Consider the following 57,671-nt stretch of genomic DNA (forward strand, 5'->3'; position numbering starts at 1 on the left):
GACAGCGGTCAAACAGCACCACCGGCAGCTGTTCGCTGAGCTTCAGATAGTCGGCATCGTTGTGCATACAAGAGGCGACGATCAGGCCGTCAACCTGGCGGGCAATCATGTTATTGACCACCATGCTCTCCTGACCGGGGTTTTCGTCGGTACAGGAGATCAGCAGCTGAACGCCCGCTTCGCGGCACAGCATCTCCAGCTCATGGGAAAAGACCGCAAAGCCGTAGTTGGTGATCTCCGGCACCACCAGACCGATGGTGTGGCTGCGGTTATCGCGCAGCGAGCGGGCGTGAATGCTCGGCTGATAGTGCTGCTCGCGGGCAATCGCCAGCACGCGCTCGCGCGTTTCCTGCGCCACGCGCAGCTCCTTGCCACGACCGTTCAGCACCAGGCTGGCGGTCGCTTTGGAAACGCCCGCCAGTTCGGCGATATCTTTAATGGTTACGCGTTTGGTTTTCATTACGACGCCATGAGCCTGAAAGCAAAACGCTTATTCTATCATGCATGTTCGCAGCGGCCAGTAGCAGAATGCATCCGGCGCGCTGCCGGAGAAAATCAGCTGCGCCGGATAATCCGGGAAGCAGCGGCTGCTCATCACCCCCTCGCCGTCGTTGATGAAAATCTCCACGCTCGACCGATCGATGAAAATCCGCAGCGAGCGCACCTCGCCGCGCCAGTAGCGATAGTGCATTTCGTCGCTGGCGAGGCTGCGTCGCGCCAGACGGATACCGCTGGCGTCGCGCTGCAGGGTTAACGCACCGCCGAAATCAAGGCTTAGCGCGTCGTCGCCGACGGTTTGCAGCGCGATTTCCATCGGCGCCAGCGGCAGGGCGTTCCCCGGCCAGCCGTGCGCTTCGCCGCGCAGGGCGGTCAGCTCGCGCAGCGGACGCTGGTAAAGCTGACCGTCGATAAATTCCAGCTCGCGCAGGCAGGTCATCTGGTGGATCCAGCCGCTGGCAAGCGTCGGCTGAAGCATCTCTTCACCGTCCGGGACGCCCATCCAGCCGACCAGCAGGCGGCGGCCATCGCTGGTGTGCGTAGTCTGCGGGGCGTAGAACTCGAATCCGGCGTCCAGCTCGTGCAGCTCGTCGTGTTTGAACGCGGCGCGTTCGTAGTCGACATCGCCGCTCATCCATACAGCCGGATAGGTATTGAGGAAACGCTCTTCTTCGCGGGCAATCCCCTGCGGGCAGCAGATCAGAATATGCTGGTCGCCGAGCGGAAACAGATCCGGACACTCCCACATATAGCCCGCGTCGCTCAGGCCGTTAATGCCGTCGCCGGCGATTTCGCCCTCGCTGCGCCACTGATGAAGGTCCGGGGAGCTGAACAGCAGCACCTTACCGTGCTTTTGCCGATCCTGCGCTCCCAGTACCATGTACCAGCGGTCTTTATGCCGCCAGACCTTCGGGTCGCGTACGTGGCCGGTATAGCCCTCCGGCAGCGGCAGGACCGGACCGATTTTGCGGAAGGTACCGTCGGCGTTTTCCGTCGCCAGACACTGCCACGCGGTTCGGCCGCCGTCGTCAAACTTCACGTTGCCGGTATAGCACAGGGTGAGCGTACCGTTGTTATCCACCGCGCTACCGGAGTAGCAGCCGTTGCGGTCGTACTCTTCATCCGGCATCAGCGCAATAGGCTCATGCCGCCAGTGCAGCAGATCCTCTGAACTCCAGTGCGCCCAGCACTTGAACTTATGATCGCAGGCGAGCGGGTTCCACTGGTAGAACAGATGATAGCGCCCGGCAAACTCGACAAACCCGTTGGGGTCGTTCATCAACCCGGTCACCGGCGCATGGTGCCAGCGCGGATAATGGCTATCGGCCAGCGCGCGCGGCTGGCCCTGCATAACGGCCTGCAAAATCGCAGGCAGACGTGATGGTAGTGACATTATTCAGCGTCCGTTTTGTATTTCAACAGCAGAGAGACGGCGAAAGCGACGCCAAAGGCGATGACCATGCCGATAATGTAGTTCAGCAGCGAGCTGGCCTGCACGATGGCCATGCCGGGAATCGCCGTCAGGCCGACTGCGGTCATATAGACGTGCACTGACACGACCCACGCGCCGCCCGCCGCGCCGCCGATCAGCGCCGCGATAAACGGCTTCATGAAGCGTAAGTTGATACCAAAAATCGCCGCCTCGGTGATGCCCAGCATAGCGGAAAACGCCGAGGGCAGCGCAATGGCTTTGATTTTGACGTCTTTGGTTTTAAACCATACCGCCAGGCAGGCGCCGCCCTGGGCGACGTTGGCCATGGACCAGATCGGCAGCAGGAAGTTGACCCCGATGGACGGGTTGCCCAGCAGCCCGGCTTCGATGGCGTGGAAACTGTGGTGAATACCGGTAATGACGATAACCGAATAGAGACCGCCAAACAGCAGCCCGGCGAGCCAGCCGGCGTGGCTAATCAGGGTGCTGAGGACAAACGAAATGCCGTCGCCGAGCGCGCGACCGGCCGGGCCGATAATCAGCAGGGCGATAAAACCGGAAATAATCACCGTCAGGAACGGCGTCAGGATCAGGTCCAGGGCATCGGGGATCGCGCGGCGCAGCTGCTTCTCAACGATGCTCATAAACCACACCGCCAGCAGCACCGGGAACACCGTCCCCTGATAGCCGATCATGGCGATTTCGAGGCCAAAGAAGTTCATGGTATGGAAACCGGCGGCCACGCCCCAGGCGTTAGTCAGCGCCGGGTGGGTCAGAATGCCGCCGAGCGTCGCGCCGAGATAGGGGTTACCGCCGAATTCGCGGGCCGCGGTAAAGCCAATCAGGATCGGCAGAATGATAAACGCCGCCGAACTGCACATATCCAGCATGATGTAGAGGGCGTTGCTCGGATCAACCCAGCCGTAGGTTTTGACCATCCCCAGCAGGCCCATCAGCAGGCCGGAGGCGACGATAGCCGGGATAATCGGTACGAAGATGTTCGACAGCAGGCGCGCGATGCGCTGGAAAGGATTAAGCTTTTTCGCCGCGATGTCGGCGGCCTCCGATTTGCTGGATTCGCTAATACCCGCCGCCTGAATAAAGGCGGCGTAGACTTTATTCACCACCCCGGTACCGAAAATAATCTGCATCTGCCCGGCATTGCGGAAACAGCCCTTAACCCCTTCAATTTTGCCGATAGCCTGCTGGTCGGCCAGCGCGTCATCGACCAGCACCAGGCGCAGGCGCGTGGCGCAGTGCGCGGCGCTGGCGATATTTTCCTTGCCTCCCAGAAGCGGAAGCAGCGAGCGGGAAATCTGTTCAAAATCCATAGTACCCTCTGAATGCGTAAAAAAATTCGTGTTGTCGTCCCGCGTTAACGGGGGCGCAGTCTCTGCGTCGTTATTGTGTCCGGGGCGACGAAAGGCGCGTCGTCGCCCCGGAGGGGCCTGTCGTCAGGCGTTCACCGTCAGAACCAGGTTTCCATCTGCATACCGAACGACCATTCGCCGCCCGAGGTAAAACCATTGCTGCCCAGCGCGTCATCGCTGGCGTAATTATTCAGTTTTTTGCTCCAGTCCATCCACGAGGTGTAAAGGCGGATTTCAGGGCGGCTGAAGAAATCACCGATGCTGCCGACCTTAAATGTCGGGGCGAAGGTGAGCTTGTAGAAGCTACCGTTTACCGCATGACGATCGTTATAACCTTCGGGTTTGAGATCCATATACTGGTAGCTGCCTTCGTAAGCGAGAGCGAAGTTCTGGTTGATCTCCTGGATCAGGCGCATGTTGAGCGTGGCCCACTGATAGCTGTCACCATCGGCATAACGGCCTTTACTGCTTTGCGCCAGGATCGCCGGGGCGATAGACCAGTTTTCGCTGAGCGGGGTGGTGCCATAGCTGGCGAAGCGCCAGGTGTTGGCTCCCGACCGTAGCGCGCCGTCAGAGCCGATACCTTTAACTTCCGCGCCCAGGCCGTGACCGTAGAGCAGGGCGGTTTTGCTGGTGCCTTCACGCAGACCGTAAAAACTGTCGTTGTGCAGGCCGAGCAGCGTATGTACCCCGGTATTTGCCGCATCGCCTTTGACCGGGTTACCGTTGGTATCCTGACGGTCGTCGTTGTCTTTTGCCCGCATCCCGCTGACCATCACCTGCACCGGACCGATGAAGTTGTTCATGCTGAGGATATAGTTCTGCACGCTGTTGCTCGAGTCAGCAATATCGCCGAAATTGCGCCCGTAAAGCGAGAGGTTGCTGCGGATGCTGTCGTTCCACCTGACGTCGTAAATACCGCCGCCGGTACCGGCGAGGAACACAACGTCAGAGTCAATCCAGTGAATATCAAAGTTGTCGCGGTCAAAGCGTTTCCCGGCCCACAGGGTGGAGCCTTTAAACGCCCCTGTGAAGGTGGGCAAGTTACCCAGTTCGACAAAGGCCTGACGAACGTTCAAATCGCTGCTGCTTGCCGTCCAGTCGTTATAAGTGGTTTGTCCGTCGGCGACCATCACTTTGAAACGGGTCGTCGCGCCATTATCCAGGGTCTGCTTATGTTCAAGGTTCATTTCAACGTAGGTATCGGCCTGGTTTCCCAGACGACCGATAGCCCCGCCGGTTTCCCCCGCTGGCGTCATGTAGGCGCCGGATTTGGTGCTGGCGGCGGAATCATTCATTATCACGCCGGAGCGGGCGTAGCCGTGAAACTCAAAGCCGCTTTTCTCATCGGCCTTCTTCTCGAGTTTGGCGGTACGTTGAACCACTTCCTGCGTCGTGTCCTGATTTTTCTGCTGCTGCGCGGTGAGCTGTTGGACCTGTTTCTCCGCCGACTCGGCGCGGTTTTCCGCAGTTTGCGCCCGGTTTTCCGCCTCCTGCAGGCGTTTTTCCAGGGCGATCAAACGGGCTTCGATCGTGCTGAGATCCGTTTGCGCGTGGGCTGAGGCGGCGCCGGTTAGCAAAGCGATAAGGACGGCGAGTGTGCTTTTTTTATACATGCTGGTTGCATCCCGAAAGGAAAATGTAAAATGTTGTTTTTTGCTAAACCGGTTTAGGTGCTATGTTAAGCATGACCTTTAACATTTTGAAATGGATTTTGCTAAACCGGTTTAATAAATGTGATGGATGCAACAAAGTGGGCCGCGCGCGGCGGCCTGAAGGATCAAAACTGGCGATTAAGATCGCGCTGGTATGGCAGGGCGGTCATGGCGCCTTTCGCCGTTGTCGCCAGGGCGCCGCAGGTTTGCGCCAGCGTGAGCGTCGGTTCCAGCCCAGCGATATCCGTCGGCATCCCGTTGGCAGCAAGGCTTGCGAGCAGTCCGGCGACAAAAGCGTCGCCCGCGCCGGTGGTGTCTACGCTGACAACGGGCTTAGCGCTGAAATGGGTAAACTGCTGCTGAAAGGCGGCAAGTACGCCGGCTTTGCCCTGGGTCACCAGCAGCAGTTCAGGCTGATAGCGTTCGGTCACGCTGGCGATTCCACCGGCTAAATCATCACTGCCGCTGATGAATACCAGCTCCTCTTCCGACAGCTTCACCACGTTGGCCATGCGCAGGGCGCGATCGAGGCAGGCGTGCAGCAGCTCCTGATCCTGCCAGAGGTCCGGGCGGATATTGGGGTCAAAGCTGACCCGGCCGCCGGCATGTTTGATACTTTCCATCGCCGAGAAGGTGGTGCTGCGGCTGGGCTCGGCGCTGAGCGCGATGGAGCAGACGTGCAGCCACTGGTTGGCGGTAAACTGCGGCAGGTCTTCTTCCGCCAGGAACAGGTCCGCGCTGGGGCGCACCATAAAGGTAAAGGTACGTTCCCCCTGATCGTCCAGGTCGACCACCACGGTGGAGGTGCGGTGCTGGCCGTCGAGGCGCATATGGCTGACGTCGACCTGCTCTTGTTGCAGGGTATGGCGCATAAAGCGGCCAAACGGATCGTCGCCGACGCGGCCGATAAATCCGCTGTCGCCGCCAAGGCGGGCGATACCGACCGCCACGTTAGCCGGGGCGCCGCCGGGGCAGCGCAGCAGGCGGCCTTCGCTCTCGGGCAGCAGGTCCACTACCGCGTCTCCCAGAACCCAAACTTTTGCATTCATGTTGAAAATTCTCCATAGCTAAACTTAATTAAACCGGTTTAGCACATTAAAGCATAGTGACAGAATGAGGGGAACGTCACGGGCGGAAAAGTGCCAGTCAGGGCATAAAAACGTGAGCTGGTTAGCAAAAGTGTGATGATTCGACCTGGCGGGAGGGGCGTCCGGTGGCCGCGGGCGAGATGGCGGCATAACGCGGTAGGCCGGAGAGGCGCAGCGCGCCGCCTCCGGCAAGCCCTGGCAGAGAGAGGTCCTCAGGGTTTGATGTTCAACGCCGTAGCCGCTTAAGCCCCCGCGGCCAGACCGTCGATAATCACCTGCATCACCCCCTGAGAACAGGGCTCGATGCGTCCGCGCACGCCGTAAACCGCAGCCAGAGCCTGCGGGGTAATCACCTCGGCCGGCGCGCCGTCCCCCAGCAGTTGTCCCTCTTTCAACATCAGCACGTGATCCGCGTGGCGCAGGGCGATATTGATGTCGTGAACCACCACCAGCGTGATGATGTTGCGCCTCCGCGTCTCCTCACGTACCAGATCCATCACGTGGAACTGATAGTTTAAATCCAGCGCGCTAAGGGGCTCATCCAGCAGCAGCAGGGCTGGCTGACGGATAAGCGATTGTGCCAGGCCGACGAGCTGCTTCTGCCCGCCGGATAGCCGGTCGAGATAGCTCAGCGCCAGATGTTCAATGCCTAGCTGGCGCAGCAGCGACATCACCTGCGCCTGATTTTCCGGGCTGTGCGCTCCTCCGGCGGCGCGTTGAGCGACAATAATCGACTCCAGCACCCGCAAGTGCACGCCGGCGGGCAGCGTCTGCGGCAGGTAGACCACTTTTTCCGCACGCCGGGCAAAGGGGAGGGCAAGCAGATTCTCACCGTCCAGCGACAGCTCGCCCGCGGACGGCCCCAGCCCGGCCATCGCCCGCATCAGGGTGGATTTTCCGCTGCCGTTGGGGCCGAGCAGCGCGGTGATTTTACCACGCTGCAGCCGCGGTACCGTCAGGTCGCGGATCACCTGGCGTCTGGGATAACCGGCGCTGAAATGGGTCAGCGCCAGTCCGGATACAACATGGCTCATACGTGCCCCCGATGGCGCAAAATGATGCTCAGGAAAAAAGGCACCCCCACCAGCGAGGTCACGATGCCAACCGGAATCACTGCGCCGGGGATTAGGTTTTTTGCCGCAACCGAAGCCAGCGACAGGACGAGGGCGCCGATTAACGCGCTGGCCGGCAGGTAAAAACGGTGATCTTCGCCGAAAACCAGCCTGGCGATATGCGGCGCCACCAGGCCGATAAAACCGATTGGGCCAACGAACGCCACCGAAATCGCCGACAGAACGCTGATGCGCAGCAGGGTGGTCAGGCGCAGGCGGCGCACGTTGATGCCGAAGCTGACGGCCCGGTCCTCGCCGAGGCGCAGCGCGGTCAGCTTCCACGCGCTGCGCATTGATAGCGGCATGACGACCGCCAGTATCGCAAGCAGGATCCCCACCTTTTGCCATGAGGCGCGGTCAATGCTGCCCATCGTCCAGAACACCAGTCCCTGGAGGGTATCTTCGTTGGCGACAAACTGCAGCATCGATACCAGCGCATTGAAGGTAAACACCAGCGCGATCCCGAACAGAATGACGCCGGAGGTGGCGACCTGGGTCCAGCGCGTAATGCCGTCCAGCAGCAGCGCCGCCAGCAGGGCGAAGATAAAAGCGTTGGCCGAGACAAACCACTGGCCGGGAACACCGGGAATCCCTATCCCCAGCACGATAGCCAGCGCCGCGCCGAATGCCGCCGCCGAGGAGACGCCGAGCGTAAACGGGCTCGCCAGCGGATTGTTAAGGATGGTCTGCATTTCCGCCCCGGCGAGGCCGAGAGCCAGGCCGACGACGATCGCCATCAGCGCATAGGGCATGCGGATATCCCAGACGATCGCCCGCGTCCCGGCGCTGGCGCTGGCCGGGTCGGTAAGGGTTTGCCAAAGCGCCTGCAGCGACAGGCCGGATGGCCCCATCACGAAGTCGAGCAGCAGCGAGGCGACAATCAACAGCGTCAGCAGCAGCAGCATGATGGCGCGGCGGCGCACAATGTGACGGTAGTTTGCCATTACGTCACGGCTATCGACGCCGAACGTGACGATATCGGATTCAGGAGAGAGACTCATGGCTCATTACTCACCTTGTTGCCAGGAAAAAACAAACGGCAGATCCGGCAGGGTGGTGAAATGACGGACAATGTAGTGCCAGCTATCGTCAGGGTTGAGGTCGCTGAAGGTCTGGGGATAGATATCCTTCGCCAGATACGCCATACCGACGATATTCCACGGATGGTTGTAGAAGTGGTGGTAAATGCCGTAAGCGCGTTTTGCTTCAATCGTCGGGATGTTGCTCACGCCGGTGCGCGACAGCAGCCGCTCCGCCTGACGATTGACCTCCTGGGGATCGGCCTGTAAACCGAGCGGCAGCACCTGGCTATTCCCGCGTTTTGAACCGGTCATAATATAGGCATCCGGCTTCATGCTAATCACTTTTTCCAGCGACACAAAGCCGGAAGCGCCCGGCAGCAGCTGCGAGCCGATATTGTTCGCGCCGACGGCTTCGACCAGACCGCCCCAGCCGTTGTGGCCGTGGGTAAAGCAGCAGGCATCGCTATTACCCGCCAGCGCCTCAACAAAAACGTTAGCCTTCGGCGTGATGTTCGCGGTTTTCTGGCGGATGGCGTCCAGCTGCTGACGGTAATAGTCGGTATAGGCTTTGGCGTTTTCTTCACGGTTAAGGACTTTCCCCAGCAGATCGATACTCGGGGCGGTGTCTTTGCCGGGGTTGATTTCATAATCGACGAACAGCACGGGAATATTCAGCGCGCTGAGCTTGCTGATGACACCGCTCTCCTCCAGCGCGGGCTTCGCGCGAAGCTGGGCGATCATCAGGTCCGGCTGGCGGGAAATGACGCTCTCAAGGTCAACGTTGCCCTTATCGCTAAAGCCCATATCGAGGATCTGAGCGGATTGCGGCCACTTCTCCTGCAGCATTTTCCAGGTATTGATGTCCTGTTTTCTGGCCAGGTTATTCCATGCCACGACGCGCCTGAACGGGTTGTCGCGGTCGAGCAGAGCCATGGCCATAATATCGCGACCATCCTGCAGGATAATGCGCTGTGGCTCATGCTGGAGCGTAATCGCGCGGCCATCGAGATCGGTGACGGTGAGCGGATATTGCGCGGCAAAGCTACAGAGAGGAGTGGAAATCAGGGCAGTAAGGATGAACGAACCTACTGATTTTCTTGCCATAATATGCGTTCCGTTTGCTAATTTATAAATATAATGATTCTGAGAATTATTCTCGTGTAAACCTAAACGGCAAGTATATCAACGGCAAATGACTTAAAATGTAACAAATTTGTTGGAATTTATTCGAGCATTCAGAAGCGGGACGCGGCAGACCAAAAGTCGATAGAAAAGTCTGAAATCAGTTTTAAGAACAATCCCTAAAGCCAGACGGCAAAATCTTGTGCCATGCTAAATGCGACTCATAACATTAAGTTCGTTAGCGAGAGAGGATATTATGAAAAAAGCAATGATTGCATTATCGGCGATTCTGGTAGCAGCTCCTGTTTTTGCTGCAACAACGACACACGCAACCGACGATACCGTCGCGGCGGCCCATGAAGGGGCGAACACCGCGAAAGAAAAACTGCACGAGGCCCAGCACCAGGGTGAAGAGCAGCAGCTGAAAGCCAAACACGCGGCAGAAGGCAAAAGCGACAGCGTAGGCAGCGAAGTCAGCGAAGGCGCGCAGAAAACCTGGAATAAGACCAAAGAAGGTACTGAGAAGGGCTGGAACGCGACTAAAGAAGGCACCGAAAAAGGCTGGAATAAGACCAAAGAGGTCAGCAAAGAAGGCTGGGATAAAACCAAGCAGGGTGCCGAAGAGCTAAAAACCAAAGTCACTGAGTAATCACTGACTCATTGCTAAAAAAGGTCGCGAAAGCGGCCTTTTTTATTATTTAGCGCGTATTGTTCAGCCTCGGGTTAATATTTTTAACAGGTGATAATGCTATCCCCAATGGATATCTAGCCGGCTTGCGGTATACCCAGGAGCATAGTAAACCCTGTGGCTGGGTTAAATGAGTGCAGCCAATAAAAATGCGCCTTGAAAGACTAAGGGTATATACCAGGAATTGTCCTGGTTATATTATTACTCACGATTCCTCCACATTTTCCCGGTACAAAGGAAATATATCAGGAGGTGTATTATGAAAAAAATTCTTTCACTGGCGATTATTCTATCTTGTGCTTTGACTTCCGTCTCCTGGGCGGATGGTCCAGGCGGCAACAACCGTGGTCAGCAGCAGGTCTGGCAGCAAGACGCCGGCCGCGGCGGCCCGGACGGTAACCGTCAGCAGGGGCCACAGGCCAACAACCATCAGGGTAACGGCGATAATCGCGGCCCGGCGCATGGTGACAAGGGGCTGCAGGGTAACCCTCATCAGGAGCGCCATGAGCGGGACCACTTCGCGTGGAACGGCCATGATTTTCGCAAAGGTCAGCCGGCTCCGGAACGTTATCGCGGCAATGATTACCGGATAAATGACTGGAACGATCGCGGATTACCGGCACCGCCGCGCGGGCAGCACTGGTCCTATATTGACGGCAACTATGTGCTGATTGCCGCCGCGACCGGGATTATTACGTCGATCCTGATTAACGGCGCGCTGAGCCACTAACCTTTTTCTGCCTTAACCTCGCGACCGCCTCCCCCGGAGGCGGTGCTGTGCAACTGTCCGGGCTACCGATTTCTCTACGTCTGAGGGACGGTAGATCGTCCAGCGTAGCGCTATCGGGCACTGCCCACCCGTCCTTGTTCTCACGTCAAATCCGCTTAAAAACCGCAAAGTTGAAAATATCATCCTTGCGCCTCTTCTTTGATGTTTTATCTGCTTATTTAGGCTTTATAAATGAGTATTGTGCTTCATTGTTAATAAAAGGCAGAGAATGTAAGACGTTTCCTGGTTCAGGTGATAGTAAAATTCGTCCGCTTCGCCGTTAAATCGCCATGGATAAATCAGATGAAAACCTCGCGCGGAATAAGAAATCCTGCTTGCAATAAACCCTTAGCACGTTAAGTTATTAAAGCTTAGCACCTGATTCTATCTCCCGGAGACCGGCATGACCGACTGTGTAATTCCTGAAATTAAAGCCACCGAAGATGAAATGATTGCAATCCGTCATTATTTGCACGCCCATCCGGAATTAAGCCTGGAAGAGTTTAATACCAGCGAGCTGGTGGCCGGAAAACTAACCGAGTGGGGCTATACGGTGACCCGCGGGCTGGCGAAAACCGGGGTGGTAGGAACGTTAAGCAAGGGCGACTCGCCGCGCACTATCGGCCTGCGCGCCGACATGGACGCGCTGCCGATTTTCGAAGCGACCGATCTCCCCTGGGCCAGCACCGTGGCCGGAAAAATGCACGCCTGCGGCCACGACGGCCACACCACCATTCTGCTGGCGGCGGCGAAATATATCGCCTCGCCGGCCTGCCAGTTCAACGGCACGGTACACCTGATTTTCCAGCCCGCGGAAGAAGCGATCGGCGGCGCGGATTTAATGATCAAAGACGGCCTGTTTGAGCGCTTTCCCTGCGAGCGCATCTTCGGCCTGCACAATATGCCGGGCCTGCCGGTGGGGAAAATCGGCTTTTACGCCGGGAATTTTATGGCCTCCGCGGACACGGTAAAAATCACCATTACCGGCTACGGCGGCCACGGCGCGCACCCCGAGCGCACCGTCGATCCGATTGTCACCGGCGCGGCGCTAGTGATGAATCTGCAAAGCATCGTTGCGCGTAACGTACCGCCGGGCGAAACCGCGGTGGTGAGCGTCGGCACCTTCCAGGCGGGTATCGCCTCCAACGTCATCCCCGAGAACGTGGTGATGGAGCTGAGCGTGCGGGCGATGAAGCCGGAAATTCGCGACCTGCTGATTAAACGGATCAAGGAGCTCGCTGATTTTACCGCCAAAAGCTACGGCGCCAGCAGCGAGGTAGCGGTTTTTGACTCCTATCCGGTACTGACCAACAGCGTCGAAGAGACCGAATTCGCCAAAGCGCTGGCGCTGGACGTCTTTGGCGAGGAGGGCGTGCTGGAATCCATTTCGCCGATGAACGCCAGTGAAGATTTCGCTTTTATGCTCCAGCAGCGCCCCGGCTGCTACTTCCTGCTGGGCAACGGCGAGAAAGGCGGGAAGGGCAGCTGTATGGTGCACAACCCCGGCTATGACTTTAATGATGACATTATTTCTACCGGCGCGACGCTGTTCGCCCGGTTAGTTGAAACACACTGCCGTTGATCTCTGGAGTCCGTAAATAATGAAAAAATCTCTTCTGCTGTGGGTCGCGCTGATGGCCTCAACTTCAGCCCTGGCCGCAGAAAATAAGGAAATTCGCTTTGGCGTCGATCCGACTTTCGCGCCGTTTGAATGGAAAGATCCGCAGGGTAAGCTGGCGGGTTTTGATATTGACCTCGGCAACGCGATTTGCGCCCAGCTGCAGGCGAAGTGCGTGTGGGTAGAAAGCAACTTCGACGGCATTATTCCGGCGCTGAAGGCGCGTAAGTTCGACGCGATCCTCTCCGGCATGTATATGACCGAGAAGCGCAAAGAGCAGATCGGCTTTAGCGACAAGCTGTACAACGGCCCGGTGTTCCTCGTGGCGCGTAAAAACACCCTGGCCGGGAATACCGTCGAGCAGCTGAAGGGCAAAACCATCGGCGTAGAGCAGGGCTCGGCGCAGGAGACTTACGTTAACCAGCACTGGCGCACGGCGGGGATCAATATCGTCGCCTATCAGGGGGCGGATCGCGTGGTTCAGGATCTGGAGTCCGGGCGTATTGACGGCGCGGTGCTTTCCGGGATGATGGCCGACTACAGCTTCCTGCAGCAGCCGCAGGGTAAAGATTTTGCCTTCGTTGGCGGCCACCTGAAGGACGACAAGCTGTTCGGCGCCGGCGCGGCGATTGGCCTGCGCAAAGAGGACGATGCCCTGCGCCAGGAGATTAACGGCGCGATTGCCACTATTCTCGCCGACGGCACCTATAAAAAGTTAGCCGGGAAATATTTTAGCTTTGACGTCTATTCCGGGACATAATGTTGTTATGCATTCAGCGGGCACGGATAGCCCGCTTCAAGCTTCCTTTTCTTACTATCCCGTAATTGTCCTTTTCTGGCCCTCACGGCGTTCCGAAGGATACTGAATATAAGCGATAAGGAGTGAACGGCATGATGACACGTCCCCTGGGCAAAACCGGATTTTCCATCGCCCCGCTGGTGTTTGGCGGTAACGTTTTTGGCTGGACCATCGATGAAAAAAGCAGTTTTGCCATTCTTGATGCGTTTATAGACCACGGCTTCGATGCTATCGACACGGCGGATGTCTACTCCCGCTGGGCGGATGGCAACCAGGGCGGCGAGTCTGAAACCATTATCGGCCGCTGGCTACAGGCGCGGCCAGGCATGCGCGATAAGGTAAAGCTCTTCACCAAAGTGGGTTCCGATTTAGGCCTTCCCGGTCATAAAGGGTTGAAAAAAGGCTGGATCCAGCAGGCGGTGGACGACTCCCTGCGACGCCTGAATACCGATTATATTGACCTCTATTTCGCCCACTGGCCGGACCCGGAAACGCCGGTCGCCGAAACCCTCGACGCCTTCCACGCCCTACAGCAGGCGGGGAAAATCCGCGCCATGGGCGCCTCGAACCTCGATGCGCAGCAGCTTTCAGGCGCGCTGGAGGTGTCGCGTAAAAGCGGCCTGCCGGCCTGGCAGGTGCTGCAGCCGGAATACAATCTTTATCATCGCTCGGCTTTTGAGGGCGCGCTCTGCGACCTGTGCATCAGCCGCGATATCGGCGTGGTGACCTACTACAGCCTGGCGTCCGGCTTCCTGACCGGCAAATACCGCCAGCAGTCCGACCTGGCGCAAAGCCAGCGCGGGGGCGGTATCGGCAAATATCTCAATCCTCGCGGGCTGCGTATTGTCGATACCCTGGTTGAAGTGGCGGAGCAAAGCGGCGCTAAACCTGCCGAAGTCGCGCTGGCCTGGCTGATGAGCCGCGACGGCGTGACGGCGCCCATCGCCAGCGCCACCAGCCTCGCTCAGGTGGAGAGCTTTGCTCGCGCCGCCGCGCTGAGCCTGAGCGCTGACCAGTTGGCGCGTCTGGACAGCGCCAGCGCGTAAGTGGCCTGTTTGTTCTGCGGCGAGCCGCGCGCGTTCAAGGTTTCGGTCGGCTACGAATTTTAAGGCAAAACCGCAGGAGCGGGCAGGGCGGCTCGTTTCCTGCGGGTTGCGACCGGCCCGGCTTAGTGTTAAAAGGTGCCCCTTCATATAAACACACAGGGGATCGACGTGAAAGACGCGTCAACGTCGTCGGATGCCGTAGAGGAAAGCGGCCCGACGCTTCACCGCGGTTTACAGAACCGACATATTCAACTTATCGCCCTTGGCGGCGCCATCGGTACCGGACTGTTTCTCGGCATCGGACCGGCGATTCAAATGGCGGGACCGGCCGTACTGCTCGGCTATGCCGTCGCCGGGATCGTCGCCTTTCTGATCATGCGCCAGCTGGGCGAAATGGTCGTCGAAGAACCGGTTTCAGGCTCCTTTGCCCACTTTGCTTATAAATACTGGGGCCCGTTCGCCGGTTTTCTTTCCGGCTGGAACTACTGGGTGATGTTCGTGCTGGTGGGGATGGCGGAGCTGACCGCCGCCGGGATCTATATGCAATACTGGCTGCCGGATGTGCCGACGTGGATCTGGGCCGCCGCGTTCTTCATCATTATCAACGCCGTAAACCTGGTGAACGTGCGCCTGTACGGCGAAGCGGAGTTCTGGTTCGCGCTGATTAAGGTGCTGGCGATTATCGGCATGATCGGCTTTGGCCTGTGGATGCTTTTCGGCGGCCACGGCGGCAGCAAGGCGGGAATTGATAACCTGTGGAAACACGGCGGTTTCTTCGCCACCGGCTGGCACGGCCTGATTATGTCGCTGGCGGTGATTATGTTCTCCTTCGGCGGACTGGAGCTTATCGGCATTACCGCCGCGGAAGCGCAGAACCCGGAAAAGAGCATCCCGAAAGCGGTTAACCAGGTGGTATATCGTATCCTGCTGTTTTATATCGGTTCGCTGGTAGTTCTGCTGGCGCTCTATCCGTGGGTGGAAATCAAATCCGACAGCAGCCCGTTCGTGATGATCTTTCATAATCTCGACAGTAACGTGGTGGCTTCTGCGCTAAATTTCGTGATTCTGGTCGCGTCGCTGTCGGTTTATAACAGCGGCGTTTACTCGAATAGCCGGATGCTGTTCGGTCTGTCGGTGCAGGGCAATGCGCCGAAGTTTCTCGCCCGCGTCAGCAAGCGCGGCGTGCCGGTTAACTCCCTGCTGCTCTCGGGGATTATCACCTCCCTGGTGGTGCTGCTTAACTATCTGCTGCCGCAGAAAGCCCTCGGCCTGCTGATGGCGCTGGTGGTAGCGACGCTGCTGCTGAACTGGATTATGATCTGCCTGGCGCACCTCAAGTTCCGCGCCGCCCAGCGGCGCAAGGGGCGCGAGTCGAAGTTTAAAGCGCTGCTGTCGCCCGCCGGAAACTATATCTGTATCGCCTTTCTGGGGCTGATCCTGGTGCTGATGTGCACCATTGACGGGATGCGCCTGTCGGCGATTCTGCTGCCGGTGTGGATCCTGTTCCTGTTTGTGGCCTTTAAAACCCTGCGCCGTTCGGCGTAGCACGATCGCCCCGTCGTCCGGCGGGGCATTATCTCTTTTTATTGTGATCTTCTTCGCGCTTAGCGTATTTTGCCCGCGATCTTCTTTTTGTAATCGATTACTTTTCATTTGAGTATATTTGTAATCGATTACTTTTTGAGGGCGGTCGAAATGGTCACAACAACCGAAGGTCGTGAAAGTCCCCGCGTAGCCCACCGTTTTCTGGTGCCGCGGCTGTCGTTAATGATGTTTATGCAGTTCTTTATCTGGGGTAGCTGGTCGGTGACGCTGGGGCTGGTGATGACCCGCTACGAGATGTCGCTGCTGATCGGCGATGCTTTCTCCGCCGGGCCGATTGCGTCTATTCTCTCGCCGTTTGTGCTGGGAATGCTGGTCGATCGCTTTTTCGCTTCGCAGAAGGTGATGGCGGTGATGCATCTGGCCGGAGGGGTTATTCTGTGGTTTGTCCCGCAGGCGCTGGTGGCGCAAAACGGCGCGCTGCTGATTGGCCTGCTGTTCGGCTACACCCTGTGCTATATGCCGACGCTGGCGCTGACCAACAACATCGCTTTCCACAGCCTGGCGAACGTCGATAAAACCTTTCCGGTGGTGCGCGTCTTCGGCACCATCGGCTGGATTATCGCCGGTATCTTCATCGGCGTCACCGGTATCTCCGATACCACCGGCATTTTTACCCTGGCGGCGCTCTGCTCGGCGGCGTTGGCCGTTTATAGCCTGACGCTACCGCACACGCCGGCGCCGGCGAAAGTGACGCCGGTCCAGTTTCGGGACCTGCTGTGCGCCGACGCCTTTGCGCTGCTGAAAACGCGCCACTTCCTGATTTTCTCCCTCTGCGCGACGCTGATTTCGATTCCGCTGGGGACCTACTACGCCTATACCGCCTCTTATCTGGCGGATGCCGGTATCGCCGACGTCAGCACCGCGATGTCTTTCGGCCAGATGTCAGAAATCTTCTTTATGCTGGTGATCCCGCTGCTGTTCCGCCGCCTCGGGGTGAAATACATGCTGCTGATCGGCATGGCGGCGTGGTTTGTGCGCTACGCCTTCTTTGCGCTGGGGGTCAGCGAAGAGGGACGCTTCCTGCTCTATCTCGGCATCCTGCTGCACGGCGTCTGCTATGACTTTTTCTTTGTTGTCGGCTTTATCTATACCGACCGCGTGGCCGGTGAAAAAGTGAAGGGCCAGGCGCAGAGCATGATCGTGATGTTCACCTACGGTATCGGCATGCTGCTGGGGTCGCAGATTTCCGGCGCGCTGTACAACCATCTGGTGGCAGGCCAGAGCGTACCGCAGGCGTGGGTGACCTTCTGGTGGATCCCGGCGGTAGCCGCTGCATTTATCGCGCTGATTTTCCTTTTCTCTTTCCAGTACAACGAGAAAGAGCAGCGTTAATTTTTCAGGAGGTGGTATGAAAACAATCAAAGGACCGGGCATTTTCCTGGCGCAGTTTATCGGCGCGCAGGCGCCGTTTAATACCCTGGAGGGCCTGGCGCAGTGGGCCGCCGGTTTGGGCTATCAGGCACTGCAGATCCCCTGTAACCATCCGGCGATTTTCGACGTTGAACGCGCCGCCGCGAGCCAGACCTACTGCGATGAGGTGAGCGGCATCCTGGCGGAACAGGGCCTGGCGATCGGCGAGCTGTCCACCCATCTTGAGGGGCAGCTGGTGGCCGTTCATCCGGCTTATGATAAGGCCTTTGACGCGTTTGCGCCCGCCGCGCTGCGCGGTAACCCGCAGGCGCGCCAGCAGTGGGCGGTAGAGAAAGTACGCCAGGCGGCGGTGGCCTCGGCGCGTCTGGGGCTGAAGGCGCATGCCACCTTTTCCGGGGCGCTGGCGTGGCCTTGTTTTTATCCGTGGCCGCCGCATAATCAGCCGCTTCTCGATGAGGCCTTTGATGAACTGGCCCGGCGCTGGCGACCGCTGCTGGACGTTTTTGACGAACAGGGCGTGGATGTCTGCTACGAAATCCATCCCGGCGAAGACCTGCATGACGGCGTGACCTTCGAGCGTTTCTTGCAGCGGGTCGATAACCATCCGCGCTGCAATATGCTCTATGACCCCAGCCACCTTCATCTTCAGCAGATGGACTACCTGGCATATATCGATATCTATCATTCGCGAATCAAAGCGTTTCACGTCAAAGATGCCGAATTCCGCCGCGACGGGCGCAGCGGGGTCTACGGCGGCTATCAGAACTGGCAGCAGCGGGCGGGACGTTTTCGTTCGCTGGGCGATGGGCAGATCGATTTCAAAACGATTTTCAGCAAGCTCACCGAGTATGATTTTGACGGCTGGGCGGTGCTGGAGTGGGAGTGCTGCCTGAAGGACGCGGAGGTCGGCGCGCGCGAAGGCAGCGAGTTTATCCGCCGCCATATCATCCCGGTCTCCGGGCGGGCGTTTGATGATTTCGCCGCAGGCAAGGAGGGAGGAGAATGATTCAGGTCGGCATTATTGGCTCCGGGTTTATCGGGCCGGCGCATCTGGAAGCGCTGCGCCGGGTGGGCGACATCGAGGTGGTGGCGCTGTGCGACGGTTCGCTGAAGATGGCGCAGCAGAAGGCGCGCCAGCTCAACGTGGCGCACGCCTACGGTAGCGTTGAGGCGCTGCTGGCGCATCCCGGATTGCAGGTGGTGCATAACTGTACGCCGAACCATCTGCATGCGCGGATTAACCGACAGATCCTCTCCGCCGGACTGCACGTCTTTTCGGAAAAGCCGCTCTGCATGACCCCGGAGGAGGCCCGTGAGCTGGTGGCGCTGGCGGAAAGCGCCAGGGTGATTCATGGCGTCAGCTTTGTTTATCGCCAGTTTGCCATGGTGCAGCAGGCGGCGGCGATGATGCGCAACGGCGATGTCGGGAGGCTGTTTGCGGTGCACGGCAGCTATTTGCAGGACTGGATGCTGCTGGAGACCGACTATAACTGGCGGGTGGATTCGGCGCAGGGCGGGGCCTCGCGGGCGATGGCCGACATTGGTTCCCACTGGTGTGATACGGTGCAGTTTATGACCGGCCGACGCATTGTGGAGGTGATGGCGGATCTCTCCATCGTCTGGCCGACGCGCCAGGCGCCCGTGGCCGGCGACGCGACGTTCAGCCAGCATCGCGATGATATCGCGTATGAAGCGCGGCCCGTCGATACCGAAGATTTGGGGTCGGTCCTGTTTCGCTTCGACGATGGCAGCAAGGGGAGCTTTATCGTTTCGCAGGTCAGCGCCGGGAGAAAAAACGGCCTGACGGTGGAGATCGGCGGCAGCCGCTGCTCGCTGGCCTGGGATCAGGAGCTGCCGCAGCGGCTGTGGATTGGCCATCGCCAGGGGCCAAACCAGCTGCTGAGCGACGATCCGAGCCTGATGCTTGGCGAGGCCGCCGCCAGCGCCCACTTCCCCGGCGGACATAATGAAGGCTGGCCCGATGCGTTTAAAAATATGATGCTGAGCTTTTATCAGGCGGTGCGCGCCGGTGAGATGCCGCCGGCATCGTCACGGCGTTTCGCCTCGTTCTACGAGGGGGCGGACGTGATGTACATCATTGCGGCGATAGTGAAAAGCCATCAGCAGCAGCGCTGGGTGAAAGTGGAAAGGTAAACCGAAGGCGCGGTGCGCATTTCGCGCACCCGCTGGGTTATTTCACGCCAAAATAGCCGTCGAGATACGTTCCGGCCAGTTCATTACCGAACAGCACGGCGTCTTTATTCTCCATTTCGTTATCCCATTTATCGCTGACGTTGCCGGTAAATGCGTGCTGGGTTTTTGTGCCCTCTGCCACCTGCTGCCTGATTGCGTCGGCGGTACGGCGGGCGTCGCTTTCGCTCATCCCCGACTTTCTGTCATGCTGGCCACGGACATAGATGTCGGTGAAGTTCGGCAGATTTAAGCGGTAGTTTTCCTGACGGTTACTAACGAAGTTACCGCCGACGAAATCGCTGCGGTGTGAGATAAAATAGTAAGCGTGGCGTTCCGGGGAAGATTTTGAGGAGGTACAGCCGGAAAGGGCGGCAAGTGAACAGCCAAGCGCGATAAACGCTATTTTTAGTTTCATTGATATCATCATCCATAATTATTAGAACAGGTACACCGATCATTCGGCTACAGAACAAAACGGCTAATTATGTCTGTACGGTAGCACCTGAAGACCCATGAATCCAGGGGCCTTCAGGCAGCATTTTTTAGATCTGCGCCAGCCCGCCATCAACGTCGTCTGGTGGTTGCTGACAGCCCTTCGGACCTTATCAGCGGCAATATCGACTGCGCGTATTTATCGACTGGCTGGCGGAAGCATTTCTGGCGGCGGCGAGTGGGCCGCTGCCCGCAGGAGCCAGAGAATGACGATTGCCTGCGAATAGTACGCATCGCGCGATGATAAATTAAGTCACAAAATTGTATGCTCGCTTCGAGTAAGGGAATCAGGGCAGCGATGTTTTGCTATATATGATATAGTTAAATTATATGAGGGTTCTATTAAAATATTTAATGAAAGGTGTTAACGTTATTTTTTCGAAGGTCTGGAATTATAAATTAGTCTTTTGTTTTCTATGGTTATAGTAAATATAATAGCGGCAAAAATTTTTGTTTATAGTATGTTTGATATTCCATATGTATCTTTTTGAAAATATTTATAGCCACTCAAGAGGTAAGCGTAATGCCGGCAGGTAACCCTGAGATTAAATGTATGGCGTGTGGTTTAAACTGCCCTATTGAAGCGGAAGATAAAATGGAGCGATCCCTTTGCGGAGAGAGGAAGTTTTCTGTATGGCCAGATAAAAACTATTTTTTTAAGCGAGCGGTGAATGATTTGGTTTTTCGTGAAATTACCTGTTTTCTGCCTGAAGGAATGGTGGTGGTGGATTTCTCCCTCGACAATATTTTGTATTTTCTGCATGAGGAGTGGGCTGAAAAACTGCAGGAGACCGGGCTGAAAGTTATTTTACTCGCGGATAAGAGCATGCTGCCCATGGCTAATTTTTGGATGCTGCGCTCCGGATTATTATGGTCGGTGGTGGAAGTCAACGATAGCTTAAGCAGCTTAATCAAGAAAATAAAACGCATCATGCTGGGGCGAAATCTTCGCTGCCGGCGCACACCGTCGCTGACGGAGCATGAAATGAAGACGCTGCGCCTGCTGGCGGACGGGCATTCCAGCCAGGATATCGCCCGCATCATGGCGTGCGATACCCGCAGCGTCTACCGCTTTCAATACTCTTTATGCAAGAAGTTCGGCGGACTCAATCGCCTGCGCGAGCTGCGCTTCAGGCATAACATACCCGCTCTGGATTAGCAGCGGTTAACCCGGCGAATCCATGAAGCAGCCGTTGCCTAATTTATGATAACGTCCTAATGCGACAATATATTTCCTGTTGCTATTTTTCCCTTCGGGACCTGTCCAGCTCTCCCCTGGCAGCATATAAAATTGCGTTGAACTTTCATCGTCACCATTGCAGCCTTTCTGCAGAATGACTCTAAAATAGGTGTTGCCGGTATTTTTAATAGTGCCTGTAGCTTCGTTAATTTCATACTGGAATCGCGTCTTACGCGGGCGAACGATGAGAATCGTGCTCATCGATACCGAAGGGACAACATCCATTTTTTTCTGATCCAGACGCCAGGGGAGAACCATAACGGGCGTCTCCTTAAAGATCACCCGATAATAGCGCTCGACGTCATCTTTAGGCCCACGGTAATAGAGTTTAAAATATTCCTGGCCATTGGCCTGTACGGTGAACTGCAGCGGCGACCAGACCAGGTCTTTATCCTGAGTGGTCACCGGTCGCTCATTGCCGTTGCCCGGCCGGGAGATTTTGTAAGCCGAAATAGTATATAAGTTATTGCTTTTTGTATCATTGACTAGCGGCCGGGAGATAAAATCTTTACTGGCATCCATATCATAAATGATGGAATCAAAGTACACCGCGGAAGCGGGCTGGATACACAGCCCGCACAATCCGATGACAAGGAATTTTTGCATCATACCCCCCGATCGACGCCAATCCACGTGGCGGTCACTTTTACGTTCCCGGTGGCGCTGACGACACCCATCCAGTCATGGCCATTGGTGGTGAACTGTGAATGCGGGTCATCCATCGGAAACAGCAGTTTCAGCGTGGTAGTAAAAAAGAAACCATCGTTAATATTGGCGTTCCAGGCCGTCTGAACCCAGGCGGCATTGGTCATATCGACAGGATCTTCGCCGCAGCTGTTACGTACTTTTACGGCTTTACCGGTAGCGGACGTCCACTCGAGGTAGGCCGGGACGGGCACTTTTAGCGTCTCGTCCGCGGAGGTAAACAGACAGAACGGCAAGCCATACATGTTGATGGCGTCGCCGATGACCTGGGCGGTGATGCTATCGGCCTGACGCGATGCGGAGGTTGTCACTCTATACTCAAAGGTAATCGGTTCTTCGCTACCGATCTTTCCGGATTCTTGGGGATGGGAGCGCCCGTCACTGGGAATAATGCTGATGCCATATTCTCGCGGGACAATGTTAATTAATGTTGATGGCGTAAACTGATAATAACCCGACTGTGGAGTGACCCCGTTATCAAAATAGAAGGTGAAAAGCTCATCCTTGTTTGTTAAATCCGTTCCCGCCGCGAGGGTTTTTTTGAAAAAGGCGTTGGAGAGGAACACGTAGACGTATTCGCCTGATGGTTTGAAGATCTTGTTATAGACGTTGGTAGTGCTGAAGTTAGTCCAGGTTACCCCATCACCGCTGTACCTTATGTCGGAAGCGGAGGGCGTAAAGCCCAACAATACTGTGTCAATCAGCATGCGAAAAGTCAGTTGAGTAGTGAGAGTCTTGTTTTCCTGAAAGTTGTAAGACACCATTTTACAGATGACTCCCGACACGGCCGACGAACCGCTCCCAACCACGCCCATCTGGCATAAATCAGTACCGTGGCTGACGCTTGGCGTACCGTCGCTGGCAACCCAGACTTCCGCCATCGCGCCGGTGCTATTTAAAGTCAGATGCGAGACCTTTTCGAGGTTCATCGTATAGTAGACCCACTTTCCTCCGCTGGTGAGATCTTTACAGCGAAGGCCGGAGGCAAAGTCATAGTCGGCTTTGGAGTCCATATAGCAAAGATTGAGTTGTATTGCATCTATGGCTCCCACCGACTGGTTGCGGAAATATTCATAGGCGGACTGGCTCAGCGCGCCGGCGCCATAGCTACCGTTTTCGAATTTGCTACCGGACATGGCGTGAGCAAAGCCTTCTTTCTCGATGACATCGGGAGTGATATAGCCGGAAGCCGGGCAGGTATCACCCGTAGTCATGCAGCGGATACCGAGAAACGGTTGGTTAATAGGCGAGTTCGCGATCCACAGGTCAAAATAGCGGTTGGTGTAATTCCAGCCTGAGTTGCCTATATACCCCAGGCTACGCTGGTTTGTTTTATATCTTGTCCAGACGTTGGCGCCGCTGAAGCGCGGGGACAGGGAGCTAGAGGTAATAAAAAATTCATTATCCACGCCGTTGTCGATAAACATATAGGTGTTATTGCCCGTCCCGCTGCTGCTTGCGGTAAGCGCTATAGCCGGCGCAGCCAGCAGCCAGCCGGCCAGCAGTACGATGGCCTGGGGTTTAATAGACATTCTTAACATCTCCAGTCACTGATGCCGTTTGTTGTTGGATCTCACAAGGGATCTCACCGACCCACACGGCGCCTTTCGCCTCTGTCAGATCCAGATCCACTTCGCAGATGCCGCCGAATTTATCCACCAGGGTGATCACCGGATAGCGCTTATCGACGTCCATGGCGAACTCGCCGAGTTCGTCGGTGCGCGTTTTACCAATGTGGTTATGTATGTCGGCGTTGGCGTAGTAACCGCCGCGGCGATCTTTCACCCGGCCAAAGACGGTGACCAGCTGTTTGACTTCCGGGTTTAGCACGCTGACGTTGCCGGGATAGAGCACGACTTTGCTACGGCGGCCGCTAACAATATCGACGCTGTCTTCCGAATTTTTGTCGTTCATCAGCTCCACCTTATATTCCGCGTAAGGCGGAAGGCTGATGAAGTTGCTTTTGCCGGTCAGCGGGTAGTTCTGGCCGTTGATCTGCGCCATCATCCGGCCCTTGCCGTTGAAATTGGTGTTGACCACCAGGCCCGCGGTTTGCGTGCCTTTGCCGACATAAACATTTTTTTGCGTCCAGGCCACGCTGCCCTGCGAGCTCAGGCTGTAGTTTGAACTGTGCTGCGATGAGCGGCTGACGGAGACGGTGCCGGCGTTATATTTGGTGTCATAGCTGACGTAACCACTGGTGGCGTAATCGTCGGAACGATAGCTGCTACTGTCTTCTTTATTTTGTTTCAGCTGTTTCGAGACTGATGCGCCCACCTGGGTAATGGCGCTGTTGTCAAAGCGTTTTCGCAGCGTGGCGTTCGCCAGCACGTTACCGTTCTGGCTGGACACCCCGGTGCTGAGCCAGGTGGAGAAGGGGATAGAAACGTCAATATTAATGTACTTATCGCGCAGATTTTCGCGGTTGTTGTACTGATAGTTCTGAATGCCGGCGCGTAGCGTGACGGTTGCGTAGCGATTAGCTAACAGGGACTGATCGTAATCGACGTTGGTATAGGTGCTCCCGGTATATTTGTTATTGGTTCGGCTGACGCTCAGCGTGCCGAGGAACGGCGCGATTTTGCGCAGGTTAGCGTTGGCGCCGATGGTGACGTAGTCGTTTTTCTGCATCGGTAGCGCGTTACCGATAGAACCATACTGGCGCGACCCCCACAGGCTGCCGTACCCGTCCGGTAAACTCATATTGAAGGTGGAGGTGCTCTGCCAGCTGCCGTCGGTAGCGAGCAGCCCCTGCTGGTTAAAGCTAAACGCGTTGTTGAAAATAACGTTCGCTTCCGTTTCATTGACGCCGTTATTGTCAAAACCGTAGAGCGTGGTTTTCAGATTCACGCCGGAAAGCCAGGGCTGGCTGGTTGCAGCGGCGACCCCGGCTATCCATGTATTCTGTGTGCCATAATTGATGTTGTATCTATGGCGATAGTCCATCTTGTTGTATTCGAGGCTGCCCGCGAAGGTTTGCCATGAGAGATCGCCGGTGACGCTCGATTTCCGGGCGAACGTTTTATTGATATTTGCCGTCCGGCTGCTGACCACGCGCCCGTTAACGACCACCTGTATATCAACGTTGTAGATGCCAAACGGCAGGCGCGACGTATCGAGCTCGTAGCTGCCCATGGAGAAGTTTTGAATGCTGAGCAGTTTACCGTCACGGTAAACGTGCACTTCACCGGCGGCCGGCAGGAACACCGTTACGGGCACCAGAGCAAGCGTGTTGTCCTGCGTTTGGGAACTGCTTTTATTGCCATAGCTGATGCCGTAAATGCGGCTGGAGTTCAGGGCGCTCATGCTGGCGATCGATTGCAGGTTCCAGGTATCCACCATCCCCATGGCGAAGCGGCGCCCCTGATAGTCGCGTTCGTACATCGAGCGATACAGTTTACCCTGCTGGTTGCTGGTACCAATCCCGTACAGGGAACCGTTAAAGTTCAGATGGTGCTCGCGCAGCGACCAGGTATTATCCAGCGTCAGATAGCTGCTGGCGTTATCGGTATTCTCATATTTGTTGTAATAGCTCCCCATCGAGTAATTCAGCACGCTCGAGAGATTCTGGGCAGTGGACTCCCCAAGCATATTGGTACGCGGCAAAATAGCGGCCTGCATGGCTGCCCGGTTAACCGTCAGCTCAAGATAAAAGGAACGCGTATCGAGTGAAAGTGAGGCGTCTTTGTTGATATAAACGCGCTGACCATCGCCGATGCTTTTATCCTGCATCTCGTTGAGCAGCGATTTTATCTGAGGTGATAATTCGGTTCGTTCCGGCATCTCGCTGAGCGCGATCTGGTTCAGGCGAAACTCATTATCCTTGATTGTGAGTATAGCATCGGCGATTTTTTGCTGGCTGCGTTGGGTACTATTATCGCCTTCATAACGAATAAAAACAGGGACCGACATGCCCTGATACAACGCGTTAGCAAATACCGAAGGAATAACATAGTTACTGACTTTAACTGGCGCTGTAGCATTAGCTGCCCAACCCTGGTTTACCGTAATCAATAACCCAGCGAACAACGTCCCTTTGACATAACCAAGATTATCCATAATGTTACTCAGTTTACATTTATGTATTGCTCACCGTGCCATATTCCAATTCTTGTTTTTTTGTTGGTGAGATCGGTATGCTTTATTTTTACGCTGACACCAGGCATGACATAATAACGTTCACGGCAGCCTTGGCCCTCATCCTTCGCTTTATCACGACAGGGCCCGTAGGAGATAACGCGGAATGAAGCATTACCGGTATTGGTCACCGTGTCATTATCGCGACGATAGTCAAATCTTTCTTCACGCGGGGCGACCACCAGAATGGTACCAATAATGGCCGAGGTCGTTGCCTCACCCTGTTTTTTCTTTTTACTGGCTTCAAACTCGGTCACCGGTTCATCGGTCCAGGATATGCGGTAATAACGTTCCTGGTTATCCTGAGGTCCTTTGTAAAAAAAACGAAAGTTCTCTTTAGCATTTCCGGGTAATATCAGGCTGGCTGGCGTTGATAATAATTCCGATCTGCTCGCCATCGGGATAACCGTGCCGCCGGCCATCGGCGATGAAATACGCTCCACGTTGACGCTAACGTAACGCGCCGTATCGGTGGTGTTAATGATTTCTTTTGCCAGCGTCGAGGCATCCGGCCCCATTATTGAGGTGACGTCTCCGACATTAATTGCATGGGAGGAGGGCGTCACGGTGAATAAGAAGAGAGAGAGTAATAATGGATTCAGTTTCATGGCGCATCCTTATAAGGAGGCCGAAGCCTCCTTGTCATACCGGACAGGTGTTGGCTACACCTGATTAGATAGTCCAGACCGCGTTGAACTGAACGCGAACGTCGCCGCTCCAGTAACCGTCGGTTAACTCTTTGAACTCAGCGGCGGTGCTGCCGTCAGAAGTCGCGGAGTCGATAGTGAAATCGAAGTTACCCTGGGTGCTGACGCGATCGGCGCCTGCGTAGGCGGTAGCGACAGCCAGCGCATCCAGACCCGCGGAGATGTTGTTGGCGGTATCAATCATCGTTACCGGGGTGGTTTTGTTCAGCGCGTTGCCGTTCCAGCTCACACCAACCGCCAGAGTAGAGGCGTCAGTGGTACGGCTCAGGGTGTTGCTGACGATCTGAGAGGTCAGCGTGAAGTCGGTCGCGCCGGACTGGCCCTGGATGGTGATGTCGAAAGCGCCTTTCTGAGAGTTAAACGCTTTAATCCCTTCAGCGTACTGGAAGTTCAGGGATTTCAGCGGAGTGACAACCAGCGCGCTGGTGGTGTCTTTAGTTGCGCTTGCATCCCAGCTTGCAGTGGCGGAAGTGGTCACATCAGCCATTGCGTTGGAAGAGATAAGAGCCGCAGCCACAACACCCGCTAATACGATTTTTTTCATTTTAGATTTCCTGAGAATAATTAAGTTAGTTCCATTTATGGAGTTATTGCTACAAATACTGATAATGACTTTATCCAGATAGAATAATGTTTAACTTCCCTCTGCCTCCCATCTTATTCTGCAAGCTGAGCTTGATTGCGTAGATCCTCTTTTCTGCCATCTGCAATTCGTTGGCTATTTGCTTAACCGACTTTTCTGCGAGTAAAAGATCGAGAACCAACACTTCCTGGTCGCTGAGTTTTTGGCGGTAGCCTCGACCATCTCTTTGACCGAGAAACGTAAGCTGTATTTTCTTTTCAATCTCGTCTCGGGTATCGCTGGTGTTGATAATCGAAACTATCTGCTGACAGCGGTGTTTCCAGAATAGCGCCAGCGGCTGCGCTAACCTGTCGGCAATCAACACTATCCGCAACCCTGTTTTGATCAGATATTCAATCCATTTATCATTGGTGAATAATCTGATGTTGTAGCGAGAAAAATCAACAAATATAAAGCCGGAATTAGAGAAGTTGTAGTGCTTGTTAATTAAAAAAAAATGCACACCATTTTTTAAATAGATGTTTTTATCGGGCCATACGCAATAGCGGGTTTCAATGCAGTTAATCGATTTTATCGTAGGTCGGGGATAGATTTCGCACTGATACTGACAGCTTATGCAGTATACCTTCTCATATTTCTGCGGAGCCATATGTCGATTTATTTCCCTATATTGTATTACCCTATCGTTCAATGATGTGGCTATATTATGGCTAGTTAATAAATGTGACAACTTTAATTTCTGGAGAGTTATATAGATGAAAAATGTGTAAATTCTTAATGGCTCAAATTGACTGGATTGATACTAACCTACTATTCTGAATAAGAAAAATCTTAAGAAGCAGAATTTTATGTCGATAGCCCTTTAAGAATTATCCATGGTGACCAGGAATTTTCTCGCTGAATGGGGGAGGATTGGTTAAAAAAAAACAGCACAATAAGTCAAAAAAAATGCTATCACATCGCTGTTTGTTAATTTTGTGTTTTTGTTTTGTTTTATTTTGTGGTGATTATTCTGTAATCACCTGTTTTTTGTAAGGGAAAGTTGCGATATTTTGGATTATGGGGGAAAGGACTATCTGGCGAAATATGATCTGGCGTACAAAACAGGGCGTTTTTAAGAACTAAAACGCATCGGCGCTTGAAAAGGAGCGAATCAGAAGGATGTGCTAAATCTTAACCGGAAGAAGCGGACAAATGCTTCTTGGGGAGACGGGGCGCTACGGCAGCCTGAACGGGCACTGCCTGCAGGCCGCCGCAGCGCCACCGGGACGATGGCAGCGTGAATTTGCAGACAAATGAGCCAATACTTTCGATGCGTCCCCGGCGCTTACGCCCCTTTCAGCAGAGGAAGCAGGTGATTCTCGGTAAGAGGAGCAAGCTTAATATGCCGATCCTGACCCGGCGTATACCAGATAACTTCTTCTATTTCGGCCGTCGGCGTAAAGCTCGCTCTGTTGGTGGCTATCTGAAAGATATCCGCAGAGACCGTATGGCCCGGCTCGTTTGCCGCCGTATCGGTGAAACGGCCGACCGGAACCAGTTCTTCAGGTGAGACGATGAAGTTGAGCTCCTCTTCGAGCTCGCGGATCAGCGCCGCTTCCGGGGCTTCCCCGATTTCAGGTTTTCCACCGGGCTGCATAAAGTACTCAGTCCCTCGTTTGCGTACTAACAGACAGCGTCCTTGACCGTCGGCGATCACCGCCGCCGCGATGTGAATATTTTTTATGGTGTTCAAGAGATACCCCAGTGATATGCCGCTAGTGTTCAACGACCCGCGTTTGCTTCGCCTCTAGCGAAACAACGCCGACGCCATAATGATAACCGCCTTAGCGTGCTAATCAATCCCGTCAATTCTCGCAAAACCTGCTGACGGCGCGGGCGGGGCTCATTTATGATAGCCTGCGAAATATAACGTCTATGCGGGAAGTGCAGCCTCTATGTCAATTCAGAAAATCGCTCGCCTGGCGGGCGTCTCGGTGGCGACGGTATCGCGGGTATTGAATAACAGCGATACCGTTAAAGCGAAGAACCGCGAACGTGTGCTGCAGGCGATCAAAGAGAGTAACTACCAGCCGAATTTGCTGGCCCGCCAGCTGCGAACGGCCCGCAGCAATATGATTCTGGTGATGGTCTCTAATATCGCCAACCCCTTTTGCGCCGAGGTGGTCAAGGGTATTGAAGAAGAGGCGGAAAAGAACGGCTACCGGATCCTGCTGTGTAATTCCGGCTCGGATTTAGCCCGTTCAACCTCGGGTCTGCAGCTGCTCTCCGGCAAAATGGTCGACGGCATCATCACCATGAATGCGCTCTCCAGCCTGCCGGAACTCACCACCATGATCGGCGACGCGCCCTGGGTGCAGTGCGCGGAATATGCCGATAACGGCAGCGTCTCCTGCGTCGGCATCAACGACGTCGACGCGGCGCAGGGTGCCGTTTCCCTGCTGGTTGACGGCGGGCGAACGCGCATTGCTTTAATCAACCACGATCTCAGCTATCGCTACTCGCGCCTGCGCGAGCGCGGCTACAAAAGCGTGCTGCACGTTCGCGAACTGGCGTATCAACAGGTCACCTACGCCAGCGACCTGAGCGCCGCCGCCGGTACCCGGGCGATGGAAACGCTGCTGGCGCAGAAAGAGAAACCGGATGCGGTATTTGCGGTCTCAGATTCGCTGGCGGCGGGCGCGCTGCGGGCTATCGCTCAGGCCGGATTGCGGGTGCCGGAAGATATTGCGGTAGTCGGTTTTGATGGCACCGAACTGGCTGAAGTGGTATCGCCGCAGCTGACCACCGTGGAACAGCCTTCGCGCGAGATTGGCCGTACGGCGGTCACGCTGCTGATGAAAAGAATCGACAATCCCGACGCCGCGGTCGAGCGGGTGATGATGGACTGGCGCGTCATTTCCCGCGCCAGTGCCTGAGGATATTACTGAGACACCGCGCCCGCCAGCGAACGAATGTCGTTACCGGTAGGGGACTGATGGATCCGCAGGCCGAATTCGTCAACCACGGCATAGACGTGATCGAATATATCCGCCTGAATGCTTTCATATTCCGCCCACACCACGGTGTTGGTGAAGCAGTAAATCTCAATCGGCAGGCCGCTGGCGTCCGGCGCCAGCTGGCGAACCATCAGCGTCATATCTTTGCGGATGCGCGGATGATTACGCAAATACTCCTGCAAATAGGCGCGGAAGGTGCCGATATTGGTCATCCGGCGCTGATTCAGTATCGATTGATCGGCGGCGTTCTGCTGGTTCCACAGGCTGATTTCCTGATGACGTGAATCCATATACGGCTTCAGCAGTCTGGCCTGAATTAAGCGCTGCTGCTCCTGTTCATCAAGAAAATGAATGCTGGTGGTATCGATATTCAGGCTGCGCTTAATGCGGCGACCGCCGGATGCCGACATCCCGCTCCAGTTTTTAAACGAGTCGGAAACCAGCGACCAGGTTGGAATGGTGGTGATGGTGTTATCCCAGTTGCGCACCTTCACCGTGGTCAGGCCGATGTCAATCACCGCGCCGTCGGCGCCATATTTTGGCATCTCCAGCCAGTCGCCGAGCTTGAGCATATCGTTGGCGGAGAGCTGAATTCCCGCCACCAGGCCAAGAATAGGATCTTTGAATACCAGCATCAGTACCGCGGCCATCGCGCCGAGGCCGCTAATCAGAATCGCCGGCGACTGGCCAATCAGTAAGGAGATAACCAGAATGCCGACAATAATCGCGCAGACCAGCTTAATTCCCTGAAATATCCCTTTAAGCGGCAGCTGAGAAGCGGTGGCGAATTTCTGCGATAAATTGAACACCACGTCCAGCAGCGAAAAGAAGGACAGCATCGCGTAGATCATCACCCACAGCTGGGCGCAGGTGGTGAGGATTTCCGCAGCCTCGCTGCCTTTTTGCAGCCACAACACCGCCTGCACGTTGACGATAATCCCCTGCAGGGTGAAGGCCAGACGATGAAACAGTTTGTTCTGGGTAATAATTTGCAGCCACAGGTGGCTGCTGGCCTGCGCCCGCTTTTCGAAGGTGCGCAGCACCACTTTGTGCAGAATAAGATGAACGACAATCGCCGTCAGAAAAATAATGCCGAAGATAATAATGAGTGAGGTGGTGGGGGTAATTTTGATGCCTAATGCGGCGATTTGCGATATGAATTCCTGCATAACGTCTCCTTTACATCCAGCGGTTATGATGACCGCTGGATGTCTATTATGCAAATCGCAGGTTACGCCGATGTGAATTATGGCGTCGCTACCGCCGGATGGACGTTAAGGTGTCGGCGTAGCCACAGCGCGATGGCGCCCAGTACCAGCATCATCACCACTTCCACCGCCAGGAAATCGATCAGCGCCCGGGGATAGTCGCCGCCGCTGCGCTGGGCAAGGGTTAAGAATAGCGACCCGAGAATTGCCGGCCCCAGACCCAGCGTCGCCTGCTGCAGAGTGCTGAGAATCGCGCTCCCGGCACCGGCGTCGCTGGCGCTGATATCGCGCATCCCGATACGGTAAAAACTGTTGACGATCAGCGCCTGCCCGTAGCCGATAAGCGCCGTGGAGGGGACCAGCGCCAGGGTGGTGGTGTGGATACCAAGGCGATAAAAGGTCGCGCTCAGCAGCAGCAGGCCGACAATCTGCACCGACAGGCCGGTCAGCAAAATGCGCCCCATGCTGTAGCGGGCAATCAGCTTCGGCGCGTACAGCGCGGAGATGAAGTAGGCCACGCCGAGCGCGATAAAGCTGTTGCCGGACTGCCACGGCGCCATCCCCAGACCGGCCTGCATGGTCAGCGCCATGCAGAACATAAACCCGGACCAGGCGCTGAAAAAGAGCAGGGCGATGGCCATGCCAAAGCGAATGCTGGTGAGCTTCAGCAGGCGAGGCGGCAATAGCGGCTGCTCGCCGCGCTGCTGTTTGCTCAGCGCGCTGGCCCGCATCCAGACCAGCAGCGGCAGCACCGCAGCTAACATCAGCTGCAGCGTCCACGGCCAGTGCAGCTCCGGCCCCAGCGCCATCGGAAACAGCAGGCAGCAGAGGATTAGCGCAAGGCTGAAGGTGCCCTGCCAGTCGATGCGCGAATGCGCTTCACGCCGGGTCTCCGGGACGTATCGCGGGCTGAAGGCCAGCACCAGCAGGCAGATCGGCACGTTAATAAAGAAGGCATTTCGCCAGCCTAAACCGGCGATATCCGCCGAGACCAGCCAGCCGCCGCCCATCTGACCGACGATAAAGGCGATACCGCCAATGCCGCCGTACAGGCTTATGGCCCGGGCGTGGGCGGTGCCTTTGAGGGTGATATGCAGCGTAGCGAGAATCTGCGGCACGATCAGGGCCGCGCCGGCGCCCTGGACCGCGCGCGCCGCCAGCAGCGTGGTGATGGAGTTCGCCATCCCGCACAGCAGAGAGGCGACGCCAAAAATCGCCACGCCCCACATAAACAGACGGCGGCGGCCATAGTTATCGCCAAGCTTGCTGCCCATCGCCAGGCAAACGGCAAAGGCGACGCCGTACAGCGCGACGATCAGCTCCAGCTGGGTGGCGCTGGCGTTCAGCGACTGGGTGATGGAGTCCAGCGCGACGTTGGCGATCGAGGTGTCGATCAGCGGCAGCATCTGGCCGGTCAACAGAAGGAATAAACCGGCTCGGCCGGGTGAAACAGCAGACGAATTCATCGGATCTCTCCATTGCGTCATTCAGCGGATGGCCGTAGCATCACCGATAAATTAAACGGGTACCAGTTCCTGCTTATACTGGTATTGGCACTACCATGCTGGAGGTTTTATGACGACCATGCCGCAACGTGAATCGACGATCGCCGCGCCCGATGATGCCCGTAAACAGCTGGGGGCATTTCTGCGCGCCCGGCGTGAGAGCCTCGATCCGCAGCGCCTGGGGTTGCCGCGCGTTGGCCGACGACGCACGCCGGGTCTGCGGCGGGAAGAGGTGGCGATGCTGGCGGAGGTCGGCGTCACCTGGTACACCTGGCTGGAGCAGGGGCGGGAAGTGAATCCGTCCGAGGCCGTGCTGGTGTCGGTGGCGAACGCGCTGCAGTGCAGCCCGCTGGAGACCCGACACCTGTTTGTCCTGGCCGGACTGACGCCGCCGGAAGCCGCGCAGGTCACGGTATGCGAAGGCATCAGCCCCGGCACCCGGCGGATGCTCGATAGCCTGATGCCGCAGCCCGCCAGTATTCAGAAGCCGAGCTTTGATATTGTGGCCTGGAACGACAGCTTCTGCCGCCTGATGGGCATCGATTTCGCCACCATTCCGGAAGAGGATCGCAACTGCATTTATCTGTATCTGACCAATGAAACCTGGCGCAGCCGCATCGAGAATCGCGATGTGCTGGCGACGTTTGTCTCCTATTTCCGCGCGGCGATGGCGGAGCACCGCGGCGATCCGCTGTGGGAGAATAAGCTGGCGCGCTTTTTTGCCGCGTCGGCGGAGTTTGAGTCCCTCTGGCATCAGCGCTATGAGGTGCGCGGGGTGGAAAATCAGGTGAAACACTTTAACCATCCGCAGCTCGGACGCTTCAGCCTGCAGCAGATGTACTGGTACTCGGCCCCGCGCAACGGCTCGCGCCTGCTGGTCTATTTGCCGATGGATGAAATGGGCGAACGGGCGCTGGCGTGGCTGGAAAAACATTAACGGCAGGGAATGCTTATGAACGTAGCCCGAAAAGAGCAGCGCATTATTCAGCGTACGCTCAACGCCTGGCGGTCATTGGCCGCTATGTGGAGCGCATCTGGCACGAGGGGGTATCCAGGCTGCAAAATACTGCGGGCTATCCCCGGGGCGGCGCTTGACGCGCCTTACCCGGGCTACGGGTACCCACAGTGTGTAATTTTGTAGCCCGGATAAGGCGACAGCCGCAATCCGGGGATCATCCTGACGTAAAAGAAAAGCAGAGAATTAAATCTCGGTAATGGTCGTCGCCTGCGGCAGGCGTGATTTCGGCAGGGCGGCGTTGAAGTCTTCGACGCTATGATGGCCGACCGGTACCACCACCAGGCTGGTGTAGCCCTGGGCTTTCAGGCCGAATTCGGCATCGAGAATCGCGAAGTCGACACCTTCAATCGGCACGGCATCCAGACCCATGGCCGCGACGCCAAGCAGGAAATTGCCAACGTTGAGATAAACCTGCTTCGCCATCCACTGATCGTCGTCGTGCAGCTCTTTGCGGTGCATATCGGCAAAGAAGGTGCGGCCTTTATGGTTCGCGGCTTTGGCGTCGGCGTTCGCAAAGCGGCCATCGGCCTCTTCCTGATCGACCACGCGCTCGAGCCAGGCGTCGTCCATTGCGGTTTTGGCGCAGAACACCACCACGTGGGAGGCATCAAGAATTTTACGTTCGTTAAACACATAGGTGCCGCTCGCTGCTTTGGCGACGCGCGCTTTGCCTTCATCGCTGCTGGCAACGATAAAGTGCCACGGCTGGGAGTTGGTGCTTGACGGGCTGTACTGCAGCAGCGTTTTCAGGTTTTCCGCCTGCTCGGCAGTTAGCTTTTTAGTGGCGTCAAATGCCTTGGTGGAGTAGCGCTTTAAGGCAACCGATACGATATCCATACTCTTCCTCACTGTTTACAACCCCTTGCGGGTGCGTTTCGTGAAGGAAGAGTACAGCGATGGCGGGCAAATGATAAGGGGCAAAAATGCGATAACACTTATCGCGCAGCGCTGAAAATCACCCTGGACGTAGCCGCTGCTGCTCTTTTTTGCTGAGTTTATCGACGATCAGATTCCACGAATCATCGATCAGCTCCGCCAGCAGATCCACGCTGATATCCTCGCCGGGAACCACGGTGATCCAGTGCTTTTTGTTCATGTGATAGCCGGGCTCGATGCTGCGGTAAATCGTCTGATGAAGCAGCGATTTTTGCGGATCGCACTTCAGGTTGACCAGCGCGCGGCCGCGTACCGTCGCGGTGAGCATAAAAATCTTCCCGCCGACTTTAAACACATCGTACTCCGGGCCAAACGGCCAGCAGTGCTCAGTAAAGGGGAGCTCCAGCGCGATACGATGCGCGTTGTCATGCAGCGAGCGGTGATCCATCAGCTATTGTCCTCGGCAAGGGCCTGCCACATAGCTTCAAAGCCCAGCTCGACAAAACGGACGGCTCGCTCCGGCTCGTGGCTGGCGTATTCAATGGTGGTTTCGGCCAGCGAAAGAAACAACGCATCGCCGAAGGTACGGTACTCATCGGATTGAAAAACGGGTTTGATTGAGCGCTGGCACAGTTCATTGAGCTCGGGAAACATCTCCTGGACGCGGTTGCGTGTTTCGTCGGTGATCCGTTCACTCAGCGCCATCCGGCGAATCGCTTTATGCTCCATGGGGTTACGCACGCCCCAGCCGATATAGCTATTCCAGATATTGCGCGTATTCTCTTTTGGCCGGGTCTCGTTCGGGTTGAGACCCGCGATCATTGTCTGAACCAGGTCTGCTTTTATGGTCAGATAAAGCTCGTTGAGCAAATCGTCCTTGGTGGCAAAGTAGCGAAACAGCGTACCCTCGGCAACCCCCGCGCTGCGGGCGATGGCGGAGGTTGAGGCGGCGATTCCCGATTGGGCAAAGGCGGCGGTTGCGGCCTCCAGTAACGCTTGCTTTTTATCTTCACTCTTAGGACGAGCCACTACACTTTACCTCACTCATAATAAAACCACGATCTAAGCACGCCCGGCATGGGCGCTGCAACGCTGTCTGTCAAAATTTGAAAATCGTCTTGACGACTTTCAGCTTCTTCCTAATAATGAGTGCTTACTCACTCATAATCAAGCCTTATAACAAAAACCTCCAGGAAGGAGGATTTCGCCAGGTCAGGATATGAACCGTGTCACTTTCAGCGTGGTCGCCATCATGTTATTAGCGTCAGCAACAACTTTGCCGTTTGTGTTAAATGCCGGATTTGGTCAGGCGCCGCAGGGCGCACAGCTCAGCCTGGTGGAGCAGTCGCCGCACTATCACGACGGTCAGTTTCACAATCAGCTTCCGACGCCGGGGTTTACCGGGCAAAAAAATATGCTGGCCGCGTGGTGGGAGTTTCTGGTCGCCAAACGTGAAAATGCCAGACCGGCCCAGCCGCTGCCGCTGGTGAACACCGATCTGGCGGGCTTGCCGTCAGGGCAGGACGTGATGGTCTGGCTGGGTCACTCCTCCTGGTATCTGCAGCTGGCGGGCAAACGCATCCTGATCGATCCCGTATTTAGCAACTATGCCGCTCCGTTCTCGTTTATTAATAAGGCCTTTGCCGGGGATTACCCGTGGCACGCTGAGGGCATGCCGGAGATCGACCTGCTGATTATCTCGCACGATCATTACGACCACCTCGATTACGCCACCATCAAAGCTCTGATGCCGAAGGTCAAGCGCGTGGTGACGCCGCTGGGCGTGGGGTCGCACCTGCGCTACTGGGGAATGGAGAGCGCGATAATCAGCGAGGCGGACTGGAATCAGTCGGTGCAGGTGAGCGATGAGCTGACGGTACACGTCCTGCCCGCGCGCCACTTTTCCGGCCGCGGCCTCAAGCGCAACCAGACCCTGTGGGCCAGCTTTATGTTCGTTACCCCGCAGCAGAAAATTTACTACAGCGGCGACAGCGGCTACGGCCCGCACTTTAAAGCCATCGGCGAACAGTTTGGCGAAGTAGATTTGGCGATCATGGAAAACGGTCAGTATGACCAGGACTGGAAGTACATCCACATGATGCCGGAAGAGACGGCGCAAGCCGCTGACGATGTTCATGCACGCGCGGTGCTGCCGGGTCACGCCGGGCGCTTCGTGCTGGCAAAACATACATGGGACGATCCGTACAAAAGGCTGGCGGAGGCCAGCACAGGGCGACCGTGGCGACTGCTGACGCCAATGTTGGGTGAGCCGGTTTGGGTCGCCGATAAAACGCAATCATTTAACGCCTGGTGGCGCTAACGATGAGAGTGGTTCAGGAGGAGAGAGGACATATGACTATTTCCGCTCAGGTCATTGATACTATCGTCGAGTGGATTGATGATAATTTGCATCAGCCGCTACGTATTGACGATATTGCGCGCCACGCCGGTTATTCGAAGTGGCATTTGCAACGACTGTTTTTACAGTATAAAGGGGAGAGTCTGGGGCGCTATATCCGCGAGCGTAAGCTGCTGCTGGCGGCCCGCGATCTGCGCGATACCGATCAGCGGGTCTACGATATTTGCCTGAAATACGGCTTTGACTCGCAGCAAACCTTTACCCGCATCTTCACCCGCACGTTTAATCAGCCGCCGGGTGCCTACCGTAAAGAAAATCACAGCCGCGCGCACTGAAAAGCGTCCGCCGGGGGAAGACCGGCGGATGCTTTTCTTACCAGGCGTAGTTGACCGTCGCCGTCACCGTCCGGCCAATGCCGTAGAAGCAGGCGCTATCGCTGGCGCAGGAGGCCACGTATTTGGTATTGGCGAGGTTGTTGACGTTGAACTGCACTTTCGCCCCTTTCAGGCTTGAATTCAGCTCGCCTAACTCATAGCTGACCATGGCGTCGTACAGATCCACTGCCGGTACCTTAAACGTGTTTTTCGCATCGCCGTAGCTGGTGCCGATATAGCGTACGCCAACGCCCGCGGTCAGGCTTTTTAACGCGCCGTCCGGTAGAGTATAGCTGGTGAACGCCGAAGCCATATGGGTCGGAATGCGTGCCGGCGTTTTCCCTTCGGTACCGACGACGGTGGTATTGACGGTTTCCGCATCGGTATAGGTATAAGACGCGATCAGATTGAGGTTATCGAAGACCGTCGCGTGCGCTTCCGCTTCAACGCCTTTCGAGCGCACTTTACCGCTGTTTTCAAACCACCCGGCCGCGCTGTTGTAGGTCGCGACGTTGCTCTGCGTCAGATCGTACAGCGCGAGGGTCATTAACGCGTTTGGGTCAGGCTGGTATTTCAGACCCACCTCTACCTGTTTGCCTTCGCTGGGATCGAATGGTCCGACGCCCGGCGCGCGGTTGGTTTGCAGGTTAGGTTCGAAGGAGGTGCTGTAGCTGATATAGGGGGAAAGACCGGAATCAAAGGCGTACAGCAGGCCGGTGCGCCAGGTGAACTTATTATCATTCTGCTGGATGCTGCTGGCGTCGGTAAAATCGGTGGTGCGTACTTCCGCCCAGTCGTAGCGCCCGGAAACTAACAGTTCCCAGTTTCGCCAGCTTAGCTGATCCTGAACATACACCCCAGCCTGGTCGAGATTTTGCTGTTCATTAGTGGCGGGACTGAAGGCGCTTTCATCGACGCTAACCCCGTAGGTCGGGCTGCGCCAGTCGATATCGTACTGCGAGCCGCCGGCCCGACCAAGGTACTGCTTATCCTTACTGGTTTTGTAATCCACACCGCCAATCACCGTATGCGCCACCTGACCGCTGGCAAACTGCGCTTCAAGCTGGTTATCGATGCCAAACTCATCGGTCTGGCGCTGTTCATGCTGGGCGCGGCGGGAGAGTACCGAGCTGTTGGCGGCGCTGGTGGAATAAACCAGGTAGCGATACTTCTGTTTAATGGTGGCGTAACGGGCGTTCTGGCGCAGAGTCAAGGTATCGTTGAGCTGGTGCTCAAATTCATAGCCAATCATCGTTTGTTCACGCCACGACTGGTTGTAGTTGGGATCGCTGACGTTAAAATCGCGCGGAATATAGCTGCCGTCGACGCTTTCCACGGTACCGTAACGCGGCAGGAAGTTACGGTAGCCGGCGTCCGGGTCTTTCTGATAGCTGGTTAACAGGGTAAAGCGCGTGGCGTCACCAGGATACCAGGTGAGGGCGGGAGCGATAGCCATCCGCGTCTCTTTATAGTCATCGATCTGGTTATTCTGGGTGCGGGCGATCCCGTTCAGCCGATAGAGCAGGTGGCCGTCATCGCTCAGCGGACCGCCAATGTCGAAAGCTCCTTCGGCGAGATGGTTATTACCGGTACGGAACTGCACCTCATGAATCGGCTGGCTGGTCGGGCGTTTGCTGGTCATGCTAATCAGCCCGCCGGGGTTGACCTGCCCAAACAGCACCGAGGCCGGGCCGCGCACCAGTTCGACGCGTTCCAGCAGCCACGGGTCGAAAGTGCCGGTTTGTGACGAGGCGGTGGCACCGTAGCTCAGGCCATCGAGGAATTTGGGCACGTAGCTGAAGCCGCGTACGAATACCTCGTCGTTGCGGTTAGATGAACCGCGGTATTCGGTAAAAACGCCCGCGCTATAGCGCAGCGCCTGTGAAACCGAGGTGACGTCCAACGCCCGCATTTGATCGCGGGTGACCACCGATACCGACTGCGGCGTTTTGACGATTTCCGCGGCGGTCTTTGTTGCCGACAGCGTTTTTGTTGCCACTATTCCCTTCAGCGGCGCTGTGGGATCCTCGCCGCTGCCGGCGGTGACGACGATCGTTTCCTCCGCCGCCAGCGCCGGTCCGCCAAAGAGAGATGCCGCAACGCCCGCGGCCCAGAAAGCTGTTATCTTATTATATTTAAACATGTTTATTTTTTATCCTTGGTTGAATCGCCATCAAAAAACGCCCGCGTCGAGGGGAATCGACCGGCGGCTAACATTAACGGCGTTAATGTTATTGCAAATAGTTATTATTTGCATTAGCGTTATTAACAAATTCTTACAAGGAACTATCGGCTAATGAAGACGGCGTGGAGCGGCCTGCTGATTGGCATGAGTACCCTACCGGCGGCGGCAATGAACTGCGAATCTCCTTCGTTACAGGGGGAACTGGAGGGGAAATTCGACGCCAGCGGCGAGGTCTGTTTTGACCTGCCGACATTGGGCGAGAACTACGTCGCGGCGACCCTCTCCGGCGTCACCGATGCCCGACTGCTGGATGACAATAACCGCCGTCTGCGCACGCTGCTGGCGGGCGGTCCGGCGGACGGCGAGCAAACCCTGCTATTTTCTCTGCCGGTAAACCGCGCCTCCTCGCTGGTGCTGCACGGCGAAGAGGGGGCGCGCTGGCGCTTTCAGTGGCAGATGCGGGAAACCACCGCGCTGGCCAAAATTCAGCCGCTGGATCCGGTCAGCCCGCGCCTGCAGCGGCTAAAGCGTGAACTGGCGGCGGGAGGTTCAACAACGCATTTCTGGCAGGAGCGCGAGCGGGAAGGGACGCCAATGGTGGAACCGGTGGACGCCGGCCATAAGCGGGTAACTTTCCTGTGGCGTGGAGCGAGCCGCAACGTGTTTATTCTGGGTTCGCCGGCGGGGGATCACGATCCGCTGTTTCGCCTCGGTGATTCTGACGTCTGGTTTCGCAGCTACGTGGTGCCCGCCGATACCCTCATGCAGTATAAGCTGGCCCCGGACGTGCCGCAGGTAAACGGCAGCGAGCGGGAGCAGCGGCGGGCAATTCTGGTCAGCGCCCAGGCTGACCCGCTCAACCCGAACAGCATCAATGCCGCCCGCGACCGCTGGAATCGCCACTCTCTGCTGGCCCTCAACGCCGCGCGTTTTTGCACCGCCCAGCGTATGGCGCAGCCGCTACGCTACGGAACCTTAACCCACCATCAGTTGCGCAGTGACTTTCTGCAAAATACGCGGGAAGTACTGATTTATCGCCCGCGGTTGCCGCAGCCCGCGCGCTGGACCCTGCTGCTCTTTGACGGCAAAACTTACCAGCACGAGTACCGCCTCGCTAACGTGCTGGATGCCCTGATAGCCAGCCATCGGCTACCGCCGATCAACGTGGTGTTTATCGATAGTCTCGATCATCCGCGACGGGCGAAGGAGCTGCCGCCAAATCCGCACTTTGCCGATTTTATGGCCCATGAGCTGCTGCCGTGGCTGCGTCGTCAGGGACTCAGCCTGAGCCGGCAAAAAACTGTGGTCGCCGGCTCCAGCTACGGCGGGCTAGCCGCATCCTGGGTAGCGCTGCGCTATCCGCGACAGTTTGGCAAAGTATTAAGCCTGTCCGGGTCATACTGGTGGGCACCGCAAGGGGAGGAGGCCGGCTGGCTGACCCGCCAGTACCAGCAGTCGCCGCGCTATCCGGTGCGCTTCTGGCTGCAGGCGGGGAAATTCGAAACCAGCGGGCCGGACGGCGGCATTTATGCCAATACGCTTGAATTTGAGCGGGTGCTAAAAGAGAAGGGGTATACGGTGAGCTTCCATCCCTCTTCCAGCGGCCACGATTACGCCGCCTGGTGCGAAGCGCTGGTCAGCGGCATGCGCGACCTGGCCGGCTTAGCGCTCAAGGGAAAACCAGCGACGCCAGACCCAGCGCAGCAGCAGATATTCAACCGCGCCCAGCGCTAAAAACCACAGGCAAAAGATCAGGGTATAAAGCTGGTTGAGATCCATCAGATGGAATGTCGCAACCAGCTTTTGCGCCAGCGTCAGGCCCAGCGAGGGCGCCGGCAGCAGCAGGCAGGAGAGCAAAGCCAGCAGCAGAATGCCGGCGGCACTGAGGAGCGTTTCTAGCGGATGTTTCATTATTTGTTAATCATCAGTTAAAAACATATTGTCCGGTAAAAAGAGAATCAATGCAATATCGTTTCGTACGTAATCATAATACGCATTGGATATTATATTTAAACGTCCTCAATTATTCCCATGTTAATTATTTTGGTAATATTTGTGATTAAGTTAATTACATTGCAATGTAAATTAACGTCATTATTAAGCCAGCGCTTTTACAAAAGTATAGGTGCTATATCCCACCAAAGTAGCGATGATAATGGCCAGCAGGATGTACAGTACCAGACGGCGTCCGCGGTAGATTCCAAACATAGTAGACCTCGTTTAGTTTTGGTTTATTAATATTCTGCAATAGTTGATTTATAGAATTAACTTACCACAAATTTTGTATTTGCGAGAGATTAAATATTGCGCAAGCTTAAATTATCTCCGCTGTTTAAAATTTTTCTCATTGGCCCGGAATGATTCCAGGCTTTCCGCCTCACGGAATTTTAAGGGAGATATATTTTGACCAAAGCGATTAAAACTAATAATACCACCCCCTCAGGGGATGCTGCGCCACGCCGCGCATATCAGCAGACGGTTGATGCGGTGCTGGCGCAGACTAAAAGCCATGCCAACGGCCTCAGCACCGCCGAGGCCGCCGAGCGTTTGAAAACCTTCGGCCCCAACGCCTTGCCGGAGAAAAAAGGCAAGCCGGCCTGGCTGCGCTTCCTTGCCCATTTTAACGACGTACTGATTTTTGTCCTGCTGGCCGCCGCCGCGCTCACCGCGGTCATGGGTCACTGGGTCGATACGCTCGTCATCCTTGGCGTCACGGTGATCAACGCCCTGATCGGCCATATCCAGGAGAGCAACGCTGAAAAATCGCTGCAGGGCATCCGCAATATGCTCTCCAGCGACGCGCGCGTACAGCGCAGCGGCAAGCATGAAACCATCCCGACCCGCGACCTGGTGCCGGGCGATATCGTGATACTGCGCGCGGGTGACCGCGTGCCCGCCGATATGCGCCTGATTGAGAGCCATAATCTGCGGGTCGAAGAGGCGATTCTCACCGGCGAGTCGACGGTGGTGGATAAAACCACCGATGCGCTGGAAGGCGAACTGCCGCTGGGCGACCGTACCAATATGCTCTTCTCCGGCACCACCATCAGCGCCGGCGGCGGCGTTGGCGTGGTGACCGCAACCGGTCAGGAGACCGAGCTCGGTCACATCAACCAGATGATGGCGGGCATTGAGAAGCACCGCACGCCGCTGCTGGTGCAGATGGATAAGCTCGGTAAAGCGATTTTCGTTATCATCCTGGCGATGATGGCCGCGCTGTTCGTCTTCAGCCTTGCGCTGCGCGACATTCCTCTCGGCGAGCTGCTGCTCTCCCTGATTAGCCTGGCGGTGGCCGCCGTGCCGGAAGGCTTACCGGCGATTATCTCGATTATTCTCTCTCTGGGCGTACAGGCGATGGCGCGTCAGCGGGCGATTATCCGCAAGCTGCCGACGGTGGAAACCCTGGGCGCCATGACCGTAGTGTGCTCGGATAAAACCGGCACCCTGACGATGAACGAGATGACCGTCAAAGCGATCATCACCGCCGACTGCTGCTACCGCGTCGAGGGCGACAGCTACGAGCCTCAGGGTAACATCTGCCTGGAAGGCAGCAACGAGCCGGTGCAGATTAAAGCGGGCAGCGTGCTGGAAACCTATTTGCGCACCATCGACCTGTGTAACGACAGCCAGATGATTCAGGACGAGCGCGGCCTGTGGGGCATTACCGGCGGGCCGACCGAAGGGGCGCTGAAGGTGCTGGCGGCGAAAGCGCAGCTTGCGCCCGTCGATGCCCGCCTGGTGGCGAAGATACCGTTCGACTCGCAGTACAAGTACATGGCGACCCACCAGAAAATGGGCGACGTCGAGCAGGTGCTGATTACCGGCGCACCGGACGTGATTTTTGCCCTGTGCCGCCAGCAGTTGAGCAAGCAGGGGGCGGTGCCGTTTGAGCCGCAGTACTGGGAAGAGGAGATGGCGCGCTTTGCCCGCCAGGGCCTGCGTATGGTCGCCGCCGCCTACAAACCGGCCACCGTCGGCAGCACCACGCTGACCCACGACGATCTGCGCGAAGGTCTGGTCTTCCTCGGCATTGCCGGAATGATGGATCCGCCGCGTCCGGAAGCGATTGACGCTATCCACGCCTGCCAGAACGCGGGGATCCGCGTGAAGATGATTACCGGCGACCACCCGCAGACGGCGATGAGCATTGGCCAGATGCTGGGGATCACCAACAGCCGCCAGGCGATGACCGGCTATCAGCTGGAGCACATGGACGACGCCGAGCTGGCGAAAGCCGCCGTTGAGTACGATATCTTTGCCCGTACCAGCCCGGAGCACAAGCTGCGCCTGGTGAAAGCGCTGCAGGATAACGGTGAAGTGGTTGGCATGACCGGCGACGGCGTCAACGACGCCCCGGCGCTGCGCCAGGCCGACGTCGGGATAGCCATGGGGATTAAAGGCACCGAGGTGACCAAAGAGGCTGCCGACATGGTCCTGACCGACGACAACTTTGCCACCATCGCCAGTTCGGTCAAAGAGGGGCGTCGGGTCTACGACAACCTGAAGAAGACCATTCTGTTCATCATGCCGACCAACCTGGCACAGGGGCTGCTGATTATCATCGCCCTGCTGGCGGGGAACATCATTCCGCTGACGCCGGTGCTGATTCTGTGGATGAACATGGCCACCTCCGCGACGCTCTCCTTCGGCCTCGCGTTTGAAGCCGCAGAGCGCAACGCCATGAACCGTCCGCCGCGTAAAACCGGCCAGCACGTTATGGACGCCTTCGCCGTCTGGCGCGTCGCCTTCGTCGGCACCATGATCGCCGTCGCCGCTTTTATGCTTGAAGCCTGGCTGGCACCGCGCGGCCACAGTCCGGAGTTTATCCGCACCGTCCTGCTGCAGATGCTGGTCACCGCACAGTGGGTGTACATGATTAACTGCCGCAGCAGCGACAGCTTCTCGCTGAACATGGGACTGCTGCGCAACAAAGGCATCTGGCTGGTGAGCGGCGTGCTGCTGCTGATGCAGCTGGCCATCATCTACGTACCGGTGATGCAGACGATGTTTGGCACCGAAGGGCTGCCGCTGCGCTACTGGTTCATCACGCTGGTCATCGGTATCGCGATGTTCCTGGTGGTGGAAGTTGAGAAGCGCCTGACCCGTCGTTTCCGCAAAGCCGCATAGCGTGTCTGACCCGCACGGCGTCCCTTCTCCTGCGGGGGAGGGACGCCGCATCGTCGTAAGGAATTCCCCATGAACAAGATTATCCGCTCCGCCCTGCTGGCCTGCGGCCTGGCAGGCTACGCGCTCACCGCCGCCGCCGCGCCGGCCGTTCCGGTGCGCGTCGCCACCGTGGAACACGCGTCGCATGCCGATGAACGGCAAATCTCCGGCCGCGTCGAGGCCATTCACTCCGTCGATATTCGCGCCCGCACCGAAGGAAAGATTGTGCAGCGCCACTTCCAGGATGGGCAGTATGTCAACCAGGGCGATCCGCTGTTTACGCTGGATGACGCCCAGCCGAAAGCCGCGCTGGCGCTGGCCCAGGCTGAACTGAAGAGCGCGCAGGCTTCGCTACGCCAGGCCCAGCAGCTGCTGAGCCGCTACCAGCAGCTGAAAAATAACCACGCAATCAGCCGCAACGACGTAGACACCGCGCAGATGCAGCGCGATGTCGCCGCCGCCGCCGTGGAACAGGCCCGGGCGCGCATTGCCGCCCAGCAGATTACGCTCGGCTACACCCGCATTACCTCGCCGGTCACCGGGCGCGTCGGCCATAGTCCTTTTCACGTCGGCGGTCTGGTGAATCCCGCCAGCGGCGTGCTGGTCGATGTGGTCCAGCTTGATCCCATTCGCGTGGCGTTCTCGCTGGATGAAACCGCCTTTTTCGCGAAAGCGGGACAGCACACGGATATCGCCGCGCTGAAGCAGGCGTGGCTGGCGCAGGTGGATGTCGATGGGCGGCGTGAAGACGGCGCCCTGACCTCCGTCGATAACCGTATTGATAGCCGCACCGCCAGCGTGGCGCTGCGCGCTGAATTCGCTAACCCGCAGCACCGTCTGCTGCCCGGCGGCAACGTCACGGTTTTCTTCCGGCCGCAGCAGCTTAAGGAGAGCCCGATGATCCCAGCCTCTGCGCTACAGCAGGATGCGCAGGGCTTTTACAGCTGGGTGCTGACGGCGGACAACACCGTGACGATGCGCCGTATAGCGCCCGCCGGTCAGCATGGCCAGAGCTTCGTGGTGGCCGATGGCCTGAAAGCGGGGGAGCGCGTAGTGACGGAAGGCGCCCAGCGCCTGCGTGACGGCGCGGCCGTTCAGCTTCTGAGTGAATAAGGGAGAGGCGATGCTCACATTTTTTATCCGTCGCCCGCGCTTTGCGATGGTGATTGCGCTGCTGATGACCTTTGTCGGCGCGGTCTCGCTGAAGCTGATCCCGGTCGAGCAGTATCCGCAGATTACGCCGCCGGTCATCAACGTTAGCGCCAGCTGGCCGGGCGCCAGCGCGGCGGACGTGGCGGAAGCCATTGCCGCGCCGCTGGAGACCCAGCTCAACGGCGTCGATCATATGCTCTATATGGAGTCCACCAGTTCCGATGAGGGGACCTACAGCCTGAGCCTGACTTTTGCCGCCGGGACCGATGCCGATTTAGCCGCGATCGATGTGCAGAACCGCGTGTCGCAGGCGGTGGCGCAGCTGCCTGCCGACGTGCAGCAGAACGGCGTGCAGGTGCGTAAGCGGGCGACGAACCTGCTGATGGGCGTGAGTCTCTATTCGCCGCTCGGCACGCTATCGCCGCTGTTTGTCAGCAACTACGCCAGCACTCAGGTGCGCGAGGCGCTGGCGCGTCTACCCGGCGTCGGGGAAGTGCAGATGTTCGGCGCGCGCGACTACAGCATGCGCATCTGGCTGCGCCCCGACCGCATGAACGCGCTGAATATCACAACCGACGATATTGCCCAGGCGCTGCGCGAGCAGAACGTACAGGGCGCGGCGGGGCAGGTGGGGACGCCGCCGGTATTTAACGGCCAGCAGCAGACGCTGACCATCAACGGTATCGGGCGACTCAGCGACGCCGCCGGCTTCGGGCAAATTGTGGTTCGCAGCGGGGAACGCGGCCAGCTGGTACGCCTGTCTGACGTGGCGACCATTGAGCTGGGCGCGCGCAGCTACAGCTCCGGCGCGCAGCTCAACGGTAAAGATTCCGCCTATCTCGGTATCTATCCGACGCCCACCGCCAACGCCCTGCAGGTCGCCAGCGCGGTGCGCGCTGAGTTGACCCGGCTGCACGCGCGTTTCCCGGCGGATCTCACCTGGGAAGTGAAGTTTGATACCACCCGCTTTGTGGCGGCGACGATCAAAGAGATCGGCGTGTCGCTGGGGCTGACCCTGTTGGCGGTGGTGGTGGTGGTCTCGCTGTTCCTCCAGAGCTGGCGGGCAACGCTGATTGTCGCGCTGGCGATCCCGGTGTCGCTTATCGGCACCTTTGCCGTGCTTTATGCGCTGGGCTACAGCGCCAATACCCTGAGCCTGTTCGCGATTATTCTCGCCCTGACGATGGTGGTGGATGACGCCATCGTGGTGGTGGAGAGCGTGGAAACCAAAATGGCGGAGGGGCTGGATCGCGGCGCCGCGACCGCCGAGGCGCTGCGGCAAATCGCCGGGCCGGTGATCGCCACCACCCTGGTGCTGCTGGCGGTGTTTGTGCCGGTAGCGATGCTGCCGGGGATCGTCGGCGAGCTGTATCGCCAGTTTGCGGTGACCTTATCGACGGCGGTGACGCTGTCGAGCGTGGTGGCGCTGACCCTGACGCCCGCGCTGTGCGCGCTGCTGCTGCGTCCGCGGCCGCAGCAGCCAGCCGCCATCTGGCGCGGTTTTAACCGCGGTCTGGATACGGTGCGCGATGGCTACGGGCGTCTGGTCGGGAGGATGAATCGTCGCCCCTGGCTGGCGCTGGCGGCGACGATGGCGGCGGCCGGGGTGGTGGTGTTTAGCTTTACCACCATGCCAAAGGGTTTTCTGCCGCAGGAAGATCAGGGCTACTTCTTTGCCAGCGTGCAGCTGCCTGAAGCCGCCTCGCTGGAGCGTACCGAAGCGGTGATGGCCCAGGCGCGCGAGCTGCTGTTGTTGAATCCGGCGGTTGAGGATGTGATTCAGGTCTCCGGTTTTAATATTCTCAACGGTACCAGCGCTTCAAACGGCGGATTTATCTCGGTGATGCTGAAGGACTGGCACCAGCGGCCGCCGCTGGAGGCGGTGATGGAAAAGGTGCAGGGCCAGCTGATGGGGCTACCGGAGGCGACGATCATGACTTTTGCGCCGCCGACGCTGCCGGGGCTGGGTAACGCCTCCGGGTTTAATTTACGCATTCTGGCCCAGGCCGGACAATCGCCGGCGGAGCTGGAGCAGGTGACGCATCAGGTGCTGCGGATGGCTAATCAGTACCCGCAGCTGAGCCGGGTATTTACCACCTGGAGCAGCAACGTGCCGCAGCTGACGCTCACCGTCGATCGCGATCAGGCGGCCCGGCTGAACGTACCGGTGGCGAGGATTTTCAGCAGCCTGCAAACCGCGTTTGGCGGCACCCGCGCCGGCGATTTCAGCATCAACAATCGTGTCTACCACGTGGTGATGCAAAACGAGATGCAGTGGCGCGAGCGGGCAGAGCAGATAAGCGAGCTGTACGTGCGCAGCGACAGCGGCGAGCGGGTTCGCCTGAGTAATCTGGTGACGATTACGCCGACGGTGGGCGCGCCGTTTATTCAGCAGTATAACCAGTTCCCGTCGGTATCGGTGAGCGGGTCGGCGGCCGAAGGCGTCAGCAGCCGGACGGCAATGGCGGTGATGGAGCAGATTTTACAAGCGAACCTGCCGCATGGGTATGATTACGCCTGGAGCGGCATCTCCTGGCAGGAGCAGCAGACCGGTAACCAGGCGGTGTGGATTGTGCTGGCGGCGGTAGCGATGGCGTGGCTGTTCCTCGTCGCCCAGTATGAGAGCTGGACGCTGCCGGCGAGCGTGATGCTGTCGGTGCTATTCGCTATCGGCGGGTCGCTGCTGTGGCTCTGGTGGGCCGGTTACGCCAACGATGTGTACGTGCAGATAGGCCTGGTGCTGCTGATCGCGCTGGCGGCGAAAAACGCGATTTTGATCGTCGAGTTTGCCAGGGCGAAGCGCGAAGAGGGGATGTCGATCGTCGACGCCGCCCGCGAAGGGGCGACCCGCCGCTTCCGTGCGGTAATGATGACGGCGGTCTCTTTTATCATTGGCATTGTGCCGATGATGCTCGCTACCGGCGCCGGGGCGCAGAGCCGGCGGATTATCGGCACCACGGTGTTCAGCGGTATGCTGGTGGCGACGGTAATCGGCATTTTGTTTATTCCGTCGCTGTACGTGCTGTTCCAGCGGCTGCGCGAGTGGGCCCACCGCCGGATGTAGGTGGGCTGGGGTTTGGTGTCTGGAGATGTGCTGCGGGTTTGGTAGCCCGGACAGGCGCGGTAGCGCCGCCTCCGGGACGGTGTGGTAGGGGTTCCGTTCACTATTATTCCGCAGAAAATGTCTCACCGTGGTAGGTGAACGGGTAAAGGGGGAGAAAACCGTCTCCCCCTTTACAATCCCCGCGGTCCCGCAAAGAAATCGGTGCTACGCACTGCGCTCACCTCCCGGACCTCAGCCTGCGGTCGGCTCAACTCGACCTTACTCGTCCCATCCCTGGGACTCGCCCCTACGGGGCCAGCGCAAGCGCTGTTCAAAATTGCTCCAGGCAATTTTGTCGTGTCTCGATTCGCCTCTGTCCGCCATCCCTGGCGGCCAGCCCTTGTCTTCAGGCCTCCGGTTCACCGATTTCAGCGGGCACCAGGGCATCGCTGCATATCACGTTGTTTCAGAGACATATCCGCAGCGGCATGAAAATCTCCCCGGGGCCGAGCTACTCCCCGCAAACGATGTTATGCCGACTACCTGCTCTCCACCGCGATCATGGTGACGAACGGATGGTACTGCCACGGCACGCTGCCGCCTTTCTGGTACATCTTCGAAATGGTGCCGTCGAGATAGAGCATCTGGCGCACGTTGAGCCTGGACTGCGCGTAGCAGGCAAAATCATAGAAATTGGTTTCGCGCTCGCTGAGCATAAAGACCACTTTGCCATCGCCGGTGATGCCCACGCCGTTACGCAGCTTGCGCGAGCTGGCGGACGGCTTTAGCCGCCAGTTGATCTTGCCGTTTTCAATCAGCATCGGCCCGGACTGCACGGCGTAGCGGATGGCCGGCGACGGCCTGAATTTATCGATGCTGACAATCCCCGCGTTTTGCCCGCGCAGATAAAACACCCCGCCGGGACGAATAAAAAAGTTGCCGCCGCCGGAAGCGCGGTTAAGCGGGGTCAGCTGTCTGCCTTTCTCGATATACAGCCCCAGCGGCGCGTAGGCTTTATCATAAATTCCGCCGTTCATCGCCATCTGTACCTGTCCGTTGTGGTCGATATCCGCCAGCAGGGCGCGCAGCGATCCCCAGGCTTTGCCGTCCTCTTTTTGCCAGTACATCACGATGCGCTCGCGCTGCGGATCGGCGGTATAGCTTTGCAGCGTCAGCGACGGGTCGGTCAGCGAGCACTTCCCGCTGGCGAAAGCGGGCAGGGATAACAGCAGCAGCGGAAGAAGAGAGAAAAAGCGCACGACAGGTTCCAGACAGACGACGAAAGCGTGCAGTATAGCGTTTTATCGCCGCTACGCCGTCCAGATTTCGCAGTGCTTTTGTACCAGCCCGATTAATGAACCGCCGTTGGCGACAAACTCGCGCATCTGCTGCGGCTCGCTGCGATCCTGCTTCGCCTGGCGCACAATCGCTTCCAGCGCGCTGCCGGCATTCAGCTTGTGGGCGCTGGGGACCAGCCTATCCGCCAGCTGTAAAATTTCTTCGCGCAATGTTCGTTGTTCGCCGCCGTTAACATCGGTATTGATCCCATCGAGCCCGTAGCGGCAGGCCTGATAGCGGTTGAAGGGGTAGAGCAGATAATCCTCGGGTTGATGCTTAAACGGCCGCTCCGTCAGCAGCCAGCAGGCGATGATCTGAATAAACCCGGCGATATTCACCGCCTGAGCAATCGTCAGCGGCGTATCCATCACCCGGACCTCGACGGTACCAAAGCGCGGGCTGGGGCGAATATCCCAGTGCAGATCCTTCATGCTGTCGATCATGCTGGTATAGCTAAGACGGCGAAACAGACCGGTAAAAGCCTGCCAGTTATTCACCCACGGCATCGGGCCGTTATCAGGATAGGCGGCAAACAGGTTAAGCCGCGAGCAGGCAAAGCCGCTATCGGTCCCGTCGAGCCAGGGCGATGCCGCATTCAGCGCGATAAAATGCGGTACAAAGCGCGACAGGCCGTGCAGAAGATAGATGGCATCATCGCCATTTTGACACCCCACGTGCACGTGCTGGCCGAAGATCGTCGCCTGCTTCGCCAGGTAACCAAAGTGCTCGACGGTTTTCAGGTAGCGCGGGTTATCGCTGATCTGCTGGCGCTGCCAGCTTTGGAACGGATGCGTTCCGCCGCCGCAGATCTGCACATGATGGCGGGCGGCGGCGCGCAGCACCGCCTGTTGAATCGCGCTCAGCTGCGCCGTAGCCTGGTGGATATCGCGGCAGACGCCGGTGGCGATCTCCAGCATGCTTTCGGTAATGTCATGCTTGGCCTCGCCCGCTTTCAGCGTGCCCTGGACTTCGTCAATCAGCGCGGAAGAGTCCTGGCTTAAATCAAAGCCCGGCGGGTTGACGACCTGGAGCTCAAGCTCGATGCCGAGGGTAAACGGCTCGGATCGGTGAAAATCAGGTAACGGCATGGCGACTCCCTCTTTCTCATTATCAGAAAGTATAGAAGACAACGCCTCAAACTGATGATTTACCGAAGATTATGAATTTATTTTATAAAAAGTGACGCCGCGTGATTATTCCTTGCCGTAAAAATTAAGGCTGGTGCAATCCTGCAACAGAATTCCCGCCGGTGGTGCAAAAAGATAAGGTGATTTTATTTTTTCAAGTAAAACCATATGGATATTATAAGTCATTCTTATTTTATAAGCCATTTCACACTTATTTTCCGCGCGTTCAGAACTGGTATGTATCTTGCCTGTTAAATAGCGACTTTTATTTAACAGGGACAATGTGATGCTGAAGAAAAAATTATTCTCGCGTAAACGCCATCTCGCCGTTGCTGTTAGCGGGGCATTGGCGCTGTTTGCCTCTGTGCCGACTCAGGCTTCAACCCTGCGGATCGCCATGACCGCCGCCGATATCCCGTTGACCCTCGGACAGCCCGATCAGGGCTTTGAGGGCAACCGCTTCACCGGCATTCCGCTCTACGACGCCCTCGTTGAATGGGATCTCTCACAGGGAGAAAAGCCCAGCGGCCTGGTGCCGGGGCTGGCGACAGAGTGGCACGTTGACCCGCAAAATCAAAGCCGCTGGATTTTCACCCTGCGCCCGGGCGTTAAGTTTCACGATGGTTCAACGGTCAACGCCGATGCCATCGTCTGGAACGTGGATAAGGTGCTGAATAAAGCCGCGCCGCAGTACGCCCCGGGCCAGATAGGCAACACCCTCTCACGCATGCCGACCCTGACCGGCGCGGAAAAGATTGACGACCACACCGTGGCGCTGATCACCTCCGAACCGGACGCGCTGCTGCCGTATAACCTTACCAACCTGTTTATCGTTTCGCCGACGGCGTGGCAGAAGCTGTATGACGCGGTGCCGGCAAACGCCGGCGATGCCGCCGCGCGCAGTAAGCAGGCGTGGACCGAGTTCGCCGCCCACGCGGTGGGCAGCGGTCCGTTCAAAATGGAAAAACTGGTTCCCCGCCAGCAGCTGATCCTCGATAAAAACCCCGATTACTGGAACAAAGATCGCATTCCGCGAGTGGACAAAGTGGTGCTGATCCCGCTGCCGGAAGCTAACGCCCGCACGGCGGCGCTGCTCTCGAAGCAGGTGGACTGGATCGAAGCCCCTGCCCCGGACGCGGTCGATCAGATAAAAGCCCAGGGCTTTAAAATCTACGCCAACACCCAGCCGCACCTGTGGCCGTGGCAGTTCTCCTTCGAAGAGGGCTCGCCGTGGAAAGATATTCGCGTGCGCAAAGCCGCCAACCTGTGCCTGAACCGCGCGGAGCTCAAAAGCTATCTCGGCGGCTATATGACCGAAGCGACCGGCGTCTACGAGGCCGGCAGCCCGTGGCACGGTAAACCCACCTTCCAGATAAAATATGACCCGGATACCGCCCGTAAGCTGATGACCGAAGCCGGGTATAGCGCCGGGAAACCGCTGCACGTCACGGTCGCCACCTCGGCCTCCGGCTCCGGGCAGATGCAGCCGCTGCCGATGAATGAGTACATCCAGCAGAGCCTGAAAAGCTGCTTCTTTAACGTCGATATTAAGGTCAACGAATGGAACACCCTGTTTACCAACTGGCGCCTCGGGGCGAAAGATCCCTCCGCGAAAGGGATCGACGCGATCAACGTCAGCGCCGCGGTTAACGATCCCTATTTCGGCATGATCCGCTTCTCCACCGCGAAGGCCTTCCCGCCGGTGGCGACCAACTGGGGCTACTTCTCGACCCCGGAAACCGAAAAGCTGGCGGCGGCAGTGAAACACGCGTTTACCCCGGCTGAAATGGATAAAGCCGCGGGTGAACTGCACGCCGCGCTGGTCGATCAGGTGCCGTTCCTGTTCGTCGCCCACGATGTCGGACCAAGGGCGATATCGCCAGCCGTCACCGGTGTGGTACAGCCGCAAAGCTGGTTTATCGACCTCAGCCTGGTGAGCAAAAAAGAGTAATCGACACGGGAGCAAGAGATGATCAATACGCTGCTATATCGCATCCTGCTGGCCGTCCCCACCATGCTCGGGGTGGCGGTGATCTGTTTTATGCTGGTGCAGATAGCGCCGGGCGATCCGCTGGTATCGGTGATGCCGCCGGACGCTTCGGAATCGCTGCGTCAGACCTTAATGCAGGCCTACGGCTTTGATAAACCGCTGCCGCTGCAGTTTGTGCACTGGCTATGGCGGGCACTGCACGGCGATCTGGGCATGTCGGTCGCCACCGGGCGCCCGGTCATCGATGAAGTGATGACGGCGGTCACCTACTCTCTGCGTCTGGCGCTGCTGGCGACGGCGATCGGGTTTGCGCTGGGCAGCCTGTTCGGTTTTGTCGCCGGCTACTTTCGTAACAGCATTATTGACCGTCTGGCCTCGGTGCTATCGGTGTTCGGCGTCAGCGTGCCGCACTACTGGCTGGGGATGCTGCTGGTCATCGTTTTTAGCGTCAAATTCGCGCTGCTGCCGGCGACCGGCGGCGGGCCAATCGGCGAGGTGGGTTGGCAGTGGAACTGGGAACACCTGCAGTTTATGCTGCTGCCGGCCTTCACGCTGTCGGTGATCCCGACAGGCATTATCGCCCGCACCGTTCGCTCGCAGGTGGCGGACATTCTCAGCCAGGAGTTTATCATCGGCCTGCGCGCCCGGGGGCTCAACGAGTCGCGGATCTTTCTGCACGTGGTGAAAAACGCCGCCCCGACCGCGCTGGCGGTGATGGGGCTGCAGGTCGGCTATCTGATGGGCGGCTCGATTCTGGTGGAAACCGTCTTCTCCTGGCCCGGCACCGGTCTGCTGCTGAACACCGCTATCTTCCAGCGCGATCTGCCGCTATTGCAGGGCACCATCTGGGTACTGGCGCTGTTCTTTGTCCTGCTCAATCTGCTGGTGGATATTCTGCAAACCAGTCTCGATCCGCGAATTAAGAGGAGCTGACGATGGTGGATACCGTGACGACCAAAGGCATTACCGTCTCTGCCGCGACGGTTGCCCGACAAGGCTACTGGCGCGGCGTGTTTCGCCGCCTGCTGCGCGACCCGGGCGGCGTATTCGTCGGCGCGATCATTCTCGTCCTGCTGGCGCTGGCGCTGTTCGGTCCCTGGCTAATCGTGAAAGATCCGTACCAAACGTCGATGTTTTTACGCCTCAAACCGATTGGCGCCGACGGCTTTCCGCTGGGCTCCGATGAGCTCGGGCGCGATATGCTATCAAGGCTGATTCTCGGCACCCGGCTGTCGCTGTTTATGGGGATTGTCCCGGTGGTGTTCGCCTTTTTCATCGGCGGGGCGATCGGCATTATCGCCGGCTATGCGGGCGGTAAAACCAACACCCTGATTATGCGCACCGTGGACGTGTTTTACGCCTTTCCCTCGGTGCTGCTGGCGATCGCGCTCTCTGGCGCGCTGGGGGCGGGCATCGGTAACGCGCTGCTCTCGCTGACCCTGGTGTTCGTGCCGCAGGTGGCGCGTATCGCCGAAAGCGTCACCGCGCAGGTGCGGCATATGGACTATATCGACGCCGCCCGGGCCACCGGGGCCAGCGCGTTCACCATTATTCGCGTCCAGGTGCTGGGCAACGTGCTGGGGCCGATTTTCGTCTTCTCCACCGGCCTGATTTCGGTGTGCATGATCCTTGCCTCCGGGCTCTCTTTTCTCGGTCTCGGGGTTCGCCCGCCGGAGCCGGAATGGGGGCTGATGCTGAACACCCTGCGCACGGCGATTTATACCCAGCCGTGGGTAGCGGCGCTGCCCGGCCTGATGATTTTTATCACCTCCATTTCGTTCAATATCCTCGCGGACCGCCTGCGTGCGGCAATGGCGATTAAGGAGTAAGCGATGCAACCCTTTATCAATATCGACCTCGGCGGACCGGCGCAGCCGCTGCTGAAGGTCAACAATCTGCTGAAACATTTTCCCGCCGGCGGCGGCAAAGCGCGCGAAGTGGTGCAGGCGGTGGACGATGTCAGTTTTTCGGTGATAAAAGGCGAAACCCTCGGCGTGGTGGGGGAGTCGGGCTGCGGTAAATCCACCACCGCGCGGCTGCTGATGCAGCTGCTTAAGCAGGACAGCGGGGAGCTGATCTTCGATGGTCTGGAGGTGGGTTCATCGCGCCTGCCGATGAAAGCGTATCGCCGCCAGGTGCAGATGGTTTTCCAGGATAGCTACGCCTCGCTCAACCCGCGCATGACCATGGAAGAGAGCATTGCGTTCGGCCAGCGGGTACACGGCGTCAGCGCCAAAGAGGCCAGCGAGTACGCCCGCTATCTGCTGGCGCACGTCGGCCTTGAGCCGGAACGTTTTGCCCATCGTTATCCGCACGCGCTTTCCGGCGGCCAGCGCCAGCGGGTGAATATCGCCCGTGCGCTGGCCATGAAGCCCCGGCTGGTGATTCTTGATGAGGCGGTTTCGGCGCTGGATAAGTCGGTGGAAGCTCAGGTGCTGCAGCTGCTGCAGGAGCTGAAGCGGACGCTGGCGCTGACCTATGTGTTTATCAGCCACGATCTGCACGTGGTGCGCTGGCTGTCGGACCGCATTCTGGTGATGTATCTTGGCGAGGTGGTGGAGATTGGCCCGGCGGAGCAGCTGTTTACCGCCTCGGCCCACCCCTATACCCGGGCGCTGTTAAGCTCGATGCCGTCGATGGACCCGCACAATCGCACCTTAACCTCGCCGCTGAGCGGCGATCCGCCCAGCCCGATTTCTCCGCCCTCCGGCTGCCGTTTTCATACCCGCTGCCCGCATGCCAGAGCGGTGTGCGCCGAGGTGAAACCGACGCTCGAAAGCGTCGGCGAGGGGCACCAGAGCGCCTGCCTGATGGCGCAGCCCGCGTCGCCCTGGCATCAAAATATCGCCATTCAGGAGGTCAGCCATGTCGCATGAAGCCTACGTCCATATCCGCGACCTGCGGGTTGAGTTTCGCCGCGACGGTCAGACGGTCAACGCGGTCAACGGCGTCTCCTTTGATGTGCAAAAAGGCGAGGTGATGGCGCTGATCGGCGAGTCTGGCTCCGGGAAAAGCGTCACCCTGCGCGCCCTGATGCGGTTGCACCCGCCGAAAAGCAGCGTGCTTTCCGGTACCCTGAGGGTCGGGGAAGAGGATGTGTTGAACATGAGCGCCGGGCAGCTGCGGCGCTACCGCGGCGCGCGCTGCGCGATGATTTTCCAGGAGCCGCTGCTGGCCTTCGACCCGGTCTATACCGTGGGCCAGCAGATTGTCGAAGGGCTGCGTCGCCATGAAGGCCTGTCGCGACAGGCGGCGCGGGAAAGGGCGCTCGAGGCGCTGCGCCAGGTACGCATTCCGAGCCCCGAGCGGCGGCTGGATGCATACCCGCACGAGATGTCCGGCGGGATGCGCCAGCGGGCGATGATTGCCCTCGCGCTCTCCTGTAACCCGCAGCTGCTGCTGGCGGATGAGCCGACCACAGCCCTCGATGCCACGGTGCAAATCCAGATCCTGATTCTGCTGCGCGAGCAGCAAAAGCAGCGCGATCTGTCGATTATATTTGTGACCCACGATATCGGCGCGGCGGTGGAGATCGCCGACCGGGTGGCGGTGATGTACGCCGGGCGCATCGTCGAAGAGGCATCGATCGAGGAGATTCTGTATCGTCCGCGCCATCCCTATACCCAGGTGCTGCTGGGCAGCCGGCCGAAAGAGGGGCTGAAAAAGGGCGACGTGCTGCACTGTATCCCCGGCTCACCGCCGGATCTCTCGCGCCTGCCGCCGGGCTGCGCGTTTGCCGAACGCTGTCCGCACGCGCGCCCCGCCTGCGCGCAAAGCCAGCCGACGACCGAACCGGCCGGGCCGCGTCACGTGGTAAGCTGCCATCGCTGGCGTGAGCTGAGCCCGTCCGTTGAAAACCAGGCGCTTTACGCCTGAGGCCAGGAGGAAACCATCATGCAGGACGACATTCGCGCCTTTATGCCCTATCCGCCGCATCCGGTGGCGCATGCGCTCAGCGGGCCGCTGAGCGGCTTAACCTTTGCGGTCAAAGATCTGTTCGACGTGGCGGGCTACCCAACCGGCGGGGGTAATCCGCACCTGCTGGCGCTGTCCGGGATTAAAAACCGCACCGCGCCGGT

Annotated in this window: 48 protein-coding genes and 1 pseudogene (1 of these 49 running past the window's edge); 24 read left to right on the forward strand and 25 right to left on the reverse strand. The window is 57.7% G+C overall.

Annotated elements, in window-relative coordinates; genetic code table 11:
* From HMPREF1144_RS23105 to HMPREF1144_RS23140, 8 genes are all read right to left on the reverse strand, one after another.
* Nucleotides 1-460, reverse strand: a 460-nt coding sequence (locus HMPREF1144_RS23105; RefSeq protein WP_009654139.1) for a LacI family DNA-binding transcriptional regulator, incomplete at its 3' end; no start/stop codon positions are given.
* Between the two features lie 30 nt (nt 461-490).
* Complete coding sequence (locus tag HMPREF1144_RS23110) at nt 491-1,891, reverse strand: sucrose-6-phosphate hydrolase (protein WP_009654151.1); 1,401 nt, start codon at nt 1,889-1,891, stop codon at nt 491-493.
* A complete protein-coding gene (locus tag HMPREF1144_RS23115) occupies nt 1,891-3,261 on the reverse strand; it encodes a sucrose-specific PTS transporter subunit IIBC (RefSeq protein WP_004848525.1) in 1,371 nt (456 codons plus the stop codon). The genes HMPREF1144_RS23110 and HMPREF1144_RS23115 overlap by 1 nt, the downstream gene beginning before the upstream one ends.
* Before the next feature lie 137 nt (nt 3,262-3,398).
* Complete coding sequence (locus HMPREF1144_RS23120; protein ID WP_004848527.1) at nt 3,399-4,916, reverse strand: carbohydrate porin; 1,518 nt, start codon at nt 4,914-4,916, stop codon at nt 3,399-3,401.
* A 164-nt stretch (nt 4,917-5,080) separates the two neighbouring features.
* Nucleotides 5,081-6,004, reverse strand: coding sequence for an aminoimidazole riboside kinase (locus tag HMPREF1144_RS23125; protein WP_004848528.1), 924 nt, complete (start codon nt 6,002-6,004; stop codon nt 5,081-5,083).
* Nucleotides 6,005-6,285: 281 nt separating this feature from the next.
* Entirely contained in the window at nt 6,286-7,077 is a 792-nt protein-coding gene (locus HMPREF1144_RS23130) for an ABC transporter ATP-binding protein (protein WP_009654144.1), read from the reverse strand.
* Nucleotides 7,074-8,156: a FecCD family ABC transporter permease gene (locus HMPREF1144_RS23135; RefSeq protein WP_004848532.1), complete on the reverse strand. Its 1,083-nt coding sequence runs from the start codon at nt 8,154-8,156 to the stop codon at nt 7,074-7,076. The genes HMPREF1144_RS23130 and HMPREF1144_RS23135 overlap by 4 nt, the downstream gene beginning before the upstream one ends.
* Before the next feature lie 6 nt (nt 8,157-8,162).
* On the reverse strand, nt 8,163-9,281 hold the full coding sequence (locus tag HMPREF1144_RS23140) for an ABC transporter substrate-binding protein (RefSeq protein WP_009654147.1): 1,119 nt from the start codon (nt 9,279-9,281) through the stop codon (nt 8,163-8,165).
* Nucleotides 9,282-9,555: 274 nt separating this feature from the next.
* Between HMPREF1144_RS23140 and HMPREF1144_RS23145 the strand changes: the two genes are divergently transcribed.
* The 9 genes from HMPREF1144_RS23145 (at nt 9,556) to HMPREF1144_RS23185 (ending at nt 19,349) form a co-directional block, all read left to right on the forward strand.
* On the forward strand, nt 9,556-9,948 hold the full coding sequence (locus HMPREF1144_RS23145; protein ID WP_004130158.1) for a hypothetical protein: 393 nt from the start codon (nt 9,556-9,558) through the stop codon (nt 9,946-9,948).
* 298 nt (nt 9,949-10,246) lie between these two features.
* On the forward strand, nt 10,247-10,717 hold the full coding sequence (locus HMPREF1144_RS23150; protein WP_009654150.1) for an RcnB family protein: 471 nt from the start codon (nt 10,247-10,249) through the stop codon (nt 10,715-10,717).
* Nucleotides 10,718-11,159: 442 nt separating this feature from the next.
* Complete coding sequence (locus tag HMPREF1144_RS23155) at nt 11,160-12,338, forward strand: M20 aminoacylase family protein (protein ID WP_004848538.1); 1,179 nt, start codon at nt 11,160-11,162, stop codon at nt 12,336-12,338.
* Between the two features lie 19 nt (nt 12,339-12,357).
* The gene (locus HMPREF1144_RS23160) at nt 12,358-13,134 is read left to right on the forward strand and encodes an ABC transporter substrate-binding protein (RefSeq protein ID WP_004848539.1); all 777 of its coding nucleotides are present in this window, start codon (nt 12,358-12,360) and stop codon (nt 13,132-13,134) included.
* 131 nt (nt 13,135-13,265) lie between these two features.
* On the forward strand, nt 13,266-14,219 hold the full coding sequence (locus HMPREF1144_RS23165) for an aldo/keto reductase (RefSeq protein ID WP_009654133.1): 954 nt from the start codon (nt 13,266-13,268) through the stop codon (nt 14,217-14,219).
* Nucleotides 14,220-14,387: 168 nt separating this feature from the next.
* Entirely contained in the window at nt 14,388-15,764 is a 1,377-nt protein-coding gene (gene pheP / locus HMPREF1144_RS23170; RefSeq protein ID WP_004848541.1) for a phenylalanine transporter, read from the forward strand.
* Nucleotides 15,765-15,914: 150 nt separating this feature from the next.
* Nucleotides 15,915-17,156 carry an MFS transporter gene (locus tag HMPREF1144_RS23175; RefSeq protein WP_009654126.1) on the forward strand — a complete coding sequence of 414 codons (1,242 nt, stop codon included), beginning with the start codon at nt 15,915-15,917 and terminating at the stop codon, nt 17,154-17,156.
* 16 nt (nt 17,157-17,172) lie between these two features.
* Nucleotides 17,173-18,201 (forward strand): sugar phosphate isomerase/epimerase family protein, encoded by a 1,029-nt coding sequence (locus HMPREF1144_RS23180; protein WP_009654137.1) that lies wholly within the window; start codon nt 17,173-17,175, stop codon nt 18,199-18,201.
* Nucleotides 18,198-19,349: a Gfo/Idh/MocA family protein gene (locus HMPREF1144_RS23185; RefSeq protein ID WP_009654131.1), complete on the forward strand. Its 1,152-nt coding sequence runs from the start codon at nt 18,198-18,200 to the stop codon at nt 19,347-19,349. The genes HMPREF1144_RS23180 and HMPREF1144_RS23185 overlap by 4 nt, the downstream gene beginning before the upstream one ends.
* A gap of 37 nt (nt 19,350-19,386) precedes the next feature.
* On the opposite strand, the gene HMPREF1144_RS23190 is transcribed toward HMPREF1144_RS23185, so the two are convergent.
* Nucleotides 19,387-19,803, reverse strand: coding sequence for an Exc2 family lipoprotein (locus HMPREF1144_RS23190; RefSeq protein ID WP_009654128.1), 417 nt, complete (start codon nt 19,801-19,803; stop codon nt 19,387-19,389).
* A 538-nt stretch (nt 19,804-20,341) separates the two neighbouring features.
* Here HMPREF1144_RS23190 and HMPREF1144_RS23195 point away from each other — a divergent pair.
* Nucleotides 20,342-21,039, forward strand: a pseudogene (locus HMPREF1144_RS23195) (helix-turn-helix transcriptional regulator).
* Nucleotides 21,040-21,045: 6 nt separating this feature from the next.
* Here HMPREF1144_RS23195 and HMPREF1144_RS23200 read toward each other — a convergent pair.
* From HMPREF1144_RS23200 to HMPREF1144_RS23230, 7 genes are all read right to left on the reverse strand, one after another.
* Nucleotides 21,046-21,729: a fimbria/pilus periplasmic chaperone gene (locus tag HMPREF1144_RS23200; RefSeq protein WP_009654152.1), complete on the reverse strand. Its 684-nt coding sequence runs from the start codon at nt 21,727-21,729 to the stop codon at nt 21,046-21,048.
* Nucleotides 21,726-23,357 carry a hypothetical protein gene (locus HMPREF1144_RS23205; protein ID WP_009654129.1) on the reverse strand — a complete coding sequence of 544 codons (1,632 nt, stop codon included), beginning with the start codon at nt 23,355-23,357 and terminating at the stop codon, nt 21,726-21,728. The genes HMPREF1144_RS23200 and HMPREF1144_RS23205 overlap by 4 nt, the downstream gene beginning before the upstream one ends.
* Nucleotides 23,347-25,884 (reverse strand): TcfC E-set like domain-containing protein, encoded by a 2,538-nt coding sequence (locus HMPREF1144_RS23210; RefSeq protein WP_009654136.1) that lies wholly within the window; start codon nt 25,882-25,884, stop codon nt 23,347-23,349. The genes HMPREF1144_RS23205 and HMPREF1144_RS23210 overlap by 11 nt, the downstream gene beginning before the upstream one ends.
* A gap of 8 nt (nt 25,885-25,892) precedes the next feature.
* Nucleotides 25,893-26,570 (reverse strand): hypothetical protein, encoded by a 678-nt coding sequence (locus tag HMPREF1144_RS23215; RefSeq protein WP_009654122.1) that lies wholly within the window; start codon nt 26,568-26,570, stop codon nt 25,893-25,895.
* A gap of 64 nt (nt 26,571-26,634) precedes the next feature.
* Nucleotides 26,635-27,213: a common pilus major fimbrillin subunit EcpA gene (gene ecpA / locus HMPREF1144_RS23220; protein WP_009654156.1), complete on the reverse strand. Its 579-nt coding sequence runs from the start codon at nt 27,211-27,213 to the stop codon at nt 26,635-26,637.
* Nucleotides 27,214-27,283: 70 nt separating this feature from the next.
* Nucleotides 27,284-27,901, reverse strand: coding sequence for a LuxR C-terminal-related transcriptional regulator (locus tag HMPREF1144_RS23225; protein WP_009654141.1), 618 nt, complete (start codon nt 27,899-27,901; stop codon nt 27,284-27,286).
* Nucleotides 27,902-28,579: 678 nt separating this feature from the next.
* Nucleotides 28,580-28,978: an NUDIX hydrolase gene (locus HMPREF1144_RS23230; protein WP_032721746.1), complete on the reverse strand. Its 399-nt coding sequence runs from the start codon at nt 28,976-28,978 to the stop codon at nt 28,580-28,582.
* Between the two features lie 211 nt (nt 28,979-29,189).
* Here HMPREF1144_RS23230 and HMPREF1144_RS23235 point away from each other — a divergent pair, with 211 nt between their 5' ends.
* Nucleotides 29,190-30,170 (forward strand): LacI family DNA-binding transcriptional regulator, encoded by a 981-nt coding sequence (locus HMPREF1144_RS23235; RefSeq protein ID WP_009654140.1) that lies wholly within the window; start codon nt 29,190-29,192, stop codon nt 30,168-30,170.
* Nucleotides 30,171-30,175: 5 nt separating this feature from the next.
* Here HMPREF1144_RS23235 and HMPREF1144_RS23240 read toward each other — a convergent pair whose 3' ends face one another.
* Both HMPREF1144_RS23240 and HMPREF1144_RS23245 read right to left on the reverse strand, forming a co-directional pair.
* On the reverse strand, nt 30,176-31,420 hold the full coding sequence (locus HMPREF1144_RS23240) for a mechanosensitive ion channel family protein (protein WP_009654157.1): 1,245 nt from the start codon (nt 31,418-31,420) through the stop codon (nt 30,176-30,178).
* A 77-nt stretch (nt 31,421-31,497) separates the two neighbouring features.
* Nucleotides 31,498-32,925, reverse strand: a complete 1,428-nt coding sequence (locus tag HMPREF1144_RS23245; RefSeq protein WP_009654135.1) for an MFS transporter — start codon at nt 32,923-32,925, stop codon at nt 31,498-31,500.
* Between the two features lie 109 nt (nt 32,926-33,034).
* On the opposite strand from HMPREF1144_RS23245, the gene HMPREF1144_RS23250 reads away from it, so the two are divergent.
* Entirely contained in the window at nt 33,035-33,901 is an 867-nt protein-coding gene (locus HMPREF1144_RS23250) for a helix-turn-helix transcriptional regulator (protein ID WP_009654145.1), read from the forward strand.
* Nucleotides 33,902-34,165: 264 nt separating this feature from the next.
* Here HMPREF1144_RS23250 and nfsB read toward each other — a convergent pair whose 3' ends face one another.
* The 3 genes from nfsB to HMPREF1144_RS23270 form a co-directional block, all read right to left on the reverse strand.
* The gene (nfsB, locus tag HMPREF1144_RS23260) at nt 34,166-34,819 is read right to left on the reverse strand and encodes an oxygen-insensitive NAD(P)H nitroreductase (protein WP_004848566.1); all 654 of its coding nucleotides are present in this window, start codon (nt 34,817-34,819) and stop codon (nt 34,166-34,168) included.
* Nucleotides 34,820-34,937: 118 nt separating this feature from the next.
* On the reverse strand, nt 34,938-35,306 hold the full coding sequence (locus HMPREF1144_RS23265; RefSeq protein ID WP_004848567.1) for an MmcQ/YjbR family DNA-binding protein: 369 nt from the start codon (nt 35,304-35,306) through the stop codon (nt 34,938-34,940).
* Nucleotides 35,306-35,887 (reverse strand): TetR/AcrR family transcriptional regulator, encoded by a 582-nt coding sequence (locus HMPREF1144_RS23270; protein ID WP_004848568.1) that lies wholly within the window; start codon nt 35,885-35,887, stop codon nt 35,306-35,308. Before HMPREF1144_RS23270 ends, HMPREF1144_RS23265 begins: the two co-directional genes overlap by 1 nt.
* 190 nt (nt 35,888-36,077) lie before the next feature.
* Here HMPREF1144_RS23270 and HMPREF1144_RS23275 point away from each other — a divergent pair, with 190 nt between their 5' ends.
* Nucleotides 36,078-37,178: an MBL fold metallo-hydrolase gene (locus tag HMPREF1144_RS23275; RefSeq protein WP_009654142.1), complete on the forward strand. Its 1,101-nt coding sequence runs from the start codon at nt 36,078-36,080 to the stop codon at nt 37,176-37,178.
* A 32-nt stretch (nt 37,179-37,210) separates the two neighbouring features.
* Nucleotides 37,211-37,552, forward strand: a complete 342-nt coding sequence (locus HMPREF1144_RS23280; protein ID WP_004848570.1) for a RamA family antibiotic efflux transcriptional regulator — start codon at nt 37,211-37,213, stop codon at nt 37,550-37,552.
* Between the two features lie 37 nt (nt 37,553-37,589).
* On the opposite strand, the gene HMPREF1144_RS23285 is transcribed toward HMPREF1144_RS23280, so the two are convergent.
* Nucleotides 37,590-39,734, reverse strand: coding sequence for a TonB-dependent siderophore receptor (locus tag HMPREF1144_RS23285; RefSeq protein ID WP_009654134.1), 2,145 nt, complete (start codon nt 39,732-39,734; stop codon nt 37,590-37,592).
* A 153-nt stretch (nt 39,735-39,887) separates the two neighbouring features.
* Here HMPREF1144_RS23285 and HMPREF1144_RS23290 point away from each other — a divergent pair, with 153 nt between their 5' ends.
* Nucleotides 39,888-41,510, forward strand: a complete 1,623-nt coding sequence (locus tag HMPREF1144_RS23290) for an alpha/beta hydrolase-fold protein (RefSeq protein ID WP_009654155.1) — start codon at nt 39,888-39,890, stop codon at nt 41,508-41,510.
* Here HMPREF1144_RS23290 and HMPREF1144_RS23295 read toward each other — a convergent pair.
* Entirely contained in the window at nt 41,439-41,687 is a 249-nt protein-coding gene (locus HMPREF1144_RS23295) for a DUF1158 domain-containing protein (protein ID WP_004848573.1), read from the reverse strand. The genes HMPREF1144_RS23290 and HMPREF1144_RS23295 overlap by 72 nt on opposite strands.
* Nucleotides 41,688-42,179: 492 nt before the next feature.
* Between HMPREF1144_RS23295 and HMPREF1144_RS23300 the strand changes: the two genes are divergently transcribed.
* The 3 genes from HMPREF1144_RS23300 (at nt 42,180) to HMPREF1144_RS23310 (ending at nt 49,158) form a co-directional block, all read left to right on the forward strand.
* Nucleotides 42,180-44,903 carry a cation-transporting P-type ATPase gene (locus HMPREF1144_RS23300; RefSeq protein ID WP_004848577.1) on the forward strand — a complete coding sequence of 908 codons (2,724 nt, stop codon included), beginning with the start codon at nt 42,180-42,182 and terminating at the stop codon, nt 44,901-44,903.
* Nucleotides 44,904-44,972: 69 nt separating this feature from the next.
* Nucleotides 44,973-46,055, forward strand: a complete 1,083-nt coding sequence (locus tag HMPREF1144_RS23305; protein WP_009654125.1) for an efflux RND transporter periplasmic adaptor subunit — start codon at nt 44,973-44,975, stop codon at nt 46,053-46,055.
* A 10-nt stretch (nt 46,056-46,065) separates the two neighbouring features.
* Nucleotides 46,066-49,158: an efflux RND transporter permease subunit gene (locus HMPREF1144_RS23310; RefSeq protein ID WP_009654154.1), complete on the forward strand. Its 3,093-nt coding sequence runs from the start codon at nt 46,066-46,068 to the stop codon at nt 49,156-49,158.
* 518 nt (nt 49,159-49,676) lie between these two features.
* On the opposite strand, the gene HMPREF1144_RS23315 is transcribed toward HMPREF1144_RS23310, so the two are convergent.
* Nucleotides 49,677-50,396 carry a phosphodiester glycosidase family protein gene (locus HMPREF1144_RS23315; RefSeq protein ID WP_004848582.1) on the reverse strand — a complete coding sequence of 240 codons (720 nt, stop codon included), beginning with the start codon at nt 50,394-50,396 and terminating at the stop codon, nt 49,677-49,679.
* Between the two features lie 51 nt (nt 50,397-50,447).
* Nucleotides 50,448-51,563, reverse strand: a complete 1,116-nt coding sequence (locus HMPREF1144_RS23320) for a YbdK family carboxylate-amine ligase (protein WP_009654138.1) — start codon at nt 51,561-51,563, stop codon at nt 50,448-50,450.
* A 325-nt stretch (nt 51,564-51,888) separates the two neighbouring features.
* Between HMPREF1144_RS23320 and HMPREF1144_RS23325 the strand changes: the two genes are divergently transcribed.
* The 6 genes in view from HMPREF1144_RS23325 to HMPREF1144_RS23350 are tightly spaced (at most 18 nt apart) and all read left to right on the forward strand, a layout consistent with a single transcriptional unit that may run on beyond the window.
* Nucleotides 51,889-53,553 (forward strand): ABC transporter substrate-binding protein, encoded by a 1,665-nt coding sequence (locus tag HMPREF1144_RS23325; RefSeq protein WP_004848585.1) that lies wholly within the window; start codon nt 51,889-51,891, stop codon nt 53,551-53,553.
* An 18-nt stretch (nt 53,554-53,571) separates the two neighbouring features.
* Nucleotides 53,572-54,525 (forward strand): ABC transporter permease, encoded by a 954-nt coding sequence (locus tag HMPREF1144_RS23330; protein ID WP_009654143.1) that lies wholly within the window; start codon nt 53,572-53,574, stop codon nt 54,523-54,525.
* Nucleotides 54,526-54,527: 2 nt separating this feature from the next.
* Nucleotides 54,528-55,421: an ABC transporter permease gene (locus HMPREF1144_RS23335; RefSeq protein ID WP_009654149.1), complete on the forward strand. Its 894-nt coding sequence runs from the start codon at nt 54,528-54,530 to the stop codon at nt 55,419-55,421.
* Nucleotides 55,422-55,424: 3 nt separating this feature from the next.
* Nucleotides 55,425-56,468: an ABC transporter ATP-binding protein gene (locus tag HMPREF1144_RS23340; RefSeq protein WP_004848592.1), complete on the forward strand. Its 1,044-nt coding sequence runs from the start codon at nt 55,425-55,427 to the stop codon at nt 56,466-56,468.
* Nucleotides 56,458-57,468 carry an ABC transporter ATP-binding protein gene (locus HMPREF1144_RS23345; RefSeq protein ID WP_009654153.1) on the forward strand — a complete coding sequence of 337 codons (1,011 nt, stop codon included), beginning with the start codon at nt 56,458-56,460 and terminating at the stop codon, nt 57,466-57,468. The genes HMPREF1144_RS23340 and HMPREF1144_RS23345 overlap by 11 nt, the downstream gene beginning before the upstream one ends.
* A gap of 18 nt (nt 57,469-57,486) precedes the next feature.
* A protein-coding gene (locus HMPREF1144_RS23350) for an amidase (protein ID WP_009654130.1) crosses the window boundary here: on the forward strand, nt 57,487-57,671 show its start. It continues 1,000 nt past the right edge of the window; 185 of the gene's 1,185 nt are visible here — the first part of the coding sequence; its start codon is at nt 57,487-57,489; the stop codon falls past the right edge of the window.

The organism is Klebsiella sp. OBRC7, assembly GCF_000293135.1.
GTDB lineage: Bacteria > Pseudomonadota > Gammaproteobacteria > Enterobacterales > Enterobacteriaceae > Klebsiella > Klebsiella michiganensis.

Coding starts and splice junctions, on each gene's coding strand:
- HMPREF1144_RS23110 (WP_009654151.1), bottom strand. CDS start 1,891: ATGTCACTACCATCACGTCTGCCTGCGATTTTGCAGGCCGTTATGCAG.
- HMPREF1144_RS23115 (WP_004848525.1), bottom strand. CDS start 3,261: ATGGATTTTGAACAGATTTCCCGCTCGCTGCTTCCGCTTCTGGGAGGC.
- HMPREF1144_RS23120 (WP_004848527.1), bottom strand. CDS start 4,916: ATGTATAAAAAAAGCACACTCGCCGTCCTTATCGCTTTGCTAACCGGC.
- HMPREF1144_RS23125 (WP_004848528.1), bottom strand. CDS start 6,004: ATGAATGCAAAAGTTTGGGTTCTGGGAGACGCGGTAGTGGACCTGCTG.
- HMPREF1144_RS23130 (WP_009654144.1), bottom strand. CDS start 7,077: ATGAGCCATGTTGTATCCGGACTGGCGCTGACCCATTTCAGCGCCGGT.
- HMPREF1144_RS23135 (WP_004848532.1), bottom strand. CDS start 8,156: ATGAGTCTCTCTCCTGAATCCGATATCGTCACGTTCGGCGTCGATAGC.
- HMPREF1144_RS23140 (WP_009654147.1), bottom strand. CDS start 9,281: ATGGCAAGAAAATCAGTAGGTTCGTTCATCCTTACTGCCCTGATTTCC.
- HMPREF1144_RS23145 (WP_004130158.1), top strand. CDS start 9,556: ATGAAAAAAGCAATGATTGCATTATCGGCGATTCTGGTAGCAGCTCCT.
- HMPREF1144_RS23150 (WP_009654150.1), top strand. CDS start 10,247: ATGAAAAAAATTCTTTCACTGGCGATTATTCTATCTTGTGCTTTGACT.
- HMPREF1144_RS23155 (WP_004848538.1), top strand. CDS start 11,160: ATGACCGACTGTGTAATTCCTGAAATTAAAGCCACCGAAGATGAAATG.
- HMPREF1144_RS23160 (WP_004848539.1), top strand. CDS start 12,358: ATGAAAAAATCTCTTCTGCTGTGGGTCGCGCTGATGGCCTCAACTTCA.
- HMPREF1144_RS23165 (WP_009654133.1), top strand. CDS start 13,266: ATGATGACACGTCCCCTGGGCAAAACCGGATTTTCCATCGCCCCGCTG.
- HMPREF1144_RS23175 (WP_009654126.1), top strand. CDS start 15,915: ATGGTCACAACAACCGAAGGTCGTGAAAGTCCCCGCGTAGCCCACCGT.
- HMPREF1144_RS23180 (WP_009654137.1), top strand. CDS start 17,173: ATGAAAACAATCAAAGGACCGGGCATTTTCCTGGCGCAGTTTATCGGC.
- HMPREF1144_RS23185 (WP_009654131.1), top strand. CDS start 18,198: ATGATTCAGGTCGGCATTATTGGCTCCGGGTTTATCGGGCCGGCGCAT.
- HMPREF1144_RS23190 (WP_009654128.1), bottom strand. CDS start 19,803: ATGAAACTAAAAATAGCGTTTATCGCGCTTGGCTGTTCACTTGCCGCC.
- HMPREF1144_RS23200 (WP_009654152.1), bottom strand. CDS start 21,729: ATGATGCAAAAATTCCTTGTCATCGGATTGTGCGGGCTGTGTATCCAG.
- HMPREF1144_RS23205 (WP_009654129.1), bottom strand. CDS start 23,357: ATGTCTATTAAACCCCAGGCCATCGTACTGCTGGCCGGCTGGCTGCTG.
- HMPREF1144_RS23210 (WP_009654136.1), bottom strand. CDS start 25,884: ATGGATAATCTTGGTTATGTCAAAGGGACGTTGTTCGCTGGGTTATTG.
- HMPREF1144_RS23215 (WP_009654122.1), bottom strand. CDS start 26,570: ATGAAACTGAATCCATTATTACTCTCTCTCTTCTTATTCACCGTGACG.
- ecpA (WP_009654156.1), bottom strand. CDS start 27,213: ATGAAAAAAATCGTATTAGCGGGTGTTGTGGCTGCGGCTCTTATCTCT.
- HMPREF1144_RS23225 (WP_009654141.1), bottom strand. CDS start 27,901: ATGGCTCCGCAGAAATATGAGAAGGTATACTGCATAAGCTGTCAGTAT.
- HMPREF1144_RS23235 (WP_009654140.1), top strand. CDS start 29,190: ATGTCAATTCAGAAAATCGCTCGCCTGGCGGGCGTCTCGGTGGCGACG.
- HMPREF1144_RS23240 (WP_009654157.1), bottom strand. CDS start 31,420: ATGCAGGAATTCATATCGCAAATCGCCGCATTAGGCATCAAAATTACC.
- HMPREF1144_RS23245 (WP_009654135.1), bottom strand. CDS start 32,925: ATGAATTCGTCTGCTGTTTCACCCGGCCGAGCCGGTTTATTCCTTCTG.
- HMPREF1144_RS23250 (WP_009654145.1), top strand. CDS start 33,035: ATGACGACCATGCCGCAACGTGAATCGACGATCGCCGCGCCCGATGAT.
- nfsB (WP_004848566.1), bottom strand. CDS start 34,819: ATGGATATCGTATCGGTTGCCTTAAAGCGCTACTCCACCAAGGCATTT.
- HMPREF1144_RS23265 (WP_004848567.1), bottom strand. CDS start 35,306: ATGGATCACCGCTCGCTGCATGACAACGCGCATCGTATCGCGCTGGAG.
- HMPREF1144_RS23275 (WP_009654142.1), top strand. CDS start 36,078: ATGAACCGTGTCACTTTCAGCGTGGTCGCCATCATGTTATTAGCGTCA.
- HMPREF1144_RS23280 (WP_004848570.1), top strand. CDS start 37,211: ATGACTATTTCCGCTCAGGTCATTGATACTATCGTCGAGTGGATTGAT.
- HMPREF1144_RS23285 (WP_009654134.1), bottom strand. CDS start 39,734: ATGTTTAAATATAATAAGATAACAGCTTTCTGGGCCGCGGGCGTTGCG.
- HMPREF1144_RS23290 (WP_009654155.1), top strand. CDS start 39,888: ATGAAGACGGCGTGGAGCGGCCTGCTGATTGGCATGAGTACCCTACCG.
- HMPREF1144_RS23295 (WP_004848573.1), bottom strand. CDS start 41,687: ATGAAACATCCGCTAGAAACGCTCCTCAGTGCCGCCGGCATTCTGCTG.
- HMPREF1144_RS23305 (WP_009654125.1), top strand. CDS start 44,973: ATGAACAAGATTATCCGCTCCGCCCTGCTGGCCTGCGGCCTGGCAGGC.
- HMPREF1144_RS23310 (WP_009654154.1), top strand. CDS start 46,066: ATGCTCACATTTTTTATCCGTCGCCCGCGCTTTGCGATGGTGATTGCG.
- HMPREF1144_RS23320 (WP_009654138.1), bottom strand. CDS start 51,563: ATGCCGTTACCTGATTTTCACCGATCCGAGCCGTTTACCCTCGGCATC.
- HMPREF1144_RS23325 (WP_004848585.1), top strand. CDS start 51,889: ATGCTGAAGAAAAAATTATTCTCGCGTAAACGCCATCTCGCCGTTGCT.
- HMPREF1144_RS23330 (WP_009654143.1), top strand. CDS start 53,572: ATGATCAATACGCTGCTATATCGCATCCTGCTGGCCGTCCCCACCATG.
- HMPREF1144_RS23335 (WP_009654149.1), top strand. CDS start 54,528: ATGGTGGATACCGTGACGACCAAAGGCATTACCGTCTCTGCCGCGACG.
- HMPREF1144_RS23340 (WP_004848592.1), top strand. CDS start 55,425: ATGCAACCCTTTATCAATATCGACCTCGGCGGACCGGCGCAGCCGCTG.
- HMPREF1144_RS23345 (WP_009654153.1), top strand. CDS start 56,458: ATGTCGCATGAAGCCTACGTCCATATCCGCGACCTGCGGGTTGAGTTT.